Genomic DNA, 54,748 nt, shown 5'->3' on the forward strand with positions numbered 1-54,748 from the left:
TTCATCCGGCCGAGTCGGCGCCGTTGACGTTGGCCGCGCCCACCGAACTCGAGTTCACCGACGCGCATCGGGCGATCATGGACACCCTCGGTGCGGGCGGTGCGTATTTTTTCCGCCAGCTCGCCGGCGGTGGCGATGCCGAGCAGCTCAAACAGGCCCTGTGGGAATTGATTTGGGCGGGCTGGGTCACCGGCGACACGTTCGCACCGGTGCGCGCGATGCTGGCAGGCAGCCGTCGGTCGACGGGGCGCCGCGGCGCGCCTGCACACCGGCAACGGCAGCGGCCGCCGCGGTTGAGCCGCTACAGTGTCGCCCACGCCGCGGCGCGGCAGTCCGATCCGACGGTCGCGGGCCGGTGGTCGGCGCTGCCCGCGGCCGAACCGGAGTCGACGGTGCGGGCGCATTTCCAGGCCGAGTTGTTGCTCGGCAGACACGGCGTGCTGACCAAGGGTGCGGTCGGCGCCGAGGAAGTGCCGGGCGGCTTCGCGATGCTGTACAAGGTGCTGACCGCATTCGAGGAGGCGGGCCGCTGTCAGCGCGGCTACTTCGTCGAGTCGCTGGGCGGCGCGCAGTTCGCTGTCGCCTCGACGGTGGACCGCCTGCGGTCCTACCTCGACGGCGTCGACCAGGAGCGGCGCGAGTATCACGCGGTGGTCCTCGCGGCGGCCGATCCCGCCAATCCGTACGGCGCGGCGCTGCCGTGGCCGACACGGACGGGCGCCGACGACGATGTGGCGCACCGGCCGGGACGCAAGGCGGGCGCGCTGGTCGCGATCGTCGACGGGGAGCTCGCCTGGTACTTGGAGCGCGGCGGCCGCTCGCTGCTGAGCTTCACCGGCGACGCCGACGCGCATGTGCCGGCCGCGGCCGCGCTGACCGATCTGGTGGCTGCGGGACGCATCGGCTCGTTGCTCGTCGAGAAGATCAACGGCGTATCGGTGCTGGAACCGGTCGCCGAGGGTGAGCGCGCCGTGGTGCAGGAGGCGCTGCTGGGCGCCGGGTTCGCGCGCACCCCGAGGGGCCTGCGGTTGCGGTAGAGCCACAGTTGCAGATCAGGAGGCCCCCGGTGGGTTTCAACGGTACGAGTGTCGGGTTGGATGTGCATGCGCTTTCGGTGGTTGCGCATGCTGTCGACGAGGAAACGGGTCAACTCGAGGGGGCGCGGTTGTCGTGGAGCATTCCGGTGGCCTGGCCGATTTCGATGATGTACGCGTCGGAATCGCGCAGATAGCACCGTATCTCGACCTCACGGTCGAACTGGGGCGCGCAGGTGCCCGCCGACAGCGCGTCCCGTCGATACGAGGGCGGCTCGCGCTGGAACGCGGGGCAAGGACCTGTCGTTCGTCCCGTTGCGACCTGAACGCGTCGTCGAAGTCAGCTACGACTACATGGAAGGTGAAAGGTTTCGCCACACAACGTAGTTCAACCGGTGGCGCCCCGACCGCGAGCCGACGTCGTGCAGTTCCGGCCAACTGGAACGCCCGGTGACCTTCGACCTCGGCGATATCGTGCCCGGCCTCGGCCGTCAGCCAGGCTCTGCCGGACGACGCCATTCTTCGCCATTGGTCAGAGCGCGCGCGACGGCTGCGGTCCATCCAGCGGCCTCGCGTCTGCGGACGCGGGCTTCCATTCTCGGATACCATGCCGCGGCCACGTGGCGATTGGCGCGTAGCGCCGCGACATCCGGCCAGTAACCGACGGCGAGACCAGCGGCGTACGCCGCACCCAGTGACACTGTTTCAGAGACGAACGGCCGCACCACCGGAACGTTGAGGACGTCGGCGTTGAATTGCATCAGTAGATGATTGGAGGTCATGCCGCCGTCGACCGCCAGCCGCGCAAGCGGCACCCCGGAGTCGATTTTCATCGCGTTCACCACCTCCCAGGTCTGCCACGCCGTCGCTTCGAGCACGGCCCGCGCCAAGTGGCCCTTGGTTATATAGGACGTCAGCCCGACGAAGATACCTCTGGCTTCCGAATCCCAATGTGGCGCAAACAGTCCAGAGAACGCCGGCACGATGTAGCACCCACCGTTGTCGTCGACACTGCGCGCCAGCGTCTCGATCTGCGGTGCGGTGGCGATGACACCCAACGAGTCGCGGAACCACTGAACCAGCGAACCGGCCACCGCGATCGGCCCCTCCAGCGCGTACATCGGGGCATGGCCCGGCGCTGCATAGGCCACCGTCGGCAGCAGACCGTGCGGAGACTCGACAATCGAGGTGCCGACATTCATCAACAGGAACGCGCCGGTGCCATACGTACATTTGGCGTCGCCGGGGTCGAAGCACATCTGGCCGAACAACGCAGCCTGCTGGTCGCCGATGGCAGCTGCGATCGGCACACCCGGCAACACGACCGAGCATCGAGCGTAGACCTCGCTGTTGGACACGATCCTGGGCATCATCGGCTCCGGGATATCCAGCAGTCCAAGGAGTTTGGAGCTCCACTGCATCAAACGCAAGTCCATGAACAGCGTTCTGCTGGCATTGGTCACGTCGGTGACATGGATCCCGTGTTTGGGTCCGCCCGTGAGGTTCCAGATCAACCACGACTCGAGCGTGCCGAACAGTGCTTCTCCCGCTCGTGCCCTCGACTCGAGACCGCGGACATTGTCGAGCAGCCAGCGCAATCGCGGTGCGACGAAATACGCCGCCGGTCGGAATCCCGCGATGCGTCGAAACACCTCGGCGTCGGGACTTATCTGGTCCACCACCGGACCCGTCCTGGTGTCCTGCCACGTGATCGCGGGGGCCAGCGGATGGCCGGTGCGGCGGTCCCACACCACAGTCGTCTCGCGTTGGTTGGCGATCCCGATGGCCGCCACATTGGACGCCTCCAACCCGGCGGCGCGCAGCGCATCGGGCACGATCCGGCACACATTGCGCCACAGTTCCAGCGCGTCCTGCTCGGCCCAGCCCGGCCGCGGGAAGGACTGCCGCTGCTCACGCTGCGCGATCGCCACCATGCGGCCGCGGTGATCGAACAACATGCAGCGAGCCGAGGTGGTGCCCAGGTCGATCGCAGCGACCACGCGCTGTTCGGTCACCGTGTTGGCTGCAGGGCGTGGATCACTGCCGCGGCAGCATGCCGCAGCTCCGAGAGGACATCCGCATCAGGTGACCCGTCACGACCAAGCAGCGATTCCGGTGGCCCGAGCACCGCCATGGCCGCGACTGTCGACCGGCTCCGACCATGGACCGGCACCGCGACACCCGCGAGGTCCGGATCGTACTCACCGCTGGCGGACGCCACGCCGGAGCGCCGGACCCGTTCGATCTCGTCGGTCAGTCGTGCGCGGTTCACCGATGTCCTGACAGTGAAGCGTTCGAGCCTGAGGTTGCGCAAAATGCGTTCGCGGCGCGGCGAATACGCCAGTACGAGTTTGCCGCACGCGGTAGCGTGCAGTGGTATCCGCTCCCCGACACGCAGCGTTTGAGGAGTGTCGTCGGGTCGGAACACATGATGCACAACGTCGGCCTCGTGACCGTTCAGCAACGTCATCAGCACTTCGAATCCCGAAGACAGTGCGAGTGCGTCGGCCCAGACCATCGAGATCGACCGCAGGTCATTTCCGTCCAATTCCACGCCGTCGCGTGAATATGCGCGCGGCCCTGGCGAATAACTGCCCGTGTCGGGATCCTGCTGGAGGTAGTCCACCTCGACCAGAGTGCGCACGATTCCGTGAACCGTGGCCTTGGACAGTTGCATGTCCTGGACGATGTCGCGCAGTTGGAGCGGCCTGCCGCTTTGCTCGATCAAATCCATTATGGCTGCGGCGCGTTCGATCGATTGGATAGATCCGGGCATCGGGCCTACTCCTCACTGTCGGTGGCGCTACGCGACGAATATCACAGGTGGAGCGCGTCATCCATCCAGGTCTCGTCGTCACGCCACGAAACGTTCGACATTGTCGAACAACTCCGATTGATGGCCGTCACATTCCCGCATAGCTTCGCACCATCTCACAGTGCGGCACGGCCACCGCGGTGCAGTGCACCGTCGCGCCCCACGCCAAAGCTCGAAAGTCCCATCAGCACAAGCGCACAAGGAAGTGAGCAATGAAAGTTTCGACGAGGACCAAGCATCCTCTCATCGGCGAACTGTCCGCTGAACTCCTGGGCACCGCGATTTTGATTCTCTTCGGCTGCGGGGTGGTCGCCCAGGTCGTCGCGGGCGGATTCCCGAAGTCGGTTGGAGCAGGCGACCACAACTCGATCGCCTTCGGGTGGGGCCTGGGCGTGACGATGGCCGTCTTTGTCGCCGGTCGGCTCAGCGGTGCCCATCTCAATCCCGCAGTGACGGTGGCGTTGACGGTGTTCAAAGGTTTCGACAGGCGCAAAGTGCTGCCGTACATCAGCGCTCAGTTCGCGGGCGCCTTCGTCGGTGCACTGATCGTCAGGTTCGTCTATGCCGACCAGATTGCCGTTGTCGATCCCGGCCACACCAAGGCAACTCAAGGGATTTTCTCGACCTCGCCCGGCACGGGCGTTTCCACCGCCACTGCCTTTGCCGACCAGATCGTCGGAACCGCGGTACTGGTGATCGTCATCCTCGCAGTGACCACGGCAGGAAACAATCCGCCGCTTGCCAACCTGGCACCGCTGATCATCGGGCTCCTGGTGGTCGGAATCGGCATGGCGTGGGGCACCAATGCCGGTTACGCGATCAACCCCGCGCGCGACTTCGGTCCGCGGCTGGCGTCCTGGATCACCGGCTACAACGACGCCATGTTCTCGGCCAACGGTCCTGAGCTCTATTTCTGGGTGCCGATCATCGCCCCGCTCATCGGTGGTCTGATCGGTGGTGCGGTGTTCGTCTTCGGGATCGAGCGATACCTGCCCACCGCGTTGGAACTGCCCCAGGAAGTCGGAGTCGTTGAGCCCTCCGCAATGACCAACAGCTGACCGTCCGCTCACCCCATCGCAGAGACAGGAATTCTTCTATGCCCGACTTCGTCGGATCCGTCGACCAAGGAACCACCAGCACGCGGTTCATGGTGTTCGACCATGGTGGCAACGTCGTCGCCCAGCACCAACTCGAACACGAGCAGATCCTGCCGCGAGCCGGTTGGGTAGAGCACAATCCCGTCGAGATCTGGGAGCGGACGTCGTCGGTCATCCAGACCGCGCTGGGCAAGAGCGGGCTGGTGAGCAGCGACCTGGCCGCTATGGGCATCACCAACCAGCGCGAGACAACGGTGGTGTGGAACAGGCACACCGGCAGGCCCTACTACAACGCCATCGTGTGGCAGGACACCCGAACCGACCGCATCGCCAGCGCATTGGACGCCGACGGCCACGGGGAGACCATCAGGCACAAGGCCGGTCTGCCGCCGGCCACCTATTTCTCCGGCGGCAAGATCCAGTGGATCCTCGACAACGTCGACGGCGTCCGCGCGGCCGTCGAGAACGGTGACGCGCTGTTCGGCAATACCGACTCATGGCTGCTGTGGCACCTCACCGGCGGCGCCAGCGGTGGCACACACGTCACCGACGTGACCAATGCCAGTCGCACCATGTTGATGAACCTGGAAACCCTCGATTGGGACGACGAACTGCTGACTTTGTTCGGCATCCCACGGCAAATGCTGCCCAGGATCGTGCCTTCGTCGTCGCCCGAACCGTATGGCGTCACCCTCGCCGGCGGCCCACTCGGCGGTGAAGTACCGCTCACCGGCGCGCTCGGCGATCAGCAGGCTGCCACCGTCGGGCAGGTGTGTTTCGCACCCGGTGAGGCCAAGAACACCTATGGCACAGGCAATTTCATGTTGCTCAACACGGGAACCGACATCGTGCGTTCCAAAGCCGGGCTGCTGACCACGGTTGCCTACAAATTGGGCGACGCCGATGCCGTGTATGCGCTGGAAGGTTCGATCGCCGTCACGGGGTCAGCCGTGCAGTGGTTGCGTGATCAGCTGGGAATCATCAGTGGCGCAGCACAATCGGAGACGCTGGCCCGACAGGTTTCCGACAACGGAGGGGTTTACTTCGTGCCGGCGTTCTCCGGCCTGTTTGCACCCTATTGGCGCTCGGATGCCCGCGGGGCGATCGTCGGACTCTCGCGCTTCAACAACAACGCCCATGTCGCCCGCGCGACGCTCGAGGCGATCTGCTATCAGAGCCGCGACGTCGTCGATGCGATGGAGGCGGATTCCGGTGTACACCTGGAGGTCTTGAAGGTCGACGGCGGTATCACCGCCAACGACCTCTGCATGCAGATTCAGGCTGATGTGCTCGGCGTGGACGTGGTCAAGCCCGTCGTCGCCGAAACCACCGCCCTGGGCTCGGCGTACGCGGCCGGGTTGGCCGTCGGCTTCTGGAAGAACACCGACGAACTGCGCAAGAACTGGCTCGAAGACAAACGCTGGCAATCGACCTGGTCCGACGAACAACGCGAGACGGGGTATGCGCAATGGCGTAAGGCCGTCGAGCGAACGCTGGACTGGGTCGACGTCGGCTGACGCCGGCAATCCATAAGCGCCCCAGACGAATACGAAAGACAAGGTACCGATATGGAGGCGGTGGCGCTCTCCCCCGCCAATCGCGCGGCCGCACTGGCGGACCTCGCGGCCAACCCGCTCGACATCGTGGTGATCGGCGGTGGGGTCGTCGGTGCTGGCGCCGCACTCGATGCGGCCACCCGGGGCTTGAAAATAGGGCTGGTCGAAGCCCGCGATCTCGCCTCGGGCACCTCCAGCCGGTCGAGCAAGTTGATCCACGGCGGTCTTCGCTACTTGGAGATGCTGGATTTCCGGTTGGTCGCCGAGGCCCTGTCCGAACGCGGGCTGATGCTCGAGAGGCTGGCGCCGCACCTGGTGAAGCCCGTGAAATTTCTCTACCCGCTCAAGCATCGGGGATGGGAGCGCATCTACACCGCCGCCGGGCTCACGCTCTACGACGCGATGTCCAAGGCGTCCGGACACGGAGCCGGGATCCCGCTGCACCGCCACCTCACCCGCCGTGGCGCGTTGCGAGCGGCTCCATCCCTGAGCAAGGATGCGCTTGTCGGCGCACTGGTGTACTCAGACGCCCAGGTCGACGATGCCAGGCACACCATGACGATCGCGCGCACCGCGGCCGCATACGGTGCGCGTATCGCTACCCGCACCCGGGTGGTGGATCTCATCCGCGAGGGTGAACGCGTCACCGGGGTCCGCGTCGTCGATCTGGAGTCGAACCGCACCTACCCGGTGCGGGCACGCCAGGTGATCAACGCCACCGGCGTCTGGACCGACGAAACCCAGGGGCTGGCCAACGAGCGCGGCCAATTCCATGTCCGCGCGAGCAAGGGAATTCATCTGGTCGTTCCTCGTGACCGCATACGGTCCTCCACCGGGATTATCCTGCGGACCGAGAAGTCGGTTCTGTTCGTGATCCCGTGGGGCCGACACTGGATCATCGGAACCACCGATACCGAATGGTCGCTCGACAAGGCACATCCGGCGGCCAGCCTGAAGGATATCCGCTACCTGCTCGGCCAGGTCAACACCGTGCTGCGGGCACCGCTGACCGAAGCCGACGTCGAGGGTGTCTACGCGGGTCTGCGTCCGCTTCTTGCCGGTGAATCCGCGGATACCTCCACGTTGTCGCGGGAACACGCCGTCGGTCACAGTGTGCCTGGCCTGGTGGTGATCGCGGGCGGTAAGTACACCACGTACCGGGTGATGGCCAAGGATGCGGTCGACGAGGCCGTGCACGGTTTGGGGCAGGCCTTCGACCGCAGGATCCCGAACTGTATGACGCAGAACGTGCCGTTACTGGGTGCCGACGGTTACCACGCGCTGTGGAACGCCCGCCACCAGTTGGCCGCGGACTCGGGTCTGAGCGAGCCGCGGATCACCCATCTGCTCAACCGGTACGGATCGATGATCGGCGAGGTACTCGGCCTCGTTCGAGATGACCCGGCCTTGGGCTCCCCCCTGCCCGCTGCCGATGACTACCTGCGCGCAGAGGTGGTATACGCCACCACCCACGAGGGTGCGCTGCATCTCGACGACGTGTTGTGTCGCCGGACGCGGATCTCGATAGAGACCTTCGACCGGGGCACCGATTCCTGTCGGGAGGTCGCCGACCTGATGGCGCCGTTGCTGGGATGGTCCGACGAGCACAAGGCGCTCGAAATCGACCACTACCTTGCGCGGGTCGCGGCCGAGCGGGAAAGCCAGACCATGCCCGACGACGAGACCGCCGACGGTGCGCGGATGGGCGCGGCCGAGATCGTGCCCGTCGGTCCATTGTGATCCGCATCGGCTCAGCCCATGAGGGAAGCTGATCTCGATCTCGGCGATATCGTGCCGGGCCGTCGACGAGCGGGGCTACTGCCACGATGGCGTTAACCCATGCGCTGGCAGCCGTCGCATCCCTGACGGTGGCGGCTCGCGTGCCAAGGCGACCCACGTCCGATTGCCGCCCGAGGCCTTCAACCTCGAGTCAACCCCCAAACCGTCTGGCCGCGACGCCTACAGTTCGACACATGGCGCTGCGCACGGCACTGACGTCAATGTTCGACATCGACCATCCCGTCGTACTGGCCCCGATGGGCGGGGTGTCGGGCGGCGCATTGGCGAGCGCCGTGTCCGAGGGCGGCGGGCTCGGCCTGATAGGTGCGGGCCGCGGCGATGTGCAGTGGCTGGACCGGGAATGCGAAACGGCCCGGGCGGCGACGTCGAAGCCGTGGGGCATCGGGTTTTTGACATGGGCCATCGACGAACGAGCAATCGAAGCCGCCCTGAACTGGTCACCGGCGGCCGTCATGCTGTCGTTCGGCGATCCCGCGCCGTTCGCGCCGATGATCCGCGCCGAGGGCGTCGCATTGATGGTTCAGGTGACGTCGCTCGACGAAGCGCGGCGCGCGCTGGAGGTCGGCGCGAATGTCGTTGTGGCACAAGGGTTGGAGGCCGGCGGGCACGGCGGAGGCCGGGCGACGCTGCCGTTCGTCCCTGCGGTGGTGGACATTGCGGGCGCGACGCCGGTGCTGGCCGCGGGCGGTATCGCCGACGGCCGCGGACTGGCGGCCGCGCTGATGCTCGGCGCAGCAGGGGCGATGATCGGCACCAGGTTCGAGGCCACCCCCGAGGCGTTGCTCGAGCCCGAGGAGGTCAACGCCATCACCGCGGCGCAGGCGTCCGACACCGTCCGCGGCCGCGTGTTGGACATCGCCACCCACGCGGGTTGGCCCGCCCGCTATCCGGCGCGGACACTGCGCAACCGCTTCACCGATGTGTGGCAGGGACGGGAAGCCGAGTTGGAATCCGACGAAGCCGCGTTGGCGGAGTTCGATGCCGCCGTCACCCGCGCTGACCGTGACTACCTACCGATCTGGGCGGGGGAAGCCGTCGACATGGTCAACGAAATGGATTCAGCCAGCGCGGTCGTCGCGCGCATCGCGGCGCAGGCCGAGTCGACGATCGCCGGGGCGTTGGCGTGATCACCACACCGTTCGGCGCCTCGTCGACGGCCGCGGAGGTCATCGCGGGCGTCGACCTGTCCGGTAAACGGGCGATCGTCACCGGCGCGTCCTCGGGGATCGGCGTCGAGACCGCGCGGGCGTTGGCGGCCGCGGGCGCGGCGGTCACGCTCGCAGTGCGCAACATGCAGGCGGGTGCACGGGTGGCCTCCGACATCACGGCTCAGACCGGCAGCGACGCAGTCACCGTCGGCGCATTAGAACTGGCCGACCTTGCCAGTGTGCACGCCTTCGCCGCGGCATGGACTGGGCCGCTGGACGTACTGGTGAACAACGCGGGCGTGATGGCGATCCCGGAGTTGACGATGTCGGCCAGCGGACACGAAATGCAGTTCGCGACAAACCATTTGGGGCATTTCGCGCTCGCATTGGCGCTGCACGATGCGCTGGCCGCGGCGGGCTCGGCCCGCATCGTGTCGGTGAGTTCAGGCGGGCACCTGCGCTCGCCGGTCGTGTTCGACGACATCGACTACGCGTTCCGCGACTACGACCCGTTCGGCGCCTACGGACAGTCGAAGACCGCCAACGTGTTGTTCGCAGTCGAGGCGACCCGGCGGTGGGCCGCCGCCGGCATCGTCGCCAACGCGCTGATGCCAGGCGCGATCTTCACTCAGTTGGGCCGCCACGTCGACATGGGCAAGGCAGCCGCCGCGATGCGGGGCCAGCGGGCGATCAAGACGGTGGAACAAGGCGCGGCGACATCGGTGTTACTGGCCGCCTCGCCGCTGATCGACGGTGTCGGCGGCCGCTACTTCGAGAACTGCAACGAAGCCGAGCGGGTCAGCAGGCGCGGGGTGCCGGGGTCGGGCGGCGTCGCGCCGTATGCGCTCGATCCCGCCAATGCCGAACGGCTGTGGGAAATCTCGCTGCGGATGGTGGCCGATGCCTGAGGGCGACACCGTCTTCCATACCGCCGCCATCCTGCGCGAGGCGCTGCTCGGTAAGACGTTGACGCGGTGTGATGTCCGGGTGCCGAAGTACGCGACCGTCGACCTGACCGGGCAAGTGGTCGACGAGGTGATCAGTCGCGGCAAACATCTGTTCATCCGGGTGGGCCCGGCCAGCATCCATTCGCATCTGAAGATGGAAGGCAGCTGGAAGGTCAACCCGGTCACGAAGCCAAGCAGGGCCGGGTACCGGATCCGGATCATCCTGGAAACAGCGGACATTCAGGCGGCCGGTATCGACCTGGGTGTACTGGAGGTGCTCGAGCGCGATCACGATATGGAGGTCGTCGACCATCTCGGACCTGATCTCCTCGGCGACGACTGGGACCCGCAGATTGCGGCGGCGAACCTGACGGCCGATCCCGATCGGCCGTTGTCGGAGACGCTGCTCGACCAACGGGTGATGGCCGGAGTAGGGAACGTCTACTGCAACGAACTGTGCTTCGTCACCGGTTACCTACCGACCGCTCCTGTCAGAAACGTGAAGGATCCGCTGCGGATGGTGCAGCGGGCCCGGGACATGTTGTGGCTGAACCGGTCTCGGTGGAACCGCACCACCACCGGCAACACCCGTCACGGCCAGGATGTATGGGTCTACGGCCGCGAAGGGAAACCGTGCCGCAGGTGCGGGACGCCGATTCGGTCGGATCGAACCGGTGATCGTGTCACGTACTGGTGCCCGGTCTGTCAAACCTGACCCGGATGGTGTCGAGATCCCGGTGCCCACGCAGCGCGTCGACGAGTTCGGGTGAACCGCTTACTCGTGTCGCGTTCAGGTCGTAGTCGGTGTAGATCAGCCAGGAGTGATCGGCAGGCCAGATGTTGTTCGGCGTCAAGGTGTGAATGCGTGCCAGTGTTGACAATTCGCGGAGATCGCCCGCGAAGACGGTGGCATCTTCTGGCATGAAAGCAACTACGCCGTAGTAGAAGCCGCAATCGGCTACCGCGTGCGCCGAGGTGTGCTCGGCCAGCACCGCGATCACACCATCTAGGCTCTCCGCGTCGAGTGAACCCTCGGTGGGCGGCAGAATGCTGACGGGCCAACTGGATTGGCCCGTAGGCCCGATGGCCGGATGAGCCGCGGCGGGGATGACGCCGGGATCCTCCCAATCGGCGTTCACAGCCCAGCAGCCGAAGCCCTCGCGGGCGCCCAGTTCGCACCACGTCAGCCGTCGCCACGGCGGTGGCGGCTTCTCGGCGAACCCGAGCCCGCCTCCGATGGCCGCTTCTTGCAGCCCGGCCGCTATTGCCTGCTGGCGCAACTCGTGATAGGTGAGGTTCGCAGGCATGTCGTCGCGTTCGTAGATCGCGTTGAGCACCCAGGCCGCCGCCGGCCACGGGCCGATCGGGTCGAAGCCCGTGTAGCCGCTCTCGGGCGGCCAGGTATCGCCACAGAGCCAGCGCATCGCGTCGGCCGCTTCGTCAGCCTCCAGAGTGCGCAACGCCGCACCTTTCTAAACCACCTACCGCGCCGAGACTACGGTTTGTGACGGATTTTGGCCGATTCTCCATCAGAAACCGTAGTCTCGGCGCGGGGCGCGGGGCGCGGGGCGCGGGCGCGGCGGTCACCGGCGCGGCAGCGCCAGCCTCACGATCTTGCGGACCACCGTGGCGAACTGTCGCGGCAACGGGCCCGTGTTGTACGGGACACCGTACCGGCCACAGATCTCGCGCACCTCTTCGGAGATTTCGGCGTGCCGGTGCGCCGGAATGTCGGGGAACAGGTGATGCTCGATCTGGAACGACAGGTTGCCGCTCAGGATGTGAAAGAGCTTGCCGCCGGTCAGGTTCGCCGATCCGAGGACCTGCCGGAAGTACCACATCCCGCGGGTCTCGGCCTTGGTCTCCTCGATCGAGAACTCCTGCACGTCGTCGGGAAAGTGCCCGCAGAAGATGATCATGAACGACCAGACGTTGCGGATCAGGTTTGCGGTCACGTCGCCCGCGAACACCCACGGCGCGAACGGTCCGGCCAGCAGCGGGAAGGCGACGTAGTCTTTGAGCGTCTGCCGCTTGGTCTTACGCCAGATGCCTTCCAGGATCTCGCGTTTGTCGGCGAGGGTGATCTCGCCGGCACGAATCCGCTCGGTCTCCAGTTCGTGCAGCGCGACGCCGTACTGGAACAGCACCATCAACAGGAACGCGTACACCGGGTTGCCGAGGAAGTAGGGGCGCCACTTCTGGTCCTCGCTCATCCGCAGGATGCCGTAGCCGATGTCGCGGTCCATCCCGACGATGTTCGTATAGGTGTGGTGCATGTAGTTGTGCGAGTGCCGCCACTGGTCGCCAGGGCATGCGGTGTCCCACTCGAAACCCCGACTGGAGATCGCCGGATCGCCCATCCAGTCGTACTGGCCGTGCATCACGTTGTGGCCGATCTCCATGTTGTCGACAATCTTCGACAGGGCCAGCATCGCGGTGCCCGCCAGCCAGAACGGCGGGAAGATCCCGCCGAACAACAGCGCCCGTCCGCCGACCTCGAGTGCCCTCTGCGCCTTGATGATTCGACGGATGTACGTGGCGTCACGCTCGCCAAGGTCGGCGATCACCCGCTCGCGCAGCGCGTCGAGTTCACGGCCGAACGCCTCGGCCTGCTCTCCAGTCATGGTGACGGTCTTTCCAGCGACCGTCTTCGTCACGGTTTTGGGTTGAGTCACGGTTGGTGCAGTCATTTTCAGCTCCTCAGAATCTAGAGCGCGATGTCGACGTCGCCGACGGGGACGGTCACGCAGATCTGCACGTCCTCCTGTTCGACGCTCGACACCGCTTGGGTGATCAGGTTTTTCACCGCGCCGCGGGTCTTGCGGCGGGTGCAGCTGTGGCAGATGCCCATCCGGCATCCGCTTTCGGGTGTGAGGCCGGCGGATTCAGCCTGCTCGAGCAGCGGCCGCCCATCGTCGACGAGCTGAACGCCGCTGTCGGTCAACGAAATCCGACCGCCGGACGCCTCGGCCGGCACGTCGAACACCGGCGGCACGAAGCTCTCCGAGCGCACGTTGCGGCAGTGCTCGCGGACGGCATCCACCAGAGCCAACGGCCCGCAGACGAAGACCGCCTCTGGGTCGGGCATCGCCGCAGCCAGGTGCTCGGGACCGAATCGGCCGTCGAGGTCCGAGCCCGCCGTCGCGCGGGTGTAGCCGTGCAGAACACGCACGCCTCGCATCGCCTCGAGTTCGGTGCGGTAGCACGCTTCGTCGGCCGAACGCGCGTAGTGGATGAACGCGATCTCGCCGGTGAATCCCGTGGTCCGCATCGTGCGCAGCATCGACATCACCGGCGTGATGCCGCTGCCGCCGGAGACGAAAAGGATGCGCCGCGGCAGCGCGTCGGGCAGCACGAAGTCACCGCCCACCGAATCCAGCCCGACGACCATGCCCGGCCGAGCGTGGTCGCAGAGGTGGGTCGACACCAGCCCGCCGTCGTGGCGGCCGATGGTCAGTTCGATGTGCGAGGCGCCCTCCGCGCTCGCCGGTGAGTAGGGCCGGGTCCGGCGACGGCCGTTGATCTCGACGGTGAGGTTGACGTGCTGGCCGGCGCGGAAGCCGGAAAACGCCCGGTTGGGCTCGAGAGTCAGGGTGACACTGCGCGGAGTTTGCCTGCGCACCGCGACGATCTTGGCCCGGGCGTCGCCCGCGGTCCAAGTCGGGGCGACCAGCTCCGTGTACCGGTCCACGCCGTGCGGCGCGGTGAGCAGGTCAAATATTTGAGTGAACATATGTACACCGTGCGTGATGCCCGTTGATCGCGTCAACCAATTCGAGCAGCTTGTGGTAGGTTTCACATAGTGAACAGTCGTACGCCCAGTTCACGAACGAGCCGATCTACTCGTTCGGGTAAGTCGCGTTCCCGCGACACGCTGTCGCGCGAGGAGCGCAAGGAAGCCACCCGGCGGGCCATCGTCACGGCGGCGATGAAGCTGCTCGAGGACCGCAGCTTCGCCGCGCTGAGCCTGCGCGAAGTCACCAGGGAAGCCGGCATCGTGCCCGCGGCGTTCTATCGGCACTTCGAGTCGATGGAGGCGCTCGGCCTGGTGCTGATCGACGAGTCGTTCCGCAGGCTGCGCGACATGCTGCGCAGCGCAAGGGCGGGCAGGCTCGACCCCAACCGGGTGATCGAGTCCTCGGTCGACATCCTGATCGACGGCGTCAACTCCGACCGCGAACACTGGCGGTTCATCGGCCGTGAGCGCTCCAGCGGCGTGACGGTGCTGCGGTACGCGATCCGCACCGAGATCCGCCTGATCACCTCCGAATTGGCGATCGATCTGGCCAGGTTCCCCGGGCTGAACACGTGGAGCGGTGAGGACCTCAACATCCTCGCCAGCCTGTTCGTCAACGCGATGATCGTGATCGCCGAAGCCATCGAGGACGCCAACGACGCGGCGGCCATCGACGAGATCAAGCGCACCGCGGTCAAGCAGTTGCGGATGATCGCCGTCGGCGTCAGCGGGTGGCGCAGCGACGGCTAGCGTGAGGCGCATGTCGCACCTGGATCTGACCTACCCGCGTCCCGACATCGCCGTGCTGACGTTGAACCGGCCCGCAAAGCTCAACGCGCTGAACTTCGATCTGGTCGAGGAACTGCACGCGGCCCTCGACGATATCGCCGCGAGCAACGAATGCCGGGTCGTGGTGCTCACCGGTGCCGGACGCGGGTTCTGCTCGGGTCTGGACCTGACCGACCCGAATCCGGCGCAGGCGGGCGGCGGCGTCGAGTTCCCGCGGTCGGGCATGCGCTGGCAGGAGCGCATCGCGAATCTCACCGCGAAGATCCACCGGTTGCGGCAACCGGTGATCGCGGCGGTCAACGGTCCCGCGTACGGCGGCGGTTTCGGCATCGCGCTGGCGTGCGACATCCGCCTGGCCTCGGCATCGGCCCGGTTCTGTACGCAGTTCATCAAGCTCGGCCTCGGCGGTTGCGACATCGGTGTCAGCTACACGCTGCCCCGCATCGTCGGTGCCGGGCAGGCGTTCGACCTGATCCTCACTGCCCGAGCAGTCGACGCCGACGAGGCGCTGCGGTTGGGCATCGTCTCGCGAATCTGCGATTCGGTGCTCGACGAGGCGCTGGCCATCGCCGAAACACTCTGCGGTTACGGCAAGTTCGGCGTCGAATCGACCAAACAGGTGCTGTGGGCCAACCTGGCGGCCGCCAGCCTGGATGCCGCGTTGCACGTGGAGAACCGCAGCCAGATCCTGGCGTCAACCAGCGGCGAGATGCTCGAAGCGGCTAGTGCGGTGTTGCCCCGCCGTCGGCAATGATGACCTGACCGGTGATGTAGCTACCGGCGTCGGAGGTCAAAAGCAATGCTGCGCCGACCATTTCGTCGGGCGTGCCCAACCGCTTCATCAGCGTGCCGCCGACCATTCCCGAAATCACCTCGGGCGGGTTCTGCTGCATCATGTAGGTGTCGACAGGCCCGGGCGCAAGCGCGTTGACGCGGATGCCGAAGTGCACGAACTCCGCGGCCATCGACCGGGTGAACGACATCATCGCCGCCTTGGCCGACGAGTAGATCGACAGCATCGGCGAGAAGATGAACGCACCGATCGAGACCATGTTCAGCACCGCGGCGTGTTCGCTGGCCTTCAGGTGCGGCAGCGCTTCCTGCACCAGAAACACCGGGCCGCGCACGTTGACGTCGTACGACTTGGCCAACGCGTCGGCGTCGATCTGGCCGAGCGGTTGGGCCAGCGGGTTCGCGGCGTTGTTGACCACGACGTCGACGCCGCCGAACTCGTGAACCGTCCGCTGCACCAGGGCACGCAGCGCGTCGAGATCGCCGAGGTGCGTCGGCACGCCGATGGCCTCGCCGCCGAGCCCACGCAGATGTTCGGCGGCCTGTTCGCAGGCGTCGGGTTTCCGGCTGGCCACCGCGACGCGTGCGCCCGCGAGCACATAGCCCTCGGCCAGTGCGAGACCGATTCCCCGGGTGCCGCCCGTCACGATGACGGTGCGGCCGGTCATGTCGAAAAGACGCTCGAACGCTTCGCGATTCACGCCGCTCAGTAGAACAGATGCGGATTGGCGGCCACGTACTGCTCGACGGTTTGTGCGGGCCGCCCGGTGATCTGCTCGACGTCGTGGGTGGTCCGGTCGTAGCGGCCGTTCCGGTGCAAACGGGCCATGGTGGCGATGTGCTGCCGGACGTGGTCGGAAAGGCCGACGGGCCCGAGCACGTCGCGATCCCATACGTCGAGCGCGACATCCTGCCCCGTGATCGGGCGGTTCAGCGCCCGCCCGTATTGCTCGGCGAGCCCGTCGATGTCGAGCACCTCGGGGCCGGTGAGTTCGACCACCCCGCCGATCCGGTCGGTCGGGTCGCGCAGCAGGGCAGCGACGACGCGGGCGACGTCGTCGGCGGTGACCGGTGAGGTGCGCCCTGTCCCGAACGGCAGTGCCAGCACGCCACGCTCGCGAAGCCCCTTCTTGGCCAGCATCGTGAACAGCGGATTGTCGAGGAAAGTGGTTGGCCTGACGTGGATCACCGGCAGACCCGACCAGTTCAGCACGTGTTCGGCCAGCCAATGCAACCGGTGCTGGTTGGACTCGTCGGTGCTCGTCAGCGTCATCTGCGACACCGTCATCTGCGACATGTTCACGATCGCGTCGAGTCGGCCGCGGTCCAGTGCCACCGCGCACACTTCGGTCGTCGCCCGCAGGTAATCGGGCGATACGCTCATGTTGAAGAACATCCGCTGCACACCGGCGATCGCGTCGGCGATGTCAGCGGCGCGGGTCAGATCACCGACGATTACCTCGGCGCCCATCGCGCGCAGTTGGTCGGCGCGTTCGTCGTCGCTATGCACCATGGCCCGCACCGGCGCGCCGTCCTCGAGCAACAACTGCACGACACGACGACTGACGCTGCCGATTCCTCCACCTGCCCCGCTGATCAGGTATGTGGCGCTCACCATGCCATCCTGCCAGCGCTTCGTTTCTCGGCCGGTCGACAGCCGGTCAGGGGGCCGAATTCGTTTTGCTCCATTGGCAAGCACCACGAGCCCCGATGCATGTAACAGCGACGGCGACACCGGCGATAACCTGAGGTGCCGGGGTGGCCACCTGCTCGTGACACCGTTGTCTGATTGGTCACATCGGGGATGAAAAATGATTGTGGGAAAAGGATTTCGTATTTTGTAGCGATCTTGATGTAGCTCGGCTAGATTGCCATCGGCAACCACACTCACCGGATCTGTGCTCGGCGCGATTCATGCGCGACCCGCCGGATTCTCAGATCGCCGACCGGGTCGATGCGTTTGCTGGTTGATGGTGTGCAGGGGGCATGCGATGCGCACCTGTGTTGTTCGTTTTCTACGTGAGGGTTGTCGTGTCCGCTGACATCAAGAAGTGGTGTCGCCTCAGCTTCGCCGCAATGGCGTGCGCACTGTTAGCTGTCGTCATGACGTCCAACGCGCCCGCAGGCGCCGTCGTCGGTTGGCATCAGCCCATGACGCCGCCACTGACCACGCCGTGGACTCACCTCGTCGGGCCCGACAACGCGCTGCCTGACTACCCACGCCCGCAGATGACGCGGACCCGCTGGCTGAACCTCAACGGTGTCTGGGATTACACCGGCAGATCGGCACGCAACGCGCTGCCTGCCCCGCCCCAGCCCAACGACTACACCGAGCGCATTCTGGTCCCCTATCCCACGGAGTCCGCACTGTCCGGCGTCCAACGCCACGACGAACAGATGTGGTACCGCAAGGTTTTCAAGCTGCCCAGCGACTGGCTCGGGCGCCACGTGCTCCTGCATTTCGGTGCCGTCGACCAGATCGCCACGGTGTGGGTGAACAACCAGGAAGTGGCCCACCACGAAGGCGGATACACCGAGTTCACCGCCGACATCACGAAGGCCCTGCGATTCCCCGGCTCGCAGGAGATCGTCGTGCGGGTCGATGACCGCAACGAGTGGAACCCGTTTCCGGTCGGCAAGCAGCGCAACGCGCCCAAGGGGCTGTTCTACACCGGGTCGTCGGGGATCTGGCAGACCGTGTGGATCGAACCGGTGCGCGCCACCCACATCGACAAGCTCGACATCACCCCCGACCTGACGAGCCTCACGGTGACGCCCCGCATCACCGACAAGAAGAACGAGCGCGCCGAGGTGGTGGTCTCCGAACCCGGCGGCGCGGTGGTGTCGACGGCGACCGCTGAGGCGGGGCAGGCGGTGCGCCTGCCGATGCCGAACGCGCGCCTGTGGTCCCCGGACGATCCGTACCTCTACGACCTCAAGGTCCGGCTGGTCAGTCCGTCGGGCAAGGTCGTCGACGAGGTGTCCAGCTATGCCGGATTGCGCACCATCGGGACTGTCAACGACGCCAAGGGCAGACCGCGAATCGCGTTGAACGGCAAGATGGTGTTCCTGTACGGCCCGCTGGATCAGGGCTACTGGCCCGACGGGCTCTACACCGCACCCACCGACGACGCGCTGAAGTTCGACCTCGAGCAGACCAAGGCGTTCGGGATGAACTTCGTGCGCAAGCACGCCAAGGTGGAACCGGCGCGTTGGTACTACTGGGCCGACAAGCTGGGACTGCTGGTGTGGCAGGACATGCCGTCGCTGTACGTGTCGCTCGACATACCGGTCGGGCCGCTGCCGGATCCGCCGCCGGAGGCGAAGGCGAACTTCGAGCGCGAACTGATGGCGATGATCGACCAGTTGCGCAGCGTGACCTCGATCGTCGGCTGGGTGCCGTTCAACGAGGGCTGGGCCGAATACGACACGGCCAGGATCGCGGGCGTGGTGAAGGCGGCCGACCCGACCCGCATGGTCGACGCGAACAGCGGGGTGAACTGCTGCAAGTCACGCCCCGACAGCATGGCGGGCGACATCTACGACGACCACACCTACGTCGGCCCCGGCCATCCACCCATGGCCGACGACCGCGACCGCCGGGTACGGGTGCTCGGCGAGTACGGCGGACTCGGGATGGTGCTCGACAAGAATCGGTGGCCCGGGCCGCCCGAGGCCTACGAGATGGCCCCGGACGCAGCGAAATTGACCGAGCGCTACGTCAAGATCAGCCAGGAACTCGAGGACGTCATCCGCAACGGCGGCCTGTCGGGTGCGATCTATACCCAGACGACCGACGTCGAGAACGAGGTCAACGGGTACATGAGTTACGACCGCCGGGTGATCAAGATGCCGCTTCAGGTGATCGCGGATCGGAATCGCGCGGTGATCGCGACGGGCACGGATCCGGGCGACCGTCGTTGACGTCGGCTACCACGGTGTCTTGCTCAAGAAGTCCCAACCCCGAGTGGCGTCGGTGGTGTAACGCAGCCGCCGGGCGAGCAACGTGAACGTGTCGACGAGGCCGTCGCCCTGGTCTGCGGCGGCGCTACCGAACGCCGTCACCAGCATGTCCTCGAACGCCCACCGCACCACCACCGACTTCCCGCGCTGAACCTCGAAAGTCCCCTTGCTGATGTGCTTTCCGGCCACGCACGCCTCGAACAACAACGGGGAGGCGGATCCGGATCCGGCGGTGAACAGCAACCGCCGCTGCTTCGACCCCGCGCCACTCATTCCGCTCCCCGTGCCGCTGATCGCCACAGCCTGCTCGACACCCCAGTCGACGCCGACGATGTCGATCCATCCCTTGCGGCCCTTGACGGTGGATCCGCCGGGGATCTTGTCGAGCAGCAGAAACATCCTGTGCGAGCCATCATCTGCCATGCTTCACCTTCCCAGAGTCCGACTGGTGCTGAATACCCGCCGCTCACAACTGATCGGATCGTCGAACTCGAGGCTGTGCGCCAGCAACTGCAGCGGCTGGGAGAAGTCGTCAGGCGCGACGTCGAGGACTCTGGGGTACAACGGGTCACCGAGGATCGGCACGCCGACTGAGGCCATCTGCACACGCAGTTGATGGGTTCGTCCGGTACGCGGCGTCAAGCGGTACAGGCCGTCACCCATGTGCTCGATGCGCGTCTCCGCGTTCGGTTCCCCCTGCTCCGCCACTGCCTGTAACTGCCCGCGCCGCTTGATGATTCGGTTGCGCACCACGATCGGGAAGTCGAGGCTCGGATCGACGTCCGCGCGCGCCAGATACGTCTTGCGGACTTCGCCGCGCGAGAACAGCGTCTGGTAACGACCGCGAACCTCACGCCTTGTGGTCAACAGCAGCACGCCCGCCGTGAGCCGATCGAGCCGGTGCGCAGGCGACAGTTCCGGTAGGTCGAGTTCGCGCCGCAGCCGCACCACCGCCGTCTGCGCGACGTGTCTGCCGCGCGGCATGGTCGCCAGGAAGTGCGGCTTGTCGACCACGACGATGTCGTCGTCGCGGTACAGCACCGGGATGTCGAACGGCACCGGCACCTCGTCGCGCAGCTCGCGGTAGAAGTAGACGTGCGAACCGGCGGGCAGTGCGGTGGTCGGGGTGACGACGGTGCCATCGGGTGAAACCACTTCTCCGGCAAGCACTTTCGCCGCGGCCTCGGAGCCCCAGCGGGCCAGGAACTCGTCGACCACCAGGCCGCCGCGCAACCGCACCCGCGCCGGGCCCAGGCCGTCGCGCACCGGAAGCGGTGCCGGTCTCAATTCAGCGGAACCGGCTCGAGGATCTCGGCGCGCGCCTCGGGAGCGGCGGCGCGCAGCGCATCGGCGGACTCGTCGTCGGGTTGCTGCTGCGAGCGGACCTCCGCGTCGACCCGCGCGATGTAGGTGGACACCTCGCGGTCGATGTCCTCAGCGCTCCAACCCAGCACGGGCGCAACGACTTCGGCGACTTCACGGGCACAGTCGACGCCGCGGTGCGGGTACTCGATCGAGATCCGCATCCGGCGGGCCAGGATGTCCTCCAGATGCAGCGCGGCCTCGGCTGCGGCGGCATACCACGCCTCGACCTTGAGATACACCGGCGCTTCGGTGATGGGCGTCAACAGTTCCGGCCTGCCCTTGGCCATCGCGAGCACCTCGCCGATCAGCGATCCGTAGCGGTCCAGCAGGTGGCGCACCCGGTACGGGTGCAGACCGTAATGCGCACCGACACTCTCGGTCTGGTTCACCAGCGCGAAGTAGCCGTCGGCGCCCATCAGCGGCACCTTCTCGGTGATCGAGGTCGCGACGCGGGCGGGGATGAACTCGGCGGCCGCGTCGATGGCGTCGGCGCCCATCACCCGGTAGGTGGTGTACTTGCCGCCGGCGATCGCGACAAGGCCAGGGGCGGGGACCGCCACCGCGTGCTCGCGCGACAGCTTCGAGGTCTCCTCGCTCTCCCCCGCCAGCAGCGGTCGCAGGCCCGCGTAGACGCCGTCGATGTCGTCGTGCGTCAGCGGCGTCGCCAGCACGGTGTTGACGTGGCCGAGGATGTAGTCGATGTCGGCCTTGGTGGCCGCCGGGTGGGCCAGGTCGAGGTTCCAGTCGGTGTCGGTGGTGCCGATGATCCAGTGCGTGCCCCATGGGATGACGAACAGCACCGACTTCTCGGTGCGCAGGATGATCGCCACCTCGCTGACGATGCGGTCCCGCGGCACGACCACATGCACGCCCTTCGACGCGCGCACCCGGAACCGGCCGCGTTGCTTGGACAGCGCCTGGATCTCGTCGGTCCACACTCCGGTGGCGTTGACGACGACATGGCCGCGCACCTCGGTCACGTCGCCGTTCTCCGAATCGCGGACCCGCACGCCGATCACCCGGTCGCCCTCACGCAGCAGCGACACCACCTGGGTGGAGGTCCGCACCACCGCGCCGTAGTGGGCCGCGGTGCGGGCCACCATCATGGTGTGACGCGCGTCGTCGACGACGGTGTCGTAGTAGCGGATGCCGCCGATCAGCGAAGAGCGCTTGAGCCCCGGCGACAACCGCAGCGCGCCAGCGCGGGTCAGATGCTTTTGGGCGGGAACGGATTTCGCGCCGCCCAACTGGTCGTAGAGGAAGATGCCCGCGGCGATGTAGGGCCGTTCCCACCACCGATGGGTGAGCGGGAACAGGAACGGCAACGGTTTGACCAGATGCGGCGCGAGTGTGGTGAGCGACAGTTCCCGCTCGTGCAGCGCTTCGCGCACCAAGCCGAACTCCAGCTGTTCGAGGTAGCGCAGCCCGCCGTGGAACATCTTGCTGCTGCGACTCGACGTGCCGGACGCGTAGTCGCGGGCCTCGACGAGCGCGACCTTCAGGCCGCGCGTCGCCGCGTCGAGGGCGGCGCCAGCACCGACCACGCCGCCACCGATCACGACGACGTCGAATTGCTCGGTGCCGAGCCGCTGCCACGCCTGTTTGCGCTGCTCCGGGCCGAGCAAGGTCTCACCATTGACCGTGGTCGGGTCGCTCACTTCGAATGGATCCCTTGTTACTCGTCGGTACGGTTGTCCATTCCCAGGTTACGGGTTAGTCGAGATCGTCGTGTGCCATCAACCTGCGGGCCGCCTCGACGATGGAGCCGGACAGCGACGGGTACACCGACAGCGTCTGCGCCAGGTCAGTGACGGTGAGGTTGTTCTGCACGGAAAGCGCGATCGGCAGGATCAGCTCCGACGCGATCGGTGCGACCACCACACCGCCGATGACCACGCCGGTCGCCGGCCTGCAGAAGATCTTGACGAAGCCCAGCCGCAGCAGCGACATCTTGGCCCGCGCATTGGTGTTCAGCGGCAGCATCAGCGTGCGCGCGGCCACGGTGCCGTCGTCGATCCGCGACTGCGGAACGCCGACCGCAGCGATCTCCGGCCTGGTGAACACCGCTGCCGCCACCGTCCGCAACCGGATTGGGCTGACCGCCTCGCCCAGCGCGTGATACATCGCAATGCGGCCCTGCATGGCGGCCACCGACGCCAGCGGCAACAGCCCGGTGCAGTCGCCGGCGGCGTAGATCCCCGCCGCCGAGGTGCGTGACACCCGGTCCACGGTCAGATAGTTGCCTTGCCCGAGTGTGATGCCGACCTTTTCCAGACCGAGGCCCGACGTGTTGGGCACCGAACCGACCGTCATCAGCGCGTGGCTGCCCTCGACGGTTCGGCCGTCGGCCATCGTCACGATCACACCCGTGGACGTCCGCCGCACCGATTCGGCCCTGGCGTTCTTGACGAGCTTGACGCCGCGTTCGGCGAACGCCTCCTCCAGCACCGCGGCGGCGTCGGAGTCTTCGTGGGGCAGGATCTGGTCGCGGCTGGCCACCACCGTCACCGGCACACCGAGTTCGGTGTAGGCGTTGCAGAACTCGGCGCCGGTGACGCCGGAGCCGACGATGATCAGGTGCTGGGGCAGTTCGTGAAGGTCATAGAGCTGGCGCCAGTTCAGGATTCGTTCGCCGTCGGGCACCGCGTTGGGCAGTACGCGCGGGCTGGCGCCGGTGGCGATCAGCACGACGTCGGCCTTCAGCGTCGCGACCCTGCCGTCGACCGTCGTGACCTTGACCCGGTGCTGCGCCAGGCCGGAGGTGTCGTCGACCAGTTCGGCGCGACCGGCCACCACATTGACGCCGGCGCGCAGCAGTTGATGACCGATGTCGGTCGACTGCGACTTCGCCAGCGTCTTGACCCGGTTGTGGATCTGGTCCAGCGAGATCTTGGCGTCCTCGATCGCGATGTCGAAGCCGAGCGGCGACGCGCGGCGCAGTTCGGTGCGCACTCCCGTCGACGCGATCAACGTCTTGGACGGCACGCAGTCCCACAGCACGCAGGCACCGCCGATGCCGTCGGAGTCGACGACGGTGACCTCAGCCACCTCCCGGCCCCTCGCGGCCGCGACGAGCGCCGCCTCATAGCCGGCGGGCCCGCCGCCGATGATCACGATGCGGGTTGCCACCGCCCTAACCTAACGAAGCCGGAGGTTGGCCGCCCAGCCACTGGGCGAAGCCTTAGGCTTTCCCCGTGACGCTGTACGCCGCCTACGGATCGAACATGCATCCGGAGCAGATGTTGGAGCGCGCTCCCCACTCACCGATGGCGGGGACGGGGTGGCTGCACGGCTGGCGGCTGACGTTCGGCGGCGAGGACATCGGTTGGGACGGCGCGCTGGCCACCGTCGTCGAGGATCCGGCGTCGAAGGTGTTCGTCGTGCTCTACGACATGACGAAGGAAGACGAGAAGAACCTCGACCGCTGGGAAGGTTCAGAGCTGGGCATCCACAAGAAGATCCGGTGCCGCGTCGACCGTACGTCGTCGGACACCAGCTTCGAACCGGTGCTCGCGTGGTTGTATGTGGTGGACGCCTGGGAGGGCGGCATCCCGTCGGCCCGCTACCTCGGTGTGATGGCTGACGCCGCCGAAATCGCCGGCGCGCCAGCGGAATACGTGCACGATCTGCGCACCCGCCCAGCCCGCAACATCGGCCCGGGCACGTAACCTTTCTGCCGCGAGCGACCGTGTCTGTACGTCGACACGCCGCGGTTTGTTGGCATTTCGCGGTCGCTCACGCCGCGCGGGCGTGACGAAGGTGTCTGTCGATGCGGCCAACGAATTCCCACGACCGGTATCTGACGTCTTCGAAGACGATCGCAAAAACGGTCCATCCGACGTCCTGCAGGGCGGCCTGACGTCGGCGATCTCGCCGCATCGCCTCGGCGCCGCTGTGCCAGTCTTCGCCGTCGTATTCCACCGCCAGGCGCTGGTCTGGCCAGGCGAAATCGACGCGACGCCACTCGCTGTTGCCGTCAAGGATCTCGTACTGCAACGCCGGCCGCGGCAGACCGCCGTCGATCATCTTCAGTCGGGCTTCGCTCTCCATCGGCGATTCGGCTAGGCCGTCCGCAAGCGGAATCAACTCCCGGACAGCGACGATGCCGCGCCGCCCCGCTTGCTGGGCAGCGGCGCGCGACAAATCGACACGCTGACATGTCCCGCTGCGCAGCGCGGCGTCCAACGTCGCCAATGCGCGAGGTCGGTGAACGCTGCGAGCCACCTCGACAGCCGTCCACGCGGGCGACGTGACGAGACGCTCACCCACTCTGACCAACGGTGCGCCGTCGCGCCGGTGAACTACGAGGCCGTCCGCGTTGCGCAACCGGGAACCGGGCGGACTGAGCACGTGCAGATCGGCGGGCTGTTCGGTATCGAAGCCGTGAAGGGCCGCCGCCGTGGAGAGGCAGACCGGAACACGGGTACCGCAGGCGAAGTCCAACCCGCGCAACCGGGTCAGGTCGTCGGGCTCGCCTCGGCCGTAGATACCCTGCCAAATTCGTTCCAGCACACCGCAATTCACCATAGCTTCGAATTCACGTCTGCTGAGGTAGGTCAGGATTTGGCCGCTGCTCGCGATCCCGTTCTGACGGTCGAACAACACGTCGAGCTCTGGATGCACATCTCAGATCGTCACCGGCCGACTCACTCCGCGGTAGCACCAACCGATCGCCCTGTGGATAACCCGTGGCGAGCGACCGCAAAATGCCAGCGCTGCACGCGTGTCGACGTACAGACGCGGTCGCTCGCGGCGAAGGAGGGCAAAGAGCTAGAACTGGGCGGCCTGGTCGATGATGTTGACCAGCACCCGAACTCCCACCGCAAGCGCCCGCTCGTCGAGGTCGAACGTCGGCTGATGTAGATCCAGTTGCGGGCCGCGGCCCGACCACACACCGAGCCGGGCCATCGCGCCGGGCACCTCTTCGAGATACCACGAGAAGTCCTCGCCGCCACCGGACTGCCGGGTGTCGCACAGCACGTCGGAGCCGATCGCCTCGATGGCGTGGGTGAGGATGCGCGTCGAGATCTCCTCGTTGACCACCGGCGGCACACCGCGCCGGTACAGCAGGGTGTGCTCGATGCCGAGCGGGGCGAGCAACGACGAAACAATCTCGTGCACAATGGATTCCAGCGAATCCCAGGTGTCGCGGCTGGCGGTGCGGATGGTGCCCGCCAGTGTGCCGGTCTGCGGAATGGCGTTGGCCGCCACGCCGGCGTTCACCGCGCCCCACACCATCACCGTGCTGTTGCGCGGGTCGATCCGCCGCGACAGGATGCCGGGCACGCCGGTGATCAATGTGCCCAGCCCGTACACCAGGTCGCCGGTCAGATGCGGACGCGACGTGTGCCCACCGAGCGACTGCAGCGTCACCTCGAGTTGGTCGGCGGCCGACGTGATCGGCCCGGCCCGCAGCGCCACCTTGCCGACCGCCAGTCGCGGGTCGCAGTGCAACGCGAAGATCCGCGACACCCCGGTCAGCGCACCCGCCGCGATCGCGTCGATCGCGCCGCCCGGCATAAGTTCCTCGGCGGCCTGGAAGATCAGCCGCACGCCGACCGGCAACTCGGGCACCGACGCCATCGCCAGCGCCGCGCCGAGCAGCACCGCGGTGTGCGCATCGTGCCCGCAGGCGTGCGCGACGTTGGGCACCACCGACGCATACGTCGCTCCGGTTCGTTCGGCCATCGGCAGCGCGTCCATGTCGGCGCGCAACGCAATGCGGGGGCCGTGCTCCGGCCCGAAATCGCACGTCAACCCGGTTCCGCCGGGCAGCACCTTCGGGTTCAGCCCCGCGTCGGCCAATCGGGATGCGACGAACTGGGTGGTCGCGAACTCCTGGCGGCCCAACTCCGGATTGGCGTGGATGTGCCTACGCCACGCGACCAGGTCGTCGTAGTGGGCGTCCAGCCACAACTCGGTGGCATCGGAGAGGCTCATGCGCGATCCGCCTCCGCTCCTCGCTCGCCGAGGCTCACGACGCCCTCCTCGCCTGCAGGTCGAGCACCCGATCCCGCTCGGCGGGCGTCTCGGCCAGGCTGACGACGGTGCGGGCCAGCATGATCGCGCCCTCGACGACCGCCTTGTCCGCGCTGGGTCCTGCCGCCGCGGCGGCGAATGCAGGCTGGTGAATCGACGCACCGCCCGCCTCGACGCCGACGATCGGGTGGATGCCGGGCATCACCTGCGTGACGTTGCCCATGTCGGTGCTGCCCAACGGCAGCGTGGCCTCGACGCTTTCCGGAGCCGGAGTGCGGCCCAATCTGACCATCTCGCCGCGGAACACCGACGCCAGCCATCCGTCCGGCACCAACTCCGCATAAGCGGGCGCGGTCTCGGTCACCGTGTGCGTGCAACCCGTGCCGACGGAACCGGCCGCGAAGCAGCCGGCCATCTTGTCCTCGAGGTCGCGCAGCGACTCGGAGTTGGCCGCGCGCATCGTGTAGCGCAGTTCGGCGCGCGCCGGAATGACATTGGTGGCCTGCCCGCCGTCGGTGACGATGCCGTGCACCATCTGCCCTGGGGCCAGATGTTGGCGCAACAGGCCGATCGCGACCTGCGCGACGGTGACCGCGTCGGCGGCGTTGACACCGAGGTACGGCGCGACGGCGGCGTGTGATTCCTGGCCCGCGTAGCGCACCGTCACCTCGGACAGCGCCAGCGAGCGCGCCGCGGCGATGTCGACGGGTCCGGGATGCATCATCACCGTCACCGCGATGTCGTCGAACGTTCCAGCCTTGAGCAGCAACGCTTTTCCGCCGCCGGCCTCCTCGGCGGGCGTTCCGACCAACGCGATTGTCAGGCCGAGGTCGTCGGCGACGTCGGCCAGTGCCAGCGCGGTGCCGACAGCCGATGCGGCGATGATGTTGTGCCCGCACGCATGTCCGATCTCGGGCAGCGCGTCGTACTCGGCGCAGATGCCGATCACCAGCGGGCCGCTGCCGTAGTCGGCACGAAACGCGGTGTCCAGCCCGCCGACAACCGGGGTGACCGCGAACCCGCGTTCGGCGACCAGCGATTGCGTCTTGGCGCAGCTGCGATGTTCGGCGAACGCGAGTTCGGGTTCGGCGTGAATCGAGTGCGACAATTCGACCAGATCGCTGCTGCGCCGGTGGACGGCGTCTTCGACGCTTGTCGACGCGGTGGCGGTGGGCATCTCAGCAGTATCTCACTGTCCCGACGGCCGTTCGGCCGACGGCTATAAGCTGCCCTACCGTGACGAGCCCGGCAGCGGCGGCGCAGGAAGCGGCGGCCGCGATCATCGAGCGCACCGGTGTCGGGGCGCACGACGTCGCCGTCGTCCTCGGCTCGGGCTGGGCGCCCGCCGCGGCGCGACTGGGCGATCCCGTGGCGGTGGTGCCGATGGCCGAGTTGCCTGGCTTCACCCCGCCGACCGCCGTTGGCCACGGCGGGCAGCTGCTGTCGGTACACGTGGGCGAGCACCGGGTGCTGGTGTTCGTCGGCCGCATCCACGCCTACGAGGGACACGACCTGCGCCACGTCGTGCACCCGGTCCGCACGGCCTGCGCAGCGGGTGCGCACACCGTGGTGCTGACCAACGCCGCGGGCGGCCTGCGCGACGACTACACCGTCGGGCAACCGGTGCTGATCAGCGACCACCTCAACCTGACGGCCAGATCCCCACTCGTGGGCGCGCATTTCGTCGACATGGTCGACGCCTATGCGCCGCGGCTGCGGACACTGGCCCGCGAGATCGATCCCTCGCTGGCCGAGGGCGTGTACGCCGCGCTGCCCGGCCCGAACTACGAGACACCCGCCGAGATCCGGATGCTGCGCACGTTGGGCGCCGACCTGGTCGGCATGTCGACCGTGCATGAGACCATCGCCGCCCGCGCCGCGGGCGCGCAGGTGCTCGGCGTATCGCTGGTGACCAACCTCGCGGCCGGAATGACCGGTCAGCCGTTGAGCCACGACGAAGTGCTGGAGGCGGGCAGTCAATCCGCGACCCGGATGGGCTCTCTGCTCGGTGCGGTGATCGCGCGGGTCTGACGGCTCAGCCGCTTGCTGATCCACACCACGCTGCGCGCCATCAACGGCGCCGCGAACAACATCAGAAGGATCCGCACCACCTGCGCGGCGATGATGAACGTCACGTTGGACCCGGTCTCGACGGCCGTCGCCAGCACGGCGTACACGCCACCGGGACTGGTCGCGAGGTAGCCCTCCAGCGGGGTGAGCTTGGCGAAGTGGGCCAACACCACACCGAGTCCGGCCGTCGCGACGCCAAGCCCGACGATCAGGCCGATCGCGGCGGGCAGCATCCGGCCGATCGCGCGCAGCGATTCCCTGGTGAATGCCAACCCGGCCTGCCAGCCGATCACCATGTAACCCGCCTGCACCAGCAGCGCAGGCACGGAAAGCCCGAAGGAGAAACCGGTGACTTCCAGCGCCACGGTCAGCGCCATCGGGCCGAGCAGACCCGCGCCGGGCAGGTGGATCAGCTTACCGGCCGTCGCGCCGACCAGCACAAGTGCGATCAACATGAGAACACTGAGATACCAAGGGGCCGTGTGGCTTTGCGTGACGGACGTCGACCCATGCGACCTGTCCCCGTGATAGATCAACGTCACCACGACGGGCATCGACGCCGTCACCAGGCCGACGCGCAGGTACTGCACGACGGAGACGACGCGGTCGTCACCGCCGAGTTCGCGGGCGATCGCGACCAGACCGGACGCCCCGCCCGCCACCAGCGCGAGCGATCCCGTCAGCGGGGTGACGTCGCGGTGCAGTCCGAGCAGCGCACCAGCCACGATGCTGAGTAGCAGGGTGACGACCGCGATCGCGAGGACAACCGGCCAATCCTTGCCCAGTGCGCCCACAGCATCCTGATGGACCATCGTGCCGATGTAGACGCCGAGCACTCCTTGTGCGGCGATGCCTCCGATACGGGGTACCCGACGAGGAGCCAGCGATGTCAGCGCGAGCACGACCCCTACGACGAGGGCGGCGAACAGGGCGGCCGACGGCACACCGATGCGGGTGAGCGGGTAGGTGACCGCGACGGTGGTCGCGATCAGCAGGGCCCAGGTGAGCAACCGCCGCATCCAAGTCATCTTGATGCCAAGTATGCCCTTGAGAAATGATGATCGCAAAGGCGAGTGATGCAGGTGACAGCCAGCTATTACCAAGGTATAACTTGGTTATGGTGCGTACAGATTCACCGGCCACCGAGCTGCGGGAATCGATGATGGCCGTCACCCGTCAGATGCGCAGGCACCGACCCGATCACGGCCTGACGTTGAGCCAGATGGAGTTGCTCGGCGAAGTCAGCCGCACCGGCGTCACCACGCCCGCCGAGGTGGCGAACCGACTGCATGTCCGGGTGCAGTCGCTGACCGACAGCATCAACGAACTGCTCAGCCGCGGCCTGATCGCGCGCCGCCCCGACGAGCACGACCGGCGCCGCCAGCTCATCGAACTCACCGACGCGGGCAGCGCGCTGCTGGAGGCCGACCGCGCCGAACGGGACGCCTGGCTGTACGAGACGATGCGCGACAACCTCACCCCGCTGGAATTCGACCTGCTGATGCTTGTCGCGCCCGTGCTCCGCAAGCTGGCATACAGCGACGTGAAAGCGGGCACACTGACCGCATGACTTCGTCGCGGCACCAGCCGGGTATGGCGCCGTCCTCGGTTGCGCAGGAGTGGATCTCGCACGACCCCGATCCGGACACCGCCGCGGAACTGGCCGCGCTCAGCCGAGACGAACTCGACGAGCGGTTCGCCAAGCCGTTGACCTTCGGCACCGCGGGTCTGCGCGGCCCGCTGCGCGGCGGGCCGAACGGGATGAACCTGGCCGTCGTGCTGCGCACCACGTGGGCGGTCGCCAAGGTGCTCAAGGAGCGCGGTCTGGCGGGTAAACCGGTTGTCGTCGGCAGAGACACCCGGCACAAGTCGGAGGATTTCGCCTTGGCGGCCGCAGAAGTGCTTGCTGCCGAGGGCTTTTCGGTGACCTTGATGTTCGTCGCGGTGCCGACGCCGGTGCTCGCGTTCGCGGTGCGCCACAACCGCGCGGCGGCAGGCATCCAAATCACCGCGTCGCACAACCCGCCATCCGACAACGGCTACAAGGTCTACTTCGAAGGCGGGTTTCCGATCGTGCCGCCCATCGACGAGGACATCGAGCGGGCCGCTGCCGAGGCGCCGCCCGCCGACGAGGTCGCCCGCCTGCCGGTTGAGCCGTCCGGTGTCGATGTGGTTCAGCACTACATCGAGCGGGCGGGACGGCACCGGTTCACTCACGGCGACGTGCGGCTCGCGCTGACGCCGATGCACGGCGTGGGCGGCGAGTTCGCGATGGACGCCTTGGTGCGCGCCGGGTTCACCGACATCCATGTGGTCGAGAGCCAGTTCGCGCCCGATCCGGACTTCCCCAGCGTGGCGTTGCCCAACCCGGAGGAGCCGGCCGCGGTCGACGCGCTGCTGCGCCTCGCCGCCGAGGTCAACGCCGAAGTCGCCATCGCGCTGGACCCTGACGCGGACCGGTGCGCCGTCGGGGTGCCGACCGCGGACGGCTGGCGGATGCTCTCCGGGGACGAAACAGGTTGGCTGTTGGGTGATTACATCCTTGCGCAGACCGAGCCTGGCCCGGTCTCCGAGGCCACCGTGGTGGCCAGCACCGCGGTGTCGTCCCGGATGCTGGCCGCCATCGCCAAGGACCACGGCGCCCAGCATGTGGAGACGCTGACCGGATTCAAATGGTTGGCCCGGGCCGACGTGGACCGACCGGGGTGCACGCTGGTCTACGCGTACGAAGAGGCGATCGGCCACTGTGTCGATCCCGGTGCGGTCCGCGACAAGGACGGCATCAGCGCGGCGGTCATGATCTGCGATCTGGTTGCCGCGCTGCGCGATGACGGCCGGACGGTGCTCGATGCGCTGGACGGCCTGGCGCGCAGGCACGGTGTGCACACCACGACGGCGGTGACGCGACACGTCGCAGACGTCCGCGAGGCGGAAGCGGTGATGGCCAAACTGCGCGCGACGCCGCCCGATCGGCTGGCCGGCTTCGAGGTGGCGGTGACCGACCTGAAGGCGTGGCGGCCGCCGACCGACGGCCTGGTGTTCTTCGGCGGCGATGAGCAGGACTGGGTCAGGGTGGTGGTGCGGCCCTCGGGCACCGAGCCGAAGCTCAAGTCCTACATCGAGGTTCGTTGCGCAAACGGCTCTGACCTCGAGGGTGCCCGCGGCAGGGCGGGCAAGCTGCGAGACGAACTGGTGGCCATCGCTGCGCAGTTCTGAGGCCCGGTTCTGGGAAAAGCAGGTACCTCACTACTCATGCAGGCCGCGCCACGGCGAGTCAGCCTGAAGATGTTCGATTCGTCAAGCATGGGAGGTAGTGATGGCCATGCCCGCCCTGACACTGCAGCGCCCGCACGTCGGCGTGATCACGGCGGTGGATCACTCGACGAATGCCAGGCCGTATTCGGTGTGGCGCGAACAGGCGCGTAGCCGGTTGGCCGACCTTCGGGTGCAACTGGATGAGTTGGAGGCAGGCCCGAAGTCTGACCCTCAATGCCGGGATGCGCGAAGGCAACTCGACGAGGCGATGCAGATCATCGATGCCCCGCCGCGTCTGCGCTGCATGTGGAACGGCATAGACATCCAGGCCACCTGGTTCAGGATCCACGCGGTGGACGCCGCGGTGATCCGCTTCGCCAAGCCGCAAGTGGTCAGGGCGAAGCTGCAGGGCATCGTCGCCGATGGCGCTGAACTGCTCGGCAGCGATCACCCCCGTGTGGTCACGCTTCGCGAACTCGCCACCCAACCCGAATGGGACTGCCACGCCCGAGAGGCCATCGTGCACAGCGTCAAGGCGGTCTACGACGCGTCCGACAGCGAGAACATGCGGTTGCGCAGCTTCCGCAATCTGTTGTTCGGCGGGACGCTGGCGTTGGCAATGATCGCAGTCGGGGTGGCGTGCTTCGATTTCGTGTCACGCGGTCTGTCGGATTCGACGACGAGCGCCGGTGCTCCGAGCATCCTCGTGATCGAGCTGCTGGGTTTGGTCAGTGCGAGTCTGGTTGGTGCGCTTGCGCTTCGGCGGATGGAGGGTACGTCCACCGCGTACTCGGTGCCGATGGCGACGATGCTGCTCAAACTACCCGCCGGTGCGCTGACGGCGGTTGCCGGAGTGCTGATGATCAAGGCGGGCGTCGCAGGCCCGACGCTGACAGCCTTGAACGAGACGCACGTGATGGGTTACGCGTTGCTCCTCGGCGCCTCACAGCAGGGCATCACCGGCCTGGTCGACCGTCAGGCGCAGAAGGTGCTCAACGGCATTTCATCGAAGGACAACGCTTAGTTCGCGTGCCCAAAAGCGAGTAGCCGACTACTCACGTCACGACCGATTCGTCGTTGCAGCATCAAGGAGTAGTTCACATACGACAGAGGGGGAAGTCATGGCAGATGCAGGTTTTGCCAAGCTGCTTACCATGCAGGCGGTCACCGTTCGGGACCCCGACGGGGCCGACGAGATCCAGGTCAGCCGAGGCGACGGTGTCATTTTCGAACGGATACGGATGCGCAAGGGTGACGTCTTCGAGTTCGACGACGACCGGCTCCTACCGTTCCAGAATCAGGCGCCCATCGACGTGGTGCTGTTCGAGGTCGACGAGAACGGTCCCGACGACAGGCGGATCGGTGCCGCACGGATCACCGCCGCCGAGTTGGGGCAGGGCGAGCGCACGAAGCGGATCGCGGGCGCGGGATCGGTGTACACGCTGACCTACAAGGTGATCTGACTCACCGACGACCAACCGATCAATCCACACAACACACAACACAACCGGGGGGAATCATGCCTTTTCTTTCATTGTTCTCGAACAACCTGCCTGACTTCTTCGTCATCGCGCGAGACTTCGCCGACATCGCCAAGATCGACAACGACCAGGACCGCCACAAGGCGACGTTCGAGTGGACCGGTCCGAACCTCAGGGTCGGCGAAACCGGACAGCTACGACAGGCGCCACTTCCCGAAGGGTTCGTCTTACACGTCGCCCCGTTCGACGAGTTCCGCATCCATATCAAATTCTTCGACGGAATCGTGGATCCCGCCCGCAAGGAAGAAGTTCGCCGAGAATCGACGTTCCGCATCGAAAAGGGACTGATCGATCCCAACCAGTTCTCATTCCGATCCGTGGCGTTCCCTGATCTGTTCATTCGGCACCGAGACTTCAAACTCTTTGCCGAAGAGGTCAACTCGCCTGACGAGTTGCAATCCGCCACGTTCAGGCCTGCGGCGCCTCTTCTCGTCTAATCCGTAATAGCCTGCGCGGCCGCAGGTCTCAACGCGGCCCGAACTGGCGGTCCCCGGCATCACCGAGGCCCGGCACGATGTAGGCGACCTCGTTGAGCTTCTCGTCGATGGTGGCCGTGAACAGCCGCAGGTTCGGCGCCACGTTCTCCAGTGCCGCAATGCCTTCCGGCGCGCAGACGACGCAGAGCGCAGTGATGTCGACGGCATTGCGGGACTGCAGCAGGCCGAGGGTGTGCGCCATCGAACCGCCGGTCGCCAACATCGGATCGAGCACCATCACCGGCTGGGTGCTGAGGTCGTCCGGCAGCGACTCCAAATACGGTGTGGGCTCGTGGGTTTCCTCGTCGCGGGCCACCCCGACGAACCCGACCCGCGCTTCCGGGATCAGTGCATGCGCCTGATCGACCATGCCGAGCCCGGCGCGCAGCACAGGCACCAGCAGCGGCGGGTTGGCCAGTCGGCACCCGGTGGTCTCGGCCAACGGCGTACGGACGGGGACAGTGTCACAAGCGGCGTCGCGCGTCGCCTCGTACACCAACATCAGCGTCAGGTCGCGCAGCGCGGCGCGGAACGCGGCGTTGTCGGTGCGCTCGTCGCGCAGCGTGGTCAGCCGCGCGGCGGCCAGGGGGTGGTCGACGACGCGCACATCCATGCGCGGAACCCTAATGGAACCGAACTGCCGCCGCGGGCGTCCTAACACCCATGTTCGCCGATACCGATGCCGTCCGCGCCCTCGGCTCAGCCAACTCGGCCCACGCGGTTGACCTCGCCGCAGTCGCGGCCCACCTGGCGTCCACACCGGACGCCGCTTCGGAGACGTTGCTTGGGCCCGTTGGCGCCCGGTTCCTGGCCGCATTGACCGAGGCCACCACCGAGGCTTCTCGGGCGGTGGCGGCGTTGGCCGACCGGATGGAGACCGCCTGTCGCACAGCGCACCATGCAGCGGGCGCGTATGACAGCGCCGACGCACACGCGGGGACGCGAGTGTCCGGGGTGTACTGATGCCGGGTGCACTGGTGTCGGCGCTGACGGCTCCCATTCGCGAGGTCCAGTCGCTGATCGGCGCGGGCTGGTCGGGCGACCTGGGGCTGGCCGCGGCGCACGAGTCGCTGACCGACATCGCGTCGGCGTCCGGCCGCGCTTGGCTGCATGCCGAGCAGACGTGGTCGGGCGCAGGCGCGGACGCCGCGGCACAGTTCGCGGCGGCGACGGTCATCACCACCGAGGCGCTGGCCGACAGAGTGCAGCAGCTCAGCGTCGTCACGCAGACCGCGGGCGCGGCGGTGGCGCGCGCCAACGACAGGCTGCAGGACATCATCGAGCGTTTCGAGGCGCGGGCCGCCGCTCTGGAGCCGCACCTCGACTCGCCTGCGGTCGAGAAAGAACTGATGGCTGAGGCGCAGCGCGCGCTCGCCGAGGCCGTCGCGGTGGTCGAGGAACTGCGCGCGGAGTTGCAGGGGCATGCGACCACACTGAACAACCCGCCCTCGGCAGCGCCGGCGACCACGCCGGCGGGGATAGCCAGCCCGTCCATCCCCCCGATGAGCCCGATGCCTGGTTCGGCGGCGCCGCCGACGTCGTCCGGCGGTTTCGGCGAACTCGCCAAGCTCGCGTCGCACGGGGCGCCGCTACCGGACGCCGCGGTGTTCGGCGACGGTTTCGCGGTCCGGCTGCCCGACGGCGGCACCGCTATGGCACCGAACTCGGTAGCGGCCAGTGCAGTTCGGCACGCGCTGACCCAGCTGGGCGTGCCGTATCAGTGGGGTGGCACCGCGCCGGGCGTCGGGCTGGACTGCAGCGGACTCACGCAGTGGGCCTATCACGAAGCAGGCCTGGACATCCCGCGGCTGGCGCAGGAGCAGGACATCGGGGCGGCCGTCGACGCCGGTTCGCTGAGGCCGGGCGACCTCGCGGTGTGGGACGGACACGTCGCCATGATCGTCGGGAACGGGACCATGATCGAGGCCGGTGATCCAGTGCAACTCTCGCCGATCCGAACGACGAACGCTGGTCAGGGTTTCCAGGGCTTCTGGCGGCCGACCGGGTGACTCAGCGCGTCTCTAGGAAGGCTCGGTTGGGGCGGTCGTTAGGCTGTGCGCCATGGCTGCTGACATCGTGCCGATCCGGCTCGCGCTGACCAAGGGCGACCTGTACACATTGTGGGCTCCACGCTGGCGCGATGCGGGTGACGAGTGGGAGGCGTTCCTCGGCAAGGACGAGGATCTGTACGCCTTCGAGTCGGTCGCCGACCTGGTGGCCTTCGTGCGGACCAACACCGACAACGACCTGGTCGACCACCCGGCGTGGCAGGCGCTGACCGAGGCGAATGCGCATACGTTCGACCCGCCCGACGAGCGTCAGTACGACCTCGTCAGCCTCGAAGAGCTGGTCGCCGAGAAGCCCAGCGAGGAGACGGTCAAGGAGCTGCACCGCACGCTGGCGATCGTGTCCTCCATCGGTTCGGTGTGTGAGATGCCCGCGATCACCAAGTTCTTCAACGGCAATCCGGTGCTCGGCACCGTCGGCGGCGGGATCGAGGCCTTCGCGGGCCGCGCGGGCCGCAAGCGCTGGGCCGAGATCGAGACGGTGATCGGCCGCGGCTGGGACAACGTCGTCGACGCGATCGACGAGATCGTCACCATCCCCGACGTCGACAAGGCAGCCTCGGAGAAGGCCGAGGCGCAACTTGCCGAGCCCGCGCCCGAACCCGAGGAAGTCGAAGAAGTCACCGACACCGACGACACTGAAGCCGCCGAGGACACCGACGCCGCGGAGACCAACGTTGAGGAGACCGACGATCTGGCCGACCACGCCGCAGGCCTGGTGCTGGGCAGCGACGACGACTTCTGGCTCAAGGTCGGCATCGACCCGGTGCGGATCATGACCAGCGCGGGCACCTACTACACGTTGCGCTGCTACCTCGACGACACACCGATCTTCCTGGGCCGCAACGGCCGCGTCAGCGTCTTCACCTCCGGCGGTGCGCTGGCGCGTTACCTCGCCGACGAACACGACCACGACCTGTCCGACCTCGCGACCTACGACGACATCCGCACCGCGGCCACCGACGGCTCCCTGCGCGTCGACGTCAACGATGACAACGTCTACGTGCTCACCGGCATCGTCGACGATCTCGCGGACGGCCCCGACGCGATCGACCGCGACCAGTTGGAGCTCGCGGTCGAGTTCCTCAGGGACATCGGCGAATACTCCGAGGACACCACGGTCGACGAGTCGTTGGACCCCGACCAGCCGTTGGGTCACCTGATCGCGCACGTGCTCGACCCGGACACCGTCGGCCGGCCGAAGCCGCCGTACGCCGAGGCGGTGCAGCAGTGGGAGGCGCTGGAGGCGTTCGTCGAATCGCGGCTGCGCCAGGAGTAACTGCGGCGCGATGAGTTCCGCGCCTGGCCGCGGTCTGCACCGGTATGACCGTGCCTAGCACTCCCACCGTCCGTTCCGTCAATGTCCCCGGCGCCCGCCTGCACTACGAGATCCGGGGCAGTGGCCCGCTGGTGCTCGTCGCCGGTTCGCCGATGGCGTCCGCAGAGTTCGCGCCGCTGGCCGACGCGCTGGCCGTCGACCACACGGTCGTCACCTTCGACCCCCGCGGCTACGCCGACAGCCCGGTCGAGGAGCAGGAAGCGGCGTCGACGGTCGAACAGCGCGCCGGCGACGTCATCGCGATCCTCGACGACCTGCAGGCTGAATCGGCCGACGTGTTCGGATCCAGCGGCGGTGCGGTCACCGGCCTGGCGTTGGTCGCCCGGCATCCAGGACGCGTGCGCACCCTCGTCGCGCACGAACCTCCGCTGCTGGAACTGCTGCCCGACGCCGCCGAACAACGGGAGGCCACCGAGGCGATCATCGACACCTTTCACCGCCACGGGTTCGGCGCCGCGTGGATGCACTTCATGCGCAACGCCGGATTCGACGTGTCACCCGGCGATGCGCCGCCCGAGCCGGCCGAACCGTCCGACGACGATATTCGGCAGAGCGCCCGGTTCTTCGAGATCGACCTGCGCCCGACGACGCGGTTCGTGCCCGACTTCGACGCGTTGACCAGCAGCCCGGCCCACGTGGTGATCGGCGTCGGCGTCGACTCGCGTCAACTGCTGACCTACCGCACCTCGATCGCGGTGGCAGAATTGCTCGGTGTCGCCCCGGTCGAGTTTCCGGGCGACCACGGCGGATTCATGGGCGCGCCAATGGAATTCGCCGACACGCTGCGGACCGTGCTCGGCTAGCCGACGAGCACGGCGTAGCGCGGTTTGATCACGTCGTCGATGATCGACAGTCGCTCGTCGAACGAGATGAACGCCGACTTCATCGCGTTGATGGTGAATCGCTGCAGATCGCTCCACCCGTAGCCGAACGCCTCGACCAGACGCAGCATCTCCTGGGTCATCGTGGTGTCGCTCATCAACCGGTTGTCGGTGTTGACGGTCACGCGGAACCGCAACCGGGCCAGCAGGTCGAACGGGTGCTCGACGATGCTGCCGACGGCGCCGGTCTGCACATTCGACGAGGGGCACATCTCGAACGGAACTCGCTTGTCCCGCAACAGCGCTGCCAGCCTGCCCAGGTGCGCGGCGCCGTCGGGTCCGACGGTGATGTCGTCGGCGATCCGCACGCCGTGGCCCAATCGGTCGGCACCGCAGAACGCGATGGCCTCGTGGATGGACGGCAGGCCGAACGCCTCGCCTGCGTGAATTGTGAAGCGCGCGTTGTTGCTTCGCATGTACTCGAATGCGTCCAGATGCCGTGTCGGCGGATATCCCGCCTCGGCGCCCGCAATGTCGAAGCCTACGACGCCCTTGTCGCGGAACCGGATGGCCAGTTCGGCGATCTCACGTGAGCGTGCCGCGTGCCGCATCGCGGTCACCAGACAGCGCACGGTGATGCCTCGTCCCTCCGCGCTTGCGGCTTTTTCACCGTCGGCGAATCCGGCGAGCACGGCGTCGACGACTGCGTCGAGCGACAGCCCGCGGTCGATGTGCAACTCGGGTGCGAACCGGATCTCGGCGTAGACGACGTTGTCGGCGGCCAGGTCCTCGACGCACTCGTAGGCCACCCGATGCAGCGCCTCCGGTGTCTGCATCACCCCGACGGTGTGTGCGAACGGTTCCAGGTAGCGTTCCAGCGACCCGCTGTGCGCGGCGGTGCGGAACCATGCCGCAAGCTGGTCGACGTCCATGGCGGGCAATTCGTCGTAACCCGTGGTCCCGGCAAGTTCGAGCACCGTAGAGGGACGCAGGCCGCCGTCGAGGTGGTCGTGCAGCAAGGCCTTCGGGGCCTGCCTGATCGACTCGAGATTCAGTGGGGTGCTCACGGGAGGATCCGATCGATGATCAGCGGCCGGTCCGGCGGCGCGTCGTCGCCGACGCTCCACGCGCCGTCGAGTTCGGACATCGCGCCCTCGAACCGCTCCGGCGTGTCGGTGTACAGGGTGAACAAGGCTTCACCTGCGGTGACGGGCTCCCCTGGCCGTCGGTGGATGCGCAACCCGGCGCCGAACTGGACCCGCTCACCTTGCACAGAGCGGCCCGCCCCGAGCCGCCACACCGCAAGACCCACCGCCATCGCATCGATGAGTCCCATCGTGCCATCGCGCGGCGCGGTGATGGTGTCGGAATGCGCACCGATCGGCAGCGGTCGGGACAAATCTCCGCCTTGGGCGGCGACGAGCTGACGGAACCGGTCCATCGCCGACCCGTCCTGCAGCGTCTGCGCGGGGTCGACGCCGTCCAGGCCCGCCGCGTCCAGCATCTCGGTGGCCAGCGCCAGCGTCAGCTCCACCACGTCGGCGGGTCCCCCGCCTGCGAGCACTTCCAGCGATTCCTCCACCTCGACGGCATTGCCGACCGTGCGGCCCAGTGGCGTCTCCATGTCCGTCAGCAGCGCACGGGTCACCAGGCCCTCCGCGGTACCCAGTTCCACCATCGTGCGGGCCAGTTCGCGGGACTCGGCCTCGGTGGACAGGAACGCGCCGCTGCCGACCTTGCTGTCGAGCACGAGTGCGCGACTGCCCTCGGCGATCTTCTTGCTCATCACCGAGCTCGCGATCAGCGGCAGCGATTCGGTGGTGCCGGTGACGTCGCGCAGCGCGTAGATCTTGCGGTCGGCGGGTGCCAGCTCACCGGCGGCGAAGATGGCCGCGCCGAGATCGCAAAGTTGTTGGCGAATCTGGGCTTTGGAGATCTCCGCGGTGAAACCCGCGATGGACTCCAGCTTGTCGAGGGTGCCGCCGGTGTGCCCGAGGCCGCGTCCGGCCGCCTGCGGCACCGCTCCCCCGCACGCCATCACGACCGGCACCAACGGGATGGTGATCTTGTCGCCGACCCCGCCCGTCGAATGTTTGTCCACCAGTGCCAGCGGCTTGCCGTCACGCCGCAGATCCGTAAAGTCCAACCGCTCACCGGAGTTCACCATCGCGGCGGTCCAGCGGGCGATCTCGGCACCCGTCATGCCGCGCAGGTAGACCGCCATCAACAACGCCGACATCTGCTCGTCGGCCACCCGTCCGGTGGTGTAGCCGTCGATCACCCAGTCGATCGCGGCGTCCGAGAGCACGCCGCCGTCGCGCTTTGTCCTGATGACTGTCGGGGCATCAAATGTGAACGCCGTCACCGGCTTTACGTTACCGGTGACGGTCAACAGACTTCGGCTAGGCGGTCACGTGCCGGTGACTCAACGAGCTCGGCGCATCGATGGCCGCACCCTCGTCGACGCCGACGCCCAGACGCTCGACCAGTTCGCCGCCCATCCACGCGGTCGCGACGGCCAGCACCACCGCAACGAAGCTGCACGCCAACGCCCACGCCGTGGGATCCCAGCCGTTGCTGACCCGCAGCAGCCAGCTCACCGCGAACAACACCACGACCACGATGTTGCCCACGCCGTGCACCAGTCCGATGCTCTTGGCCCGGGTGCCCGCCGGGATCTTGAACCAGTCGATCCAGCCGAACGGCGCCGCCAGCAATCCGCCGATGATGCCCGCCCCGATCATGTAGCCCGATGCCACCGCGAACCCACTGCGGTCGGTCGCCAGGTAGACGATGTCGAATACGACCGCAGTGGCCAGCAGGCCAAGCGGAAATGGAATGAGCATGGGATGGATCGCGTGCCCCAATGCCTTGGCCCGACTCTCCATGTGCCGCCTCCTTATGCGCATGAGTGACGGCACAGGACTACCCGGGCGTCGCCGCCTCAAACGGGTTAAATGTGAAGCCGGTCACGGTGTTTCTTCGTGCGCGGGCTCGTTGACGCGGGCCAGGTCCTGCGGCCCGAACGCGTCAGGAAGCAGCGCGCTCAACGGCCGAGGACCCAGCGGATGATCGATCAGCAGTTCGGGTCCGCCGTGTTCGAGAAGCACCTGCCGGCAGCGCCCGCATGGCATCAGCACCTCGCCGGTCGAGTCCACACACGACAGCGCGATCAGCCGGCCGCCGCCGCTGGAATGCAGCGCGCAGACCACAGCACACTCGGCACAGAGACCTAGGCCATATGAGACATTTTCCACATTGCAGCCGGCCACCAATCGGTGGTCGTCAACCAGCGCGGCCGCACCGACCGCGAACCCGGAATACGGCGCGTAGGCGTGAGCTGAGGCCTCAGTTGCCTTGTGCCGCAACATCTTCCAATCGATCTCGGATGTCATCGCAACCTCGCAGGGGTCGATTCTGAATGCATTCCGAAGATGTGGCCCTTCGGCCGCCACTCGGAATAGGTAACCCTAACTTTCGCGTTTTTGACCATGTAGACGGCTAAACCGTAGTTCGTTTAGCTGTACAACTGGGTTTAGAGTCGCCCCGAGGTTTGGGCAGGTTCTTTCCAGCCGAGCCGGATGTCGCCGCCGGTACGGCTCCGAGCCCAAGCGTCCACCGATGGCGTTGGAGGCCAGATGAGTACTGCGACATCCACGGGCCCGGCAGTGCCGGCCCCGCAACCCCATCCGTCGCGCAGGCGTTCCCTGTACCGCGGTGATCCGGGCATGTGGTCCTGGGTGCTGCACCGCATCACTGGAGCCACCATCTTCTTCTTCCTGCTGGTGCACGTGCTGGACACGGCGCTGGTGCGGGTCAGCCCCGAGGCCTACAACGAGGTCATCAACACCTACAAGACGCCGATCGTCGGCCTGATGGAGATCGGCCTCGTCGCGGCGGTGCTTTACCACGCCCTCAACGGAATCCGCGTCATCCTCATCGACTTCTGGCAGCACGGACCGCGTTATCAAAAACTGATGTTGTGGATCGTGGCGGGCGTGTGGCTCGCCGTGATGATCCCGACGCTCGGCGTCATCGGCATGCACATGGCGGAGCGATTCCTATGACCGAGACATCGGGTGGGGCGGCGGGAACGCAGTGGACCCCACATCACCGCGAGGGCCGACTGGCTCCCGTTCAGGAGAAAGAGCACGACCGGCCGGCCAGCCTCGACCATCCGCGCGCGCCGCGTCGCCCGCGGGGCATCCCGTACTTCGAGAAGTACGCGTGGCTGTTCATGCGGTTCTCCGGCGTCGCACTGGTGGTGCTGGCGCTGGGCCACCTGTTCATCGGGCTGGTCTGGGACGGTGGCGTGTACCGCATCGACTTCAATTACGTGGCACAGCGGTGGACGTCGCCGTTCTGGCAGATCTGGGACATGGCCCTGCTGTGGCTCGCGATGGTGCACGGCGCCAACGGCATGCGCACCATCATCGGCGACTACGCCCGTAAAAACATCACCAAGTTCTATCTGAATTCGCTGTTGTTGCTGGTGACAGGCTTCACGTTGGTGCTGGGCACCTATGTGCTGGTGACCTTCGACGCGAACATCTCGTGAACCGGAGCTGATCAATGCTGATTGAACATCGCTACGACGTCGTCATCGTCGGCGCAGGCGGCGCGGGTATGCGGGCGGCCGTCGAGGCGGGACCGCGTGTGCGCACCGCGGTGCTGACCAAGCTCTACCCGACGCGTTCGCACACCGGCGCCGCGCAGGGCGGAATGTGCGCCGCGCTGGCCAACGTCGAAGAGGACAACTGGGAGTGGCACACCTTCGACACCGTCAAGGGCGGCGACTACCTCGCCGACCAGGACGCGGTCGAGATCATGTGCAAGGAAGCCATCGACGCGGTGCTCGATCTCGAGAAGATGGGGATGCCGTTCAACCGCACCCCTGAGGGCCGCATCGACCAGCGCCGGTTCGGCGGGCACACCCGCGACCACGGTAAGGCGCCCGTGCGGCGGGCCTGTTACGCCGCCGACCGCACCGGCCACATGATCCTGCAGACGCTGTACCAAAACTGCGTCAAGCACGACGTTCAGTTCTTCAACGAGTTCTACGCGCTGGACCTGGCGCTCACCGAGACCGCCGCAGGCCCCGTCGCGACCGGCGTCATCGCCTACGAACTGGCGACCGGTGACATCCACGTCTTCCACGCCAAGGCGATTGTGCTCGCCACCGGCGGATCGGGCCGGATGTACAAGACAACCTCCAACGCGCACACGCTGACCGGCGACGGCCTCGGCATCGTGTTCCGCAAGGGACTTCCGTTGGAGGACATGGAATTTCACCAGTTCCATCCGACAGGCCTTGCGGGCCTTGGCATTCTGATCTCCGAAGCGGTGCGCGGCGAGGGCGGCATTCTGCTCAACTCCGAGGGCGAGCGGTTCATGGAGCGCTACGCCCCGACCATCAAGGACCTGGCGCCGCGCGACATCGTCGCCCGCTCGATGGTGCGGGAGGTACTCGAGGGCCGCGGCGCTGGCCCGCACAAGGACTACGTCTACATCGACGTCCGCCATCTCGGAGAGGACGTGCTCAACACCAAACTGCCCGACATCACCGAGTTCGCCCGCACCTACCTGGGCGTCGACCCGGTCAAGGAGCTGGTGCCGGTGTACCCCACGTGTCACTACGTGATGGGCGGCATCCCGACGACCGTGAGCGGACAGGTGTTGCGCGACAACACCACACCGCTGCCGGGTCTGTACGCGGCGGGTGAATGCGCCTGCGTCTCGGTGCACGGCGCCAACCGGCTCGGTACCAACTCGCTGTTGGACATCAACGTGTTCGGCCGTCGTGCGGGCATTGTCGCGTCGAATTACGCGCTGGGCCATGACCATGTCGACCTGCCGTCGGATCCGGCGGGCATGGTGGTCGGCTGGGTGGGCGACATTTTGTCCGAACACGGCAACGAGCGCGTCGCCGACATCCGCACCGCCCTGCAGCAGTCGATGGACAACAACGCCGCGGTGTTCCGCACTGAGGAGACGTTGAAGCAGGCGTTGACGGACATCCACGCTTTGAAGGAGCGGTATGCCCGAATCTCGGTGCACGACAAGGGCAAGCGTTACAACAGCGACCTACTCGAGGCAATCGAGCTGGGCTTCCTGCTCGAGCTCGCCGAGGTGACGGTCGTCGGCGCGTTGAACCGCAAGGAATCTCGCGGCGGACACGCCCGCGAGGACTACCCGAACCGCGACGACACCAACTACATGCGGCACACCATGGCCTACAAGGAGGGCAGCGAGCTGCTGTCCGATATCCGGCTGGATTACAAGCCGGTGGTGATGACGCGGTACGAGCCGATGGAACGGAAGTACTGATATGAGCGCACCAGCTGTCGACACCACCGAGGGCGCCGCACCGCCGGTGCCCGAGGGTGCGGTGATGATCACGCTGAAGATCGCCCGCTTCAACCCGGAGGACCCTGACGCCGCCGGTTGGCAGAGCTTCCGCGTCCCGTGTCTGCCCACCGACCGATTGCTCAACCTGCTGCACTACGTGAAGTGGTACCTGGACGGCACGCTGACGTTCCGGCGGTCGTGCGCCCACGGCGTGTGTGGCTCGGACGCGATGCGGATCAACGGCGTGAACCGGTTGGCGTGCAAGGTGCTGATGCGCGACATGCTGCCCAAGAAGCCCGGTAAGCAGCTCACCATCACGATCGAGCCGATCCGCGGTCTGCCCGTCGAGAAGGACCTCGTGGTCAACATGGAGCCGTTCTTCGACGCCTACCGCGCCGTCAAACCGTTCCTGATCACCAGCGGCAATCCGCCCACCCGCGAACGCATTCAGAGCCAGACCGACCGGATGCGCTACGACGACACCACCAAGTGCATCCTGTGCGCGTGCTGCACCACCAGTTGCCCGGTGTACTGGAGCGAGGGTTCGTATTTCGGCCCAGCCGCGATCGTCAACGCGCACCGGTTCATCTTCGACAGCCGCGACGAGGGCGCCGCCGAGCGACTGGACATCCTCAACGAGGTGGACGGCGTGTGGCGTTGCCGCACGACGTTCAACTGCACGGAGTCCTGCCCGCGCGGCATTCAGGTGACGCAGGCCATCCAGGAGGTCAAGCGCGCGCTGATGTTCGCGCGCTAGAGCGATTTCGGGTGTCACACTTCCGGGGGCTGTCTCGTCTAACGGGTATGACACAAACAACCCGCATCGCGCCCGTTCCCCCGAAGCAGGCAGGCCTGCTGACCCGCGTCATGTACCGGGTGGCCAAGCGGCGGTTCGGTGAGGTGCCCGAGCCGTTCACCGTCGCCGCGCACCATCCCCGCCTGCTGGTGGCCAACGCCGTGCACGAGACGCTGCTGGACTCGGGCTCGAAGAAGTTGCCGAAGAACGTCCGCGAGCTCGCCGTATTCTGGACCGCCCGCACGATCGGCTGCTCATGGTGCGTCGACTTCGGCGCGATGCTGCAGCGACTCGACGGCCTCGACGTCGACCGCCTCAAGGAGATCGACGACTACGCGACCTCACCGCGCTACACCGACGACGAGCGGGCGGCGATCGCCTACGCCAATGCGATGACGACCGACCCTCACTCAGTCACCGACGAGCAGGTCGCCGACCTTCGGAAGCGCTTCGGCGACGATGGCGTGATCGAGCTGACCTATCAGATCGGCGTGGAGAACATGCGGGCACGCATGTACTCGGCGCTGGGCATCACCGAGCAGGGCTTCAATTCCGGTGATGCTTGCCGTGTGCCGTGGGCGACCGAGGAGCACCAAGCGGGGAGCCGGTGAACTTCTCGGGATTGGCGATATCCCAAACGGCGCAGACCTTTCCGTCGCGCACAGCCATCGCGGTGATCCGCGGCATCAGCGCCGGATAGCCGTCGCGGGCCGGTGCGCCTTCGGTATAGGAGCCGACCTGACCGTTGACCAGCGCCAACTGAGCGCCTGCCGGCCAGTTCGGCCCGTAGCGGCGGGCCAGGCCGAACAGGAACCTGGCCACCTTGTCTGGGCCGACGATCACCCGCGCTGCGGTGGGCGCCCGGCCGTTGGCGTCGCCCGTGTAGGTGACATCCGGATGTAGCAGGCGCACAACGGCTTCCATGTTTCCTTCGGCAATCGCGGCCATCAGCGAGCCGGCCACCTCGCTGTGTGAGTGGTCGGTCACTGCCGGCGGCGCAGACGACACCGCCCGGCGCGCTCGCGACGCCAACTGCCGGGCTGAAGCGTCGCTCACGTCGAGCACCGCGGCGATATCGGTGAACGGCACTCCGAAGCCGTCGTGCAGCACGAAGGCCACCCGCTGATCCGGCGTCAACCGCTCGAGCACCACCATTGCCGCGAACCGGGCGTCGTCGGCTGCGACCACCGCCGCGAGCGGGTCGTCGCCCTCGAGGCCGGTGACCACCGGTTCCGGCAGCCATTCGCCGACATAGGTTTCGCGCCGCTTGGCGGCCGAGCGCAACCGGTCCAACGCCAGCCTGCTCACCACGGTGGTCAGCCACGCCGGCAGGTCGTTGACCGTCTCCGATGCGCCGCTCCACCGCAGCCATGCGTCCTGCACGACGTCCTCCGCATCGGCGACCGTGCCGGTGAGCCGATACGCGACGGCCAGCAGGTGCGGGCGTAACTCCTCGAACTCGTCGACCCGCGTGCTTGCGGTCATGCAACGAGTCTATGGCTTGGTGAAACGCGGGTAGTGCGTGACGACCGCGGCGCCGTCCGACCGGGGATCCGATGCCGCGGTCATCGCACCGGTGTCGTCGACGAAGACGACGTTCGTCTGGCCGAGGTTCTCGGTGTGCGCGGCGACGGTCGTCGGCGTCAGGCCTGCGCGCTCGATAGCGGCCACCGCCGCGGGTTGCAGATCGGCTTCTGCGATCACCGAATCCATTGTGCCGCCGTCGGCCTGAAGACCGACCACGGCACGGGGCGCGCTGACCGCGGCCTCCGCGCCCTCCCCCTCGAGCGCACGCAACAACACCTGCGCGAGGATCTGCGGTTGGCCCTGACCACCCATCGTCGAGAGCACATGACGCAACTTGCCCCTATCGGTCGTCATCACCGGCATCAGGGTGTGGGCGGGCCGTTTGCGTGGCGCGATCACGTTCGGCGAGGTGTCATCCAACGAGAAACTCGTGCCGCGATTGTGGAACAGGATCCCGGTGGCGGGGTCGATCAGGCCCGACCCGAAGGCGTGGTACACGCTCTGGATCAACGACACCGCGTAACCGTCGGCGTCGGCCGCCGCCACGCCGACTGTGTCACCGTGCGGCACCAGCCCCGGACCGGTCCGTGCCGCACCGATTTCCGCTGATTCGTCGAGGCCCTTGTTCACCAGCGCGTCGACGTCGACGAAGACGTACCGCGGATCGCCCAGCTCTGTTTCCCGTAACGCGTTGCCCCGGTGGAAGATTCGCATCAATGCACCCAATCCGTCGCCGAGCGGACCGGCGATGCCGACGTCCTCCACCGCGCGCAGCGCGCGAAGCAGCAGGAAACCGTGCGTGTTCGGCGGGCTTGTCAGCACCGTGACGGCGCCGAAATCCGCCGTGATCGGCGCCGTCGTTTCCGGTTGGAATTCGGCGAAATCGTCGACCGTCAGCACGGATCCGTGGGACCGCAGATACTTGACCGACTGCTCGGCGAGTGCGCCCGCGTAGAAGGTATCCGGGCCGACGTCGCGCAATTCTGCGAACGAGTCGGCCAGCGCATGCTGCACAAGGGCGTCACCCGCGCGCAGGTTCCGACCACCCGGTCGGAAGACCCTGTCGAAATCCCCGCTGCCGTGCAGGTCGGCATTCTCGGCATCGGCGATGTGGGTGGCCAGCGACGGCGCCACCGCGACACCGCATTTCGCCGCATCCTCCGCCGCGCGCAGGGTGTGTTCCCACGACAGCCGGGCACCGAAGCGGCGCAACGCCTCCCAACCGCGGATGCCGCCGGGCACCGTCACCGCGTCGGCGCCGCGGGCCGGTAACCAGTCGCCGTGCCGTCCCCGCAGGCCGGCGGCGTCGGTCGCGGCGCCCGCCCAGCCCGATGCGTTCACACAGTCGATTGCCCCATCCGGGGTGCGCACCAGCGCGATCAGGTCACCGCCGAGCGCGACGTTGTGCGGATACACGACCGTGAGCACGGCGGCCGCGGAGATGGCCGCGTCGATCGCGTTGCCGCCGTCGCGGTAAGCCCGCATGCCGGCCTCGGTCGCCAACGCGTGGGGGCTGGCGAGCGCACCGGTGAACGACGTCGACGGACTGGACACGTTGGAAGGACTCCTCACTAGATGGTGGACAGGAACGCCTTGGTGCGTTCGTGCTGGGGGTTGCCGAACAGTTGGGCGGGCGGGGCGTCCTCGATGATGCGGCCCGCGTCCATCACGACGATGCGATCGGCCACCTCGCGGGCGAACCGCATCTCGTGGGTCACGACGATCATCGTCATGTCCTCTTTGGCTAGTTCCCGCATCACCGCGAGCACCTCGCCGACCATCTCGACGTCGAGCGCGCTGGTCGGTTCGTCGAACAGCATCACCTTGGGCCGCATCGCCAACGCCCGGGCGATCGCGACCCGTTGTTGTTGACCACCTGACAGCTGGCTGGGTCGCGACTCGGCCTTGTCCGCAAGACCGACCCGCTCCAGCAGATCCAATGCATCCTGGCGCGCCTTCTCCTTCGGCGTCCCGAGCACCCGGACGGGGCCGTTCCAAACGTTCTCGACGGCCGTCATGTGCGGAAACAGGTTGAAGTGCTGGAACACGAAGCCGATTTCGCGGCGGCGGCGGGCGAGCTCGCTGGTGCTGACCTTCTTCTTGCTGGTGCTGTCCCGGTGCCCGATCGGCACGCCGTCGACCACGATCTCGCCGCTGTCAACGGTTTCCAGGTGGTTCACTGAACGCAGCAGCGTCGTCTTGCCCGCACCCGACGGTCCGATCAGGACGACGACCTGCCCGCGCATCACGTCGAGTGAGACGTCGTCGAGCACCTTGCGGCCGCCGAGGGTGCGCGACGCCCGCCGGACCGAAACGATAGGGGCCGTCGATCCCGTGGTGGCACTCATGGCCGACTCCTTCGCGTTCGCGCTCATCCGTGCGCCTGCAGGACCGGGGCCGAGGCTGCCGCGCGACGGGCGCCGAGAAGCCGTTGGGTGATCCTGACCCGCTGCTCGATGCCCAACTGGCGGGCCAACCGGTTCTCGATGTCCGCCTGGATGAAGGTCCAGATCGTGGTGAGCGCGAGGTAATAGATCGCCGCGACGATGAAGATCTCGAACGTGTGGAAGGTGTAGGAACTGATCGACTGCGTGACCAGGAACATCTCGCTGACCCCGATCACGGACAACACCGACGTGGTCTTCATCATGCCGTTGAACGAGTTGCCCAGCGGCGGCACCATCACCCGTAGCGACTGCGGCACGATGATCCACCGCATCACCTTGCCGGGCTTCATCCCAAGCGACGCCGCCGCCTCGAACTGTCCCTTCGGCACGGAATCCAGTCCGGCGCGGATGATTTCAGCGATATAGGCGCTTTCGTTGATCATCAGCCCGAGGATCGCGGCCTGCACCGCAGCCTTGACCGAGAAGCCGAGCAGCGAGACGTCGTGGAACTGGTAGAGGCCGACGGCGGCCAACCCGGTGTAGATCAGCACCAACTGGACCAGTAGCGGCGTCCCGCGGATGACCCAGATGTACATGCTGGCACACCACCGCAGACCCGCGTAGCGCGACCGTCGCATCAGCGCGACGATCAGCCCCAGGACGGTGGCCAAAACCATTGCCACTATCGAGATCACGATGGTGAGCATCAGCCCGTTGAGAAATGGCGCGCTGGGCGTCACCAGGCTCTTCCAGAAGAACTGCCAATCGAAGTGCATCTAAAACCCGCCGATCACCTGTTGATACTCAGGTCCGTCTGACCCCACTGTTCGAGGATCTTGTTGTAGCTGCCGTCGGCTTCCATCTGGCTGAGCGCGTCCTGGATCGCGTTGTGCAGCTGGGCATTTCCCTTTAGCGTTGCCGCGCCGATCTTGATGGTGCCGAAGGGCTGGCCTGCCATCTGGATCTGTGCGCCCGTCTTGGTCGCGTAGTACCCCAGCGATTCGGCGGTGTCGAGGTAGGCGTCGACCTGGCCGTTCTGCACCTGTTGGATAGAGACGTCAGCGTGACTGTTGCGGGTGATATCGACGCCGGGTTTGCCTGCGGCCGTGCACTTGTCGGACTGTTCCTGCGACAGCGATTCGGCCGTCGTCGCGACCGCGACGATCACCTTCTTGCCGCACATGCTGTCGTCCAAACCGGTGATCGCGACGGGATGTGCTTTCGACACTGCGATTCCGGTGCCCGACCAGATGTAGGGCACGAAGTCGACGACTTTTTCGCGCTCGGGCTTGATGTACAGCTGGGCCATGATCACGTCACACTGCTTTGCTTGCAGGGTCGGGATGACGGCGGCGAATGCGGACTCGACGAATTGCGGGGTGAGCCCGAGCTTGCCCGCGATGGCCTTGCCGAGATCGACCTCGCTGCCCACCAGGGCGCCGGTCTCGTCGTGGTAGACGCTCGGCGGCGTACCGTCGTTTTCGGTGCAGATCTTCAGGGTGCCCGCCTGCAGAATCGCCGGCGGGGCGACCTTCGCGGGCCCGGTGCTGGTCGATGCCGCGTGGTCGGACGAAGACGAACAACTGGTCAGAGCGAGGGCAACGATGCCGAGGATGACACCGGCAAGGGCGGACTTCTTCACGGTTCCTCCTGGACTTGGGCGGTTGGGCGGGTGTCGAAGTGACGCTCGCCACACGCGGGCCTATCAGACGATAGGCTCCTATCGGCCGATAGGCCAGCCTTCTGCCAGGTTTGGTCCGCTTTGTTGCACAGAATTAACGAGTTGCCAGCTCACCGAGGCGCTGCTGTGTGACACCGCGGACCTGGTCGAGCCTGGTCCCGTCGACGAGTAGCGCCCGCACCACGAAGTCCGCGGCCTGCATCGGCCGGTGCGCCCTGATGCGACCGCCGGGGCCGCCCTGCTCCCGAACCGTTTCGAACAGCACACCGTTCACCGCACGCTGCACGAAGCTCGGCTCGAAGACCACGAACTCACCGGCCTGTCGGCCGCCCGTGATCAGCCGCTCGACCAACTCGTGGAACAGCGCGATACCCGCCCGCTCGTCGGCGAATTCGTCGAGGCCGAGCACGGCGTCCTGATACAGGCCACGGGTGTCGAACGGCTGCAGCAGCGCCTCCTGTACATCGCAGGCGATCGTCAAGTGAAGCTTCTCCGCCCACGTCGAATGCTCGGCGATGCGGCTGCGGACCCGGTCTATCGACGGGCCGAGGTCCAATTCGACGAGCGTGCGGAAGATTTCGTGCTTGGCCTCGAAGTGATGAAACAGCGACGGTTGCCTGATCTGCACCGCGTCGGCGATGTCACGGGTGGAGGTACCGAAGTAGCCACGGCGGGCGAACAACCCGGAGGCAGCAAGCAGGATGCGGCCCCTCGTCGACGCCCAGTCGACGGGGGCTGGCTGCCAACCCTGCCCATACTTCACGGCTCGATTGTGTCACCGAACCTTTGGCACCCCACCGCCGAACGTTCCTTACCGCTCGAAAAATCGACAAAAACTCGAGCGGTAAGGAACGTTCGTCCGGTCAGCGCTTGGTGAAAATCGTTCGGTGCCAATCCTTGTCGGCGACACCGGTGATATCGCTCATCACGTGCTTGATGGTCAGGTACTCCTCGAGCGAGTAGTCGCTCATGTCCTTGCCGAAGCCCGAGGCGCCGACGCCGCCGTGCGGCATCTCGCTGATGATCGGGATGTGGTCGTTGATCCACACGCAGCCCGCCTTGATATCGCGCGATGCGCGCTGCGCGCGGTACACGTCGCGCGTCCACGCTGAAGCCGCCAAACCGTAATCGGTGTCGTTGGCCTGCCGGATCGCGTCGTCGTCATCGGTGAACGCCCGCACGGTCAGCACCGGACCGAAGATCTCGTCGCGGTAGACCTCCGACTGCTCGGAGACATCGGCGATCAGCGTCGGCATGTAGAACGAACCCGGCCGGTCGGGTGCGGCGCCGCCTGCGACGATCCGCCCGCCCTCACCGGGTGCGCGGGCCACCATGCCCGCGACCTTGTCACGGTGCGCCTCGCTGATCAGCGGGCCGAGGTCGGTGTCGGCGTCGTGCGGGTCGCCGACGGCGACCTTGCCCATCACCTCGGCCACCCCGGCGACGAAGTCGTCGTAGAGTTCGCGGGCCACGATCGCGCGGGTAGCGGCGGTGCAGTCCTGCCCGGTGTTGATCAGCGATCCGGCCACCGCGCCCTGCACCGCGGCGTCCAGATCCGCATCGTCGAACACCACGAACGGCGCCTTGCCGCCCAGCTCCAGTTGCACGCGGTGGCCGTGCACGGCCGCGGCGGCCATCACCTTGCGGCCCACCGCCGTCGACCCGGTGAACGTCACCACGTCGACATCGCGGTGTCCGGCCAGCGCCGTGCCGACGTCGGAACCGGCGCCGGTGACGACGTTGAACACGCCGTCGGGCAACCCGGCCTCGCTGGCCAACCGTGCCAGCGTCAGGGTGGTCAGCGGCGTGAGCTCACAGGGCTTGATCACCACGGTGCAGCCTGCAGCCAAGGCGGGCAACACTTTCCACACCGCCATCTGCAGCGGGTAGTTCCACGGCGTGATGGTGCCGACGACGCCGACGGCCTCCCGTCTGATGCTCGACGTGTGATCGCCGGAGTACTCCGCGGTGGCCTTGCCTTCCAGATGACGGGCCGCGCCCGCGAAGAAGTCGATGTTGTCGACGCTGCCCGGCACGTCGAACTCGCTGGCCAACCGCACCGGCTTGCCGGTCTGGCTGACCTCCTCAGCCACCAGGTCGTCGGCGTGATCGTCGGCGAGCTTGGCGAGCTTGGCCAGCACGGCCGACCGGTCCGCAGGCGTCGCCGTCGCCCACTCGGAGAGGGCCGCGCGCGCGGACGCCACGGCACGGTCCACATCGGCGGGGGCGGCCAGCGCGTATTCGGCCGTCGGCTCCCCGGTGGCGGGGTTGATCACCTGATGCAGGCTGCCGCCGGTGACCGCCGGGGCGCCATCGATCCAGCTGCCTGCCAGGCTGGTAGCTACGGTCTTGGAAGGAAGCAGAGTCATGGCTCAAACGCTAGCCGACGCGCATCGGCTCGGCTACGCATTCCTTCCGCGCAGGGGCCTTTAAACGAGGGAATTCATGGTCACGGTTGCTTGTAACGACGGATTCCGTGCACAATCTCTGGCATGGCTAACCCGGGTGCAACGCAACCGATGGGCCCCGTGTCGTTCCGCGTCAACCAGTCCCGACCCGGCGCGGCGTTCCAGCTCGACGAATTGTCGAAGCAGATCATCGAGAAATTGCAGCAGGACGGCCGCCGGTCGTATGCCGGCATCGGCAAGGCGGTCGGCCTGTCCGAGGCCGCGGTGCGCCAGCGTGTGCAGCGGATGGTCGACGCGGGCGTCATGCAGATCGTCGCGGTCACCGATCCGATGCAGTTGGGCTTCGCCCGCCAGGCGATGATCGGCATCCGATGCACCGGGGACACCACCCGGGTGGCCGAGAAGTTGGCGGCCATCGAATCGGTCGACTACGTGGTGCTGACCGCGGGCTCGTTCGACGCCATCGTCGAGGTGGTCTGCGAGGACGACGACGACCTTCTCGATTTACTCAACACCCAAATCCGCGCATTGCCGGGAGTGATATCCACAGAAACGCTTGTTTATCTGAGACTTGTTAAGCAGCAATACAATTGGGGTACGAGATGACAACTACCGATATCACACAAGAAGTTTCAACCGACCTAGGAGCAAGAGCCGCCCGGCATCTGTGGGGTCACTTCGCGCGGCACGGCGAGGGCATCACGCCGCCGATCATCACCCGCGGCGAGGGCGTATACATCTACGACGACAAGGGCAAGAGCTATATCGACGGCCTCTCAGGACTTTTCGTCGTCCAGGTGGGCCACGGCCGCAAGGAACTGGCCGAGGCCGCGGCCAAGCAGGCTGAGACTCTGTCGTTCTTCCCGCTGTGGTCCTATGCCACACCGAGTGCGATTGAACTGTCCGAACGCCTGGCGAACTACGCGCCTGGTGACCTGAACCGGGTGTTCTTCACCACCGGCGGCGGCGAGGCCGTCGAGTCGGCGTGGAAGCTGGCCAAGAACTACTTCAA

55 protein-coding genes and 2 pseudogenes (1 of these 57 only partly in view) are annotated in these 54,748 nt (G+C 66.8%); 30 read left to right on the top strand and 27 right to left on the bottom strand.

Going from position 1 to position 54,748, the window contains the following annotated elements; translation table 11 throughout:
* The 3 genes and pseudogenes from A5724_RS22015 to ligC form a co-directional block, all read left to right on the top strand.
* Positions 1-1,037, top strand: partial view of an ATP-dependent helicase gene (locus A5724_RS22015; RefSeq protein WP_067807091.1) — the end only. 3,487 nt of this gene lie to the left of the window's left edge; the window shows 1,037 of its 4,524 coding nt (coding positions 3,488-4,524); its start codon lies beyond the left edge, outside the window; it ends in the stop codon at positions 1,035-1,037.
* 29 nt (positions 1,038-1,066) lie between these two features.
* The gene (locus A5724_RS34250; RefSeq protein ID WP_197518747.1) at positions 1,067-1,231 is read left to right on the top strand and encodes a hypothetical protein; all 165 of its coding nucleotides are present in this window, start codon (positions 1,067-1,069) and stop codon (positions 1,229-1,231) included.
* A 72-nt stretch (positions 1,232-1,303) separates the two neighbouring features.
* Positions 1,304-1,523, top strand: a pseudogene (ligC, locus tag A5724_RS33270) (ATP-dependent DNA ligase); the annotation flags it as partial.
* A 2-nt stretch (positions 1,524-1,525) separates the two neighbouring features.
* On the opposite strand, the gene glpK (A5724_RS22020) reads toward ligC, so the two are convergent.
* Entirely contained in the window at positions 1,526-3,049 is a 1,524-nt protein-coding gene (gene glpK, locus A5724_RS22020) for a glycerol kinase GlpK (protein ID WP_082965195.1), read from the bottom strand.
* Complete coding sequence (locus tag A5724_RS22025; RefSeq protein WP_067807094.1) at positions 3,046-3,810, bottom strand: IclR family transcriptional regulator; 765 nt, start codon at positions 3,808-3,810, stop codon at positions 3,046-3,048. Before A5724_RS22025 ends, glpK (A5724_RS22020) begins: the two co-directional genes overlap by 4 nt.
* Positions 3,811-4,094: 284 nt before the next feature.
* Here A5724_RS22025 and A5724_RS22030 point away from each other — a divergent pair, with 284 nt between their 5' ends.
* The 6 genes from A5724_RS22030 (at position 4,095) to nei2 (ending at position 11,112) form a co-directional block, all read left to right on the top strand.
* Positions 4,095-4,907 carry an MIP/aquaporin family protein gene (locus A5724_RS22030; RefSeq protein ID WP_197518752.1) on the top strand — a complete coding sequence of 271 codons (813 nt, stop codon included), beginning with the start codon at positions 4,095-4,097 and terminating at the stop codon, positions 4,905-4,907.
* 38 nt (positions 4,908-4,945) lie between these two features.
* Positions 4,946-6,463 (top strand): glycerol kinase GlpK, encoded by a 1,518-nt coding sequence (glpK, locus tag A5724_RS22035; protein WP_067807100.1) that lies wholly within the window; start codon positions 4,946-4,948, stop codon positions 6,461-6,463.
* 51 nt (positions 6,464-6,514) lie between these two features.
* On the top strand, positions 6,515-8,242 hold the full coding sequence (locus A5724_RS22040) for a glycerol-3-phosphate dehydrogenase/oxidase (RefSeq protein WP_067807103.1): 1,728 nt from the start codon (positions 6,515-6,517) through the stop codon (positions 8,240-8,242).
* A gap of 233 nt (positions 8,243-8,475) precedes the next feature.
* Positions 8,476-9,429 (top strand): nitronate monooxygenase family protein, encoded by a 954-nt coding sequence (locus A5724_RS22045; protein ID WP_067807107.1) that lies wholly within the window; start codon positions 8,476-8,478, stop codon positions 9,427-9,429.
* The gene (locus tag A5724_RS22050) at positions 9,426-10,358 is read left to right on the top strand and encodes an SDR family NAD(P)-dependent oxidoreductase (RefSeq protein ID WP_067807110.1); all 933 of its coding nucleotides are present in this window, start codon (positions 9,426-9,428) and stop codon (positions 10,356-10,358) included. The genes A5724_RS22045 and A5724_RS22050 overlap by 4 nt, the downstream gene beginning before the upstream one ends.
* Positions 10,351-11,112, top strand: a complete 762-nt coding sequence (nei2, locus tag A5724_RS22055) for an endonuclease VIII Nei2 (protein ID WP_067807113.1) — start codon at positions 10,351-10,353, stop codon at positions 11,110-11,112. Before A5724_RS22050 ends, nei2 begins: the two co-directional genes overlap by 8 nt.
* On the opposite strand, the gene A5724_RS22060 is transcribed toward nei2, so the two are convergent.
* The 3 genes from A5724_RS22060 to A5724_RS22070 all read right to left on the bottom strand — a co-directional run bounded on the left by A5724_RS22060 (position 11,081) and on the right by A5724_RS22070 (position 14,130).
* Positions 11,081-11,857 carry a hypothetical protein gene (locus A5724_RS22060; protein ID WP_067807115.1) on the bottom strand — a complete coding sequence of 259 codons (777 nt, stop codon included), beginning with the start codon at positions 11,855-11,857 and terminating at the stop codon, positions 11,081-11,083. The two genes, nei2 and A5724_RS22060, sit on opposite strands and share 32 nt — an antisense overlap.
* Before the next feature lie 123 nt (positions 11,858-11,980).
* Positions 11,981-13,087 (bottom strand): fatty acid desaturase, encoded by a 1,107-nt coding sequence (locus tag A5724_RS22065; RefSeq protein ID WP_067807117.1) that lies wholly within the window; start codon positions 13,085-13,087, stop codon positions 11,981-11,983.
* A 17-nt stretch (positions 13,088-13,104) separates the two neighbouring features.
* Complete coding sequence (locus tag A5724_RS22070; RefSeq protein WP_067807121.1) at positions 13,105-14,130, bottom strand: ferredoxin reductase; 1,026 nt, start codon at positions 14,128-14,130, stop codon at positions 13,105-13,107.
* A 69-nt stretch (positions 14,131-14,199) separates the two neighbouring features.
* On the opposite strand from A5724_RS22070, the gene A5724_RS22075 reads away from it, so the two are divergent.
* Positions 14,200-14,883 carry a TetR family transcriptional regulator gene (locus A5724_RS22075; protein ID WP_067807123.1) on the top strand — a complete coding sequence of 228 codons (684 nt, stop codon included), beginning with the start codon at positions 14,200-14,202 and terminating at the stop codon, positions 14,881-14,883.
* A 10-nt stretch (positions 14,884-14,893) separates the two neighbouring features.
* Positions 14,894-15,676, top strand: a complete 783-nt coding sequence (locus A5724_RS22080; RefSeq protein ID WP_067807282.1) for an enoyl-CoA hydratase/isomerase family protein — start codon at positions 14,894-14,896, stop codon at positions 15,674-15,676.
* Here the strand turns inward: A5724_RS22080 and A5724_RS22085 are convergent.
* Positions 15,645-16,382: an SDR family NAD(P)-dependent oxidoreductase gene (locus tag A5724_RS22085; RefSeq protein ID WP_369830654.1), complete on the bottom strand. Its 738-nt coding sequence runs from the start codon at positions 16,380-16,382 to the stop codon at positions 15,645-15,647. The genes A5724_RS22080 and A5724_RS22085 overlap by 32 nt on opposite strands.
* A gap of 38 nt (positions 16,383-16,420) precedes the next feature.
* The gene (locus A5724_RS22090) at positions 16,421-17,329 is read right to left on the bottom strand and encodes an NAD(P)H-binding protein (protein ID WP_232004932.1); all 909 of its coding nucleotides are present in this window, start codon (positions 17,327-17,329) and stop codon (positions 16,421-16,423) included.
* A 488-nt stretch (positions 17,330-17,817) separates the two neighbouring features.
* Between A5724_RS22090 and A5724_RS22095 the strand changes: the two genes are divergently transcribed.
* The gene (locus A5724_RS22095) at positions 17,818-19,638 is read left to right on the top strand and encodes a glycoside hydrolase family 2 protein (protein ID WP_232004933.1); all 1,821 of its coding nucleotides are present in this window, start codon (positions 17,818-17,820) and stop codon (positions 19,636-19,638) included.
* 6 nt (positions 19,639-19,644) lie between these two features.
* On the opposite strand, the gene A5724_RS22100 is transcribed toward A5724_RS22095, so the two are convergent.
* Genes A5724_RS22100 through A5724_RS22115 form a run of 4 tightly spaced genes read right to left on the bottom strand, consistent with a single transcriptional unit; the run spans position 19,645 to position 24,171 of the window.
* Positions 19,645-20,100 (bottom strand): type VI secretion system tube protein Hcp, encoded by a 456-nt coding sequence (locus A5724_RS22100; protein ID WP_067807132.1) that lies wholly within the window; start codon positions 20,098-20,100, stop codon positions 19,645-19,647.
* Positions 20,101-20,103: 3 nt separating this feature from the next.
* On the bottom strand, positions 20,104-20,964 hold the full coding sequence (locus tag A5724_RS22105; protein ID WP_082965196.1) for a pseudouridine synthase: 861 nt from the start codon (positions 20,962-20,964) through the stop codon (positions 20,104-20,106).
* Complete coding sequence (locus A5724_RS22110) at positions 20,961-22,700, bottom strand: glycerol-3-phosphate dehydrogenase/oxidase (protein WP_067807138.1); 1,740 nt, start codon at positions 22,698-22,700, stop codon at positions 20,961-20,963. Before A5724_RS22110 ends, A5724_RS22105 begins: the two co-directional genes overlap by 4 nt.
* A gap of 55 nt (positions 22,701-22,755) precedes the next feature.
* Positions 22,756-24,171, bottom strand: a complete 1,416-nt coding sequence (locus A5724_RS22115) for an NAD(P)H-quinone dehydrogenase (protein ID WP_067807141.1) — start codon at positions 24,169-24,171, stop codon at positions 22,756-22,758.
* Positions 24,172-24,236: 65 nt separating this feature from the next.
* Here A5724_RS22115 and A5724_RS22120 point away from each other — a divergent pair, with 65 nt between their 5' ends.
* A complete protein-coding gene (locus A5724_RS22120) occupies positions 24,237-24,710 on the top strand; it encodes a gamma-glutamylcyclotransferase (RefSeq protein WP_067807144.1) in 474 nt (157 codons plus the stop codon).
* Positions 24,711-24,777: 67 nt separating this feature from the next.
* Here the strand turns inward: A5724_RS22120 and A5724_RS22125 are convergent, their stop codons facing one another.
* The 3 genes from A5724_RS22125 to A5724_RS22135 all read right to left on the bottom strand — a co-directional run bounded on the left by A5724_RS22125 (position 24,778) and on the right by A5724_RS22135 (position 28,198).
* A complete protein-coding gene (locus A5724_RS22125) occupies positions 24,778-25,665 on the bottom strand; it encodes a DUF559 domain-containing protein (RefSeq protein ID WP_067807146.1) in 888 nt (295 codons plus the stop codon).
* A gap of 147 nt (positions 25,666-25,812) precedes the next feature.
* Positions 25,813-26,982, bottom strand: coding sequence for an amidohydrolase (locus tag A5724_RS22130; protein ID WP_067807148.1), 1,170 nt, complete (start codon positions 26,980-26,982; stop codon positions 25,813-25,815).
* 34 nt (positions 26,983-27,016) lie between these two features.
* Positions 27,017-28,198, bottom strand: a complete 1,182-nt coding sequence (locus A5724_RS22135) for a M20 family metallopeptidase (protein WP_067807151.1) — start codon at positions 28,196-28,198, stop codon at positions 27,017-27,019.
* Positions 28,199-28,257: 59 nt separating this feature from the next.
* Between A5724_RS22135 and A5724_RS22140 the strand changes: the two genes are divergently transcribed.
* Entirely contained in the window at positions 28,258-29,052 is a 795-nt protein-coding gene (locus A5724_RS22140) for a purine-nucleoside phosphorylase (RefSeq protein WP_067807154.1), read from the top strand.
* On the opposite strand, the gene A5724_RS22145 is transcribed toward A5724_RS22140, so the two are convergent.
* Entirely contained in the window at positions 28,998-30,110 is a 1,113-nt protein-coding gene (locus tag A5724_RS22145) for an AbrB family transcriptional regulator (protein WP_067807288.1), read from the bottom strand. The two genes, A5724_RS22140 and A5724_RS22145, sit on opposite strands and share 55 nt — an antisense overlap.
* A 98-nt stretch (positions 30,111-30,208) precedes the next feature.
* On the opposite strand from A5724_RS22145, the gene A5724_RS22150 reads away from it, so the two are divergent.
* From A5724_RS22150 to A5724_RS22170, 5 genes are all read left to right on the top strand, one after another.
* The gene (locus A5724_RS22150; protein WP_067807156.1) at positions 30,209-30,661 is read left to right on the top strand and encodes a MarR family winged helix-turn-helix transcriptional regulator; all 453 of its coding nucleotides are present in this window, start codon (positions 30,209-30,211) and stop codon (positions 30,659-30,661) included.
* The gene (locus A5724_RS22155) at positions 30,658-32,307 is read left to right on the top strand and encodes a phospho-sugar mutase (protein ID WP_067807159.1); all 1,650 of its coding nucleotides are present in this window, start codon (positions 30,658-30,660) and stop codon (positions 32,305-32,307) included. Before A5724_RS22150 ends, A5724_RS22155 begins: the two co-directional genes overlap by 4 nt.
* A 100-nt stretch (positions 32,308-32,407) precedes the next feature.
* Positions 32,408-33,370 (top strand): hypothetical protein, encoded by a 963-nt coding sequence (locus tag A5724_RS22160; RefSeq protein ID WP_067807162.1) that lies wholly within the window; start codon positions 32,408-32,410, stop codon positions 33,368-33,370.
* A 97-nt stretch (positions 33,371-33,467) separates the two neighbouring features.
* Entirely contained in the window at positions 33,468-33,809 is a 342-nt protein-coding gene (locus A5724_RS22165) for a hypothetical protein (protein WP_067807165.1), read from the top strand.
* Between the two features lie 56 nt (positions 33,810-33,865).
* Positions 33,866-34,324 carry an AbfB domain-containing protein gene (locus A5724_RS22170; RefSeq protein WP_067807168.1) on the top strand — a complete coding sequence of 153 codons (459 nt, stop codon included), beginning with the start codon at positions 33,866-33,868 and terminating at the stop codon, positions 34,322-34,324.
* 28 nt (positions 34,325-34,352) lie between these two features.
* Here the strand turns inward: A5724_RS22170 and upp are convergent, their stop codons facing one another.
* On the bottom strand, positions 34,353-34,976 hold the full coding sequence (upp, locus tag A5724_RS22175; RefSeq protein ID WP_067807171.1) for a uracil phosphoribosyltransferase: 624 nt from the start codon (positions 34,974-34,976) through the stop codon (positions 34,353-34,355).
* Between the two features lie 50 nt (positions 34,977-35,026).
* Between upp and A5724_RS22180 the strand changes: the two genes are divergently transcribed.
* The 4 genes from A5724_RS22180 to A5724_RS22195 are packed head-to-tail and all read left to right on the top strand — an operon-like array spanning position 35,027 to position 38,571.
* The gene (locus A5724_RS22180; RefSeq protein ID WP_067807174.1) at positions 35,027-35,326 is read left to right on the top strand and encodes a type VII secretion target; all 300 of its coding nucleotides are present in this window, start codon (positions 35,027-35,029) and stop codon (positions 35,324-35,326) included.
* Positions 35,326-36,372: an NlpC/P60 family protein gene (locus tag A5724_RS22185; RefSeq protein ID WP_067807177.1), complete on the top strand. Its 1,047-nt coding sequence runs from the start codon at positions 35,326-35,328 to the stop codon at positions 36,370-36,372. The genes A5724_RS22180 and A5724_RS22185 overlap by 1 nt, the downstream gene beginning before the upstream one ends.
* A gap of 52 nt (positions 36,373-36,424) precedes the next feature.
* Positions 36,425-37,708: a primosomal protein gene (locus tag A5724_RS22190; RefSeq protein WP_067807183.1), complete on the top strand. Its 1,284-nt coding sequence runs from the start codon at positions 36,425-36,427 to the stop codon at positions 37,706-37,708.
* Between the two features lie 44 nt (positions 37,709-37,752).
* A complete protein-coding gene (locus A5724_RS22195; RefSeq protein WP_067807186.1) occupies positions 37,753-38,571 on the top strand; it encodes an alpha/beta fold hydrolase in 819 nt (272 codons plus the stop codon).
* Here the strand turns inward: A5724_RS22195 and A5724_RS22200 are convergent.
* From A5724_RS22200 to A5724_RS22215, 4 genes are all read right to left on the bottom strand, one after another.
* Positions 38,568-39,656 carry an adenosine deaminase gene (locus A5724_RS22200; RefSeq protein WP_067807189.1) on the bottom strand — a complete coding sequence of 363 codons (1,089 nt, stop codon included), beginning with the start codon at positions 39,654-39,656 and terminating at the stop codon, positions 38,568-38,570. The genes A5724_RS22195 and A5724_RS22200 overlap by 4 nt on opposite strands.
* Positions 39,653-40,954, bottom strand: a complete 1,302-nt coding sequence (locus tag A5724_RS22205; protein WP_067807192.1) for a thymidine phosphorylase — start codon at positions 40,952-40,954, stop codon at positions 39,653-39,655. The genes A5724_RS22200 and A5724_RS22205 overlap by 4 nt, the downstream gene beginning before the upstream one ends.
* A gap of 37 nt (positions 40,955-40,991) precedes the next feature.
* Entirely contained in the window at positions 40,992-41,477 is a 486-nt protein-coding gene (locus tag A5724_RS22210) for a DUF2231 domain-containing protein (protein WP_067807195.1), read from the bottom strand.
* Between the two features lie 81 nt (positions 41,478-41,558).
* Positions 41,559-41,984 (bottom strand): cytidine deaminase, encoded by a 426-nt coding sequence (locus A5724_RS22215; RefSeq protein WP_067807198.1) that lies wholly within the window; start codon positions 41,982-41,984, stop codon positions 41,559-41,561.
* A gap of 243 nt (positions 41,985-42,227) precedes the next feature.
* On the opposite strand from A5724_RS22215, the gene sdhC reads away from it, so the two are divergent.
* The 5 genes and pseudogenes from sdhC to A5724_RS22240 all read left to right on the top strand — a co-directional run.
* Positions 42,228-42,656 carry a succinate dehydrogenase, cytochrome b556 subunit gene (gene sdhC, locus A5724_RS22220; RefSeq protein WP_082965197.1) on the top strand — a complete coding sequence of 143 codons (429 nt, stop codon included), beginning with the start codon at positions 42,228-42,230 and terminating at the stop codon, positions 42,654-42,656.
* The gene (locus tag A5724_RS22225) at positions 42,653-43,147 is read left to right on the top strand and encodes a succinate dehydrogenase hydrophobic membrane anchor subunit (RefSeq protein WP_067807204.1); all 495 of its coding nucleotides are present in this window, start codon (positions 42,653-42,655) and stop codon (positions 43,145-43,147) included. The genes sdhC and A5724_RS22225 overlap by 4 nt, the downstream gene beginning before the upstream one ends.
* A 14-nt stretch (positions 43,148-43,161) precedes the next feature.
* The gene (gene sdhA, locus A5724_RS22230; protein ID WP_067807206.1) at positions 43,162-44,916 is read left to right on the top strand and encodes a succinate dehydrogenase flavoprotein subunit; all 1,755 of its coding nucleotides are present in this window, start codon (positions 43,162-43,164) and stop codon (positions 44,914-44,916) included.
* A gap of 1 nt (position 44,917) precedes the next feature.
* The gene (locus tag A5724_RS22235) at positions 44,918-45,694 is read left to right on the top strand and encodes a succinate dehydrogenase iron-sulfur subunit (RefSeq protein ID WP_067807209.1); all 777 of its coding nucleotides are present in this window, start codon (positions 44,918-44,920) and stop codon (positions 45,692-45,694) included.
* 14 nt (positions 45,695-45,708) lie between these two features.
* Positions 45,709-46,344 (top strand): annotated as a pseudogene (locus A5724_RS22240) (carboxymuconolactone decarboxylase family protein); the annotation flags it as partial.
* Here the strand turns inward: A5724_RS22240 and A5724_RS22245 are convergent.
* The 7 genes from A5724_RS22245 to A5724_RS22275 all read right to left on the bottom strand — a co-directional run bounded on the left by A5724_RS22245 (position 46,280) and on the right by A5724_RS22275 (position 53,697).
* On the bottom strand, positions 46,280-47,218 hold the full coding sequence (locus tag A5724_RS22245) for a sigma-70 family RNA polymerase sigma factor (RefSeq protein ID WP_067807214.1): 939 nt from the start codon (positions 47,216-47,218) through the stop codon (positions 46,280-46,282). The pseudogene A5724_RS22240 and the gene A5724_RS22245 sit on opposite strands and share 65 nt — an antisense overlap.
* Before the next feature lie 9 nt (positions 47,219-47,227).
* Positions 47,228-48,814 carry a gamma-glutamyltransferase family protein gene (locus A5724_RS22250; RefSeq protein ID WP_232004934.1) on the bottom strand — a complete coding sequence of 529 codons (1,587 nt, stop codon included), beginning with the start codon at positions 48,812-48,814 and terminating at the stop codon, positions 47,228-47,230.
* Between the two features lie 17 nt (positions 48,815-48,831).
* Complete coding sequence (locus A5724_RS22255; protein ID WP_067807294.1) at positions 48,832-49,608, bottom strand: amino acid ABC transporter ATP-binding protein; 777 nt, start codon at positions 49,606-49,608, stop codon at positions 48,832-48,834.
* A 23-nt stretch (positions 49,609-49,631) separates the two neighbouring features.
* A complete protein-coding gene (locus A5724_RS22260; RefSeq protein ID WP_067807216.1) occupies positions 49,632-50,423 on the bottom strand; it encodes an amino acid ABC transporter permease in 792 nt (263 codons plus the stop codon).
* 14 nt (positions 50,424-50,437) lie between these two features.
* Positions 50,438-51,289, bottom strand: a complete 852-nt coding sequence (locus A5724_RS22265) for an ABC transporter substrate-binding protein (protein ID WP_067807219.1) — start codon at positions 51,287-51,289, stop codon at positions 50,438-50,440.
* Positions 51,290-51,422: 133 nt separating this feature from the next.
* Positions 51,423-52,091 (bottom strand): TetR/AcrR family transcriptional regulator, encoded by a 669-nt coding sequence (locus A5724_RS22270; RefSeq protein ID WP_067807221.1) that lies wholly within the window; start codon positions 52,089-52,091, stop codon positions 51,423-51,425.
* A 100-nt stretch (positions 52,092-52,191) separates the two neighbouring features.
* Positions 52,192-53,697, bottom strand: a complete 1,506-nt coding sequence (locus A5724_RS22275) for a gamma-aminobutyraldehyde dehydrogenase (protein WP_067807224.1) — start codon at positions 53,695-53,697, stop codon at positions 52,192-52,194.
* A 123-nt stretch (positions 53,698-53,820) separates the two neighbouring features.
* Here A5724_RS22275 and A5724_RS22280 point away from each other — a divergent pair, with 123 nt between their 5' ends.
* Positions 53,821-54,342 (top strand): Lrp/AsnC family transcriptional regulator, encoded by a 522-nt coding sequence (locus tag A5724_RS22280; protein ID WP_067807227.1) that lies wholly within the window; start codon positions 53,821-53,823, stop codon positions 54,340-54,342.
* On the top strand, positions 54,339-54,748 hold a 410-nt coding region (locus A5724_RS22285), incomplete at its 3' end, for an aminotransferase class III-fold pyridoxal phosphate-dependent enzyme (protein WP_156752403.1). The genes A5724_RS22280 and A5724_RS22285, both read left to right, overlap by 4 nt.

This window comes from Mycobacterium sp. ACS1612 (assembly GCF_001667505.1).
In the GTDB taxonomy this organism is placed as follows: Bacteria; Actinomycetota; Actinomycetes; order Mycobacteriales; family Mycobacteriaceae; genus Mycobacterium.

Bases quoted from the DNA above. Each gene is read 5' to 3' on its own strand.
- nei2 (WP_067807113.1), top strand. From the start codon at position 10,351: ATGCCTGAGGGCGACACCGTCTTCCATACCGCCGCCATCCTGCGCGAG.
- A5724_RS22080 (WP_067807282.1), top strand. From the start codon at position 14,894: ATGTCGCACCTGGATCTGACCTACCCGCGTCCCGACATCGCCGTGCTG.
- A5724_RS22210 (WP_067807195.1), bottom strand. From the start codon at position 41,477: ATGGAGAGTCGGGCCAAGGCATTGGGGCACGCGATCCATCCCATGCTC.
- A5724_RS22195 (WP_067807186.1), top strand. From the start codon at position 37,753: ATGACCGTGCCTAGCACTCCCACCGTCCGTTCCGTCAATGTCCCCGGC.
- A5724_RS22135 (WP_067807151.1), bottom strand. From the start codon at position 28,198: ATGCCCACCGCCACCGCGTCGACAAGCGTCGAAGACGCCGTCCACCGG.
- A5724_RS22255 (WP_067807294.1), bottom strand. From the start codon at position 49,608: ATGAGTGCCACCACGGGATCGACGGCCCCTATCGTTTCGGTCCGGCGG.
- A5724_RS22185 (WP_067807177.1), top strand. From the start codon at position 35,326: ATGCCGGGTGCACTGGTGTCGGCGCTGACGGCTCCCATTCGCGAGGTC.
- A5724_RS22065 (WP_067807117.1), bottom strand. From the start codon at position 13,087: ATGACTGCACCAACCGTGACTCAACCCAAAACCGTGACGAAGACGGTC.
- A5724_RS22095 (WP_232004933.1), top strand. From the start codon at position 17,818: ATGACGTCCAACGCGCCCGCAGGCGCCGTCGTCGGTTGGCATCAGCCC.
- A5724_RS22155 (WP_067807159.1), top strand. From the start codon at position 30,658: ATGACTTCGTCGCGGCACCAGCCGGGTATGGCGCCGTCCTCGGTTGCG.
- A5724_RS22085 (WP_369830654.1), bottom strand. From the start codon at position 16,382: ATGACCGGCCGCACCGTCATCGTGACGGGCGGCACCCGGGGAATCGGT.
- A5724_RS22160 (WP_067807162.1), top strand. From the start codon at position 32,408: ATGGCCATGCCCGCCCTGACACTGCAGCGCCCGCACGTCGGCGTGATC.
- A5724_RS22130 (WP_067807148.1), bottom strand. From the start codon at position 26,982: ATGAGCCTCTCCGATGCCACCGAGTTGTGGCTGGACGCCCACTACGAC.
- A5724_RS22180 (WP_067807174.1), top strand. From the start codon at position 35,027: ATGTTCGCCGATACCGATGCCGTCCGCGCCCTCGGCTCAGCCAACTCG.
- A5724_RS22145 (WP_067807288.1), bottom strand. From the start codon at position 30,110: ATGCGGCGGTTGCTCACCTGGGCCCTGCTGATCGCGACCACCGTCGCG.
- A5724_RS22215 (WP_067807198.1), bottom strand. From the start codon at position 41,984: ATGACATCCGAGATCGATTGGAAGATGTTGCGGCACAAGGCAACTGAG.
- A5724_RS22100 (WP_067807132.1), bottom strand. From the start codon at position 20,100: ATGGCAGATGATGGCTCGCACAGGATGTTTCTGCTGCTCGACAAGATC.
- A5724_RS22235 (WP_067807209.1), top strand. From the start codon at position 44,918: ATGAGCGCACCAGCTGTCGACACCACCGAGGGCGCCGCACCGCCGGTG.
- A5724_RS22025 (WP_067807094.1), bottom strand. From the start codon at position 3,810: ATGCCCGGATCTATCCAATCGATCGAACGCGCCGCAGCCATAATGGAT.
- A5724_RS22260 (WP_067807216.1), bottom strand. From the start codon at position 50,423: ATGCACTTCGATTGGCAGTTCTTCTGGAAGAGCCTGGTGACGCCCAGC.
- A5724_RS22245 (WP_067807214.1), bottom strand. From the start codon at position 47,218: ATGACCGCAAGCACGCGGGTCGACGAGTTCGAGGAGTTACGCCCGCAC.
- glpK (WP_067807100.1), top strand. From the start codon at position 4,946: ATGCCCGACTTCGTCGGATCCGTCGACCAAGGAACCACCAGCACGCGG.
- A5724_RS22070 (WP_067807121.1), bottom strand. From the start codon at position 14,130: ATGTTCACTCAAATATTTGACCTGCTCACCGCGCCGCACGGCGTGGAC.
- A5724_RS22280 (WP_067807227.1), top strand. From the start codon at position 53,821: ATGGCTAACCCGGGTGCAACGCAACCGATGGGCCCCGTGTCGTTCCGC.
- A5724_RS22275 (WP_067807224.1), bottom strand. From the start codon at position 53,697: ATGACTCTGCTTCCTTCCAAGACCGTAGCTACCAGCCTGGCAGGCAGC.
- A5724_RS22165 (WP_067807165.1), top strand. From the start codon at position 33,468: ATGGCAGATGCAGGTTTTGCCAAGCTGCTTACCATGCAGGCGGTCACC.
- upp (WP_067807171.1), bottom strand. From the start codon at position 34,976: ATGGATGTGCGCGTCGTCGACCACCCCCTGGCCGCCGCGCGGCTGACC.
- A5724_RS22040 (WP_067807103.1), top strand. From the start codon at position 6,515: ATGGAGGCGGTGGCGCTCTCCCCCGCCAATCGCGCGGCCGCACTGGCG.
- sdhC (WP_082965197.1), top strand. From the start codon at position 42,228: ATGAGTACTGCGACATCCACGGGCCCGGCAGTGCCGGCCCCGCAACCC.
- sdhA (WP_067807206.1), top strand. From the start codon at position 43,162: ATGCTGATTGAACATCGCTACGACGTCGTCATCGTCGGCGCAGGCGGC.
- A5724_RS22045 (WP_067807107.1), top strand. From the start codon at position 8,476: ATGGCGCTGCGCACGGCACTGACGTCAATGTTCGACATCGACCATCCC.
- A5724_RS22150 (WP_067807156.1), top strand. From the start codon at position 30,209: ATGGTGCGTACAGATTCACCGGCCACCGAGCTGCGGGAATCGATGATG.
- A5724_RS22170 (WP_067807168.1), top strand. From the start codon at position 33,866: ATGCCTTTTCTTTCATTGTTCTCGAACAACCTGCCTGACTTCTTCGTC.
- A5724_RS22190 (WP_067807183.1), top strand. From the start codon at position 36,425: ATGGCTGCTGACATCGTGCCGATCCGGCTCGCGCTGACCAAGGGCGAC.
- A5724_RS22225 (WP_067807204.1), top strand. From the start codon at position 42,653: ATGACCGAGACATCGGGTGGGGCGGCGGGAACGCAGTGGACCCCACAT.